This is a genomic window from Mycobacterium sp. pR1184 (assembly GCF_041287235.1).
Classification (GTDB): domain Bacteria; phylum Actinomycetota; class Actinomycetes; order Mycobacteriales; family Mycobacteriaceae; genus Mycobacterium.
The window spans coordinates 115,344-173,014 of sequence record NZ_JBGGKR010000012.1 but is presented as its reverse complement, the minus strand read 5'-3'; the positions used below and the strand labels follow the sequence as shown (position 1 = coordinate 173,014).

Annotated in this window: 53 protein-coding genes and 1 pseudogene (2 of these 54 cut by a window edge); 20 read left to right on the top strand and 34 right to left on the bottom strand. The window is 66.7% G+C overall.

Features of this window, described 5'->3' with window-relative positions; genetic code table 11:
- From ACAG21_RS21015 to ACAG21_RS20995, 5 genes are all read right to left on the bottom strand, one after another.
- On the bottom strand, window positions 1–367 hold the 5' end (the start) of the coding sequence (locus ACAG21_RS21015; protein WP_096286867.1) for a DUF58 domain-containing protein. It extends 596 nt beyond the left edge of the window; 367 of the gene's 963 nt are visible here — the first part of the coding sequence; its start codon is at window positions 365–367; its stop codon lies off the left edge, out of view.
- Entirely contained in the window at window positions 364–1,497 is a 1,134-nt protein-coding gene (locus ACAG21_RS21010) for a MoxR family ATPase (RefSeq protein ID WP_342928754.1), read from the bottom strand. The genes ACAG21_RS21015 and ACAG21_RS21010 overlap by 4 nt, the downstream gene beginning before the upstream one ends.
- 167 nt (window positions 1,498–1,664) lie before the next feature.
- Entirely contained in the window at window positions 1,665–2,393 is a 729-nt protein-coding gene (ripB, locus tag ACAG21_RS21005) for an NlpC/P60 family peptidoglycan endopeptidase RipB (protein ID WP_370498242.1), read from the bottom strand.
- 27 nt (window positions 2,394–2,420) lie between these two features.
- Window positions 2,421–3,854 (bottom strand): NlpC/P60 family peptidoglycan endopeptidase RipA, encoded by a 1,434-nt coding sequence (ripA, locus tag ACAG21_RS21000; protein ID WP_370498186.1) that lies wholly within the window; start codon window positions 3,852–3,854, stop codon window positions 2,421–2,423.
- Between the two features lie 240 nt (window positions 3,855–4,094).
- Window positions 4,095–4,631 carry a DUF6676 family protein gene (locus ACAG21_RS20995; RefSeq protein WP_370498241.1) on the bottom strand — a complete coding sequence of 179 codons (537 nt, stop codon included), beginning with the start codon at window positions 4,629–4,631 and terminating at the stop codon, window positions 4,095–4,097.
- A gap of 249 nt (window positions 4,632–4,880) precedes the next feature.
- Between ACAG21_RS20995 and ACAG21_RS20990 the strand changes: the two genes are divergently transcribed.
- Together ACAG21_RS20990 and ACAG21_RS20985 are read left to right on the top strand one after the other, a co-directional pair.
- The gene (locus tag ACAG21_RS20990) at window positions 4,881–7,706 is read left to right on the top strand and encodes an aconitate hydratase (protein WP_370498185.1); all 2,826 of its coding nucleotides are present in this window, start codon (window positions 4,881–4,883) and stop codon (window positions 7,704–7,706) included.
- Between the two features lie 27 nt (window positions 7,707–7,733).
- The gene (locus tag ACAG21_RS20985) at window positions 7,734–8,318 is read left to right on the top strand and encodes a helix-turn-helix domain-containing protein (RefSeq protein ID WP_370498183.1); all 585 of its coding nucleotides are present in this window, start codon (window positions 7,734–7,736) and stop codon (window positions 8,316–8,318) included.
- 58 nt (window positions 8,319–8,376) lie between these two features.
- On the opposite strand, the gene ACAG21_RS20980 is transcribed toward ACAG21_RS20985, so the two are convergent.
- From ACAG21_RS20980 to trxA, 4 genes are all read right to left on the bottom strand, one after another.
- A complete protein-coding gene (locus ACAG21_RS20980) occupies window positions 8,377–8,568 on the bottom strand; it encodes a helix-turn-helix domain-containing protein (RefSeq protein ID WP_096286857.1) in 192 nt (63 codons plus the stop codon).
- Between the two features lie 104 nt (window positions 8,569–8,672).
- The gene (locus tag ACAG21_RS20975; RefSeq protein WP_370498182.1) at window positions 8,673–10,301 is read right to left on the bottom strand and encodes an ABC-F family ATP-binding cassette domain-containing protein; all 1,629 of its coding nucleotides are present in this window, start codon (window positions 10,299–10,301) and stop codon (window positions 8,673–8,675) included.
- Window positions 10,302–10,322: 21 nt separating this feature from the next.
- Window positions 10,323–11,132, bottom strand: coding sequence for an enoyl-CoA hydratase (locus ACAG21_RS20970; protein ID WP_370498180.1), 810 nt, complete (start codon window positions 11,130–11,132; stop codon window positions 10,323–10,325).
- Window positions 11,133–11,192: 60 nt separating this feature from the next.
- Window positions 11,193–11,543 carry a thioredoxin gene (gene trxA / locus ACAG21_RS20965; RefSeq protein WP_085221813.1) on the bottom strand — a complete coding sequence of 117 codons (351 nt, stop codon included), beginning with the start codon at window positions 11,541–11,543 and terminating at the stop codon, window positions 11,193–11,195.
- Window positions 11,544–11,822: 279 nt separating this feature from the next.
- On the opposite strand from trxA, the gene ACAG21_RS20960 reads away from it, so the two are divergent.
- Window positions 11,823–13,652, top strand: a complete 1,830-nt coding sequence (locus ACAG21_RS20960) for an acyl-CoA dehydrogenase (protein WP_370498179.1) — start codon at window positions 11,823–11,825, stop codon at window positions 13,650–13,652.
- 9 nt (window positions 13,653–13,661) lie between these two features.
- On the opposite strand, the gene ACAG21_RS20955 is transcribed toward ACAG21_RS20960, so the two are convergent.
- A complete protein-coding gene (locus tag ACAG21_RS20955; RefSeq protein ID WP_370498178.1) occupies window positions 13,662–14,633 on the bottom strand; it encodes a YihY/virulence factor BrkB family protein in 972 nt (323 codons plus the stop codon).
- 162 nt (window positions 14,634–14,795) lie between these two features.
- Between ACAG21_RS20955 and ACAG21_RS20950 the strand changes: the two genes are divergently transcribed.
- Window positions 14,796–15,548 carry a DUF5666 domain-containing protein gene (locus ACAG21_RS20950; RefSeq protein ID WP_370498177.1) on the top strand — a complete coding sequence of 251 codons (753 nt, stop codon included), beginning with the start codon at window positions 14,796–14,798 and terminating at the stop codon, window positions 15,546–15,548.
- A 7-nt stretch (window positions 15,549–15,555) separates the two neighbouring features.
- Here ACAG21_RS20950 and ACAG21_RS20945 read toward each other — a convergent pair whose 3' ends face one another.
- The 7 genes and pseudogenes from ACAG21_RS20945 to ACAG21_RS20915 form a co-directional block, all read right to left on the bottom strand.
- A complete protein-coding gene (locus ACAG21_RS20945) occupies window positions 15,556–15,903 on the bottom strand; it encodes a metal-sulfur cluster assembly factor (protein ID WP_370498176.1) in 348 nt (115 codons plus the stop codon).
- A pseudogene (gene sufU, locus ACAG21_RS20940) lies at window positions 15,827–16,355 on the bottom strand (Fe-S cluster assembly sulfur transfer protein SufU). The gene ACAG21_RS20945 and the pseudogene sufU overlap by 77 nt, the downstream one beginning before the upstream one ends.
- Window positions 16,356–16,364: 9 nt before the next feature.
- The gene (locus ACAG21_RS20935; RefSeq protein WP_370498175.1) at window positions 16,365–17,618 is read right to left on the bottom strand and encodes a cysteine desulfurase; all 1,254 of its coding nucleotides are present in this window, start codon (window positions 17,616–17,618) and stop codon (window positions 16,365–16,367) included.
- A 2-nt stretch (window positions 17,619–17,620) separates the two neighbouring features.
- Complete coding sequence (gene sufC, locus ACAG21_RS20930; RefSeq protein WP_370498174.1) at window positions 17,621–18,397, bottom strand: Fe-S cluster assembly ATPase SufC; 777 nt, start codon at window positions 18,395–18,397, stop codon at window positions 17,621–17,623.
- Window positions 18,397–19,569 carry a Fe-S cluster assembly protein SufD gene (gene sufD / locus ACAG21_RS20925; protein ID WP_370498173.1) on the bottom strand — a complete coding sequence of 391 codons (1,173 nt, stop codon included), beginning with the start codon at window positions 19,567–19,569 and terminating at the stop codon, window positions 18,397–18,399. Before sufD ends, sufC begins: the two co-directional genes overlap by 1 nt.
- Window positions 19,566–21,029, bottom strand: a complete 1,464-nt coding sequence (gene sufB / locus ACAG21_RS20920) for a Fe-S cluster assembly protein SufB (RefSeq protein WP_370498172.1) — start codon at window positions 21,027–21,029, stop codon at window positions 19,566–19,568. The genes sufD and sufB overlap by 4 nt, the downstream gene beginning before the upstream one ends.
- Window positions 21,030–21,082: 53 nt before the next feature.
- Complete coding sequence (locus tag ACAG21_RS20915; protein WP_370498240.1) at window positions 21,083–21,889, bottom strand: helix-turn-helix transcriptional regulator; 807 nt, start codon at window positions 21,887–21,889, stop codon at window positions 21,083–21,085.
- 63 nt (window positions 21,890–21,952) lie between these two features.
- Here ACAG21_RS20915 and mptB point away from each other — a divergent pair, with 63 nt between their 5' ends.
- The 4 genes from mptB to ACAG21_RS20895 all read left to right on the top strand — a co-directional run bounded on the left by mptB (window position 21,953) and on the right by ACAG21_RS20895 (window position 26,446).
- Window positions 21,953–23,653, top strand: coding sequence for a polyprenol phosphomannose-dependent alpha 1,6 mannosyltransferase MptB (gene mptB / locus ACAG21_RS20910; RefSeq protein WP_370498171.1), 1,701 nt, complete (start codon window positions 21,953–21,955; stop codon window positions 23,651–23,653).
- Complete coding sequence (locus ACAG21_RS20905; protein WP_370498170.1) at window positions 23,650–24,600, top strand: ABC transporter ATP-binding protein; 951 nt, start codon at window positions 23,650–23,652, stop codon at window positions 24,598–24,600. Before mptB ends, ACAG21_RS20905 begins: the two co-directional genes overlap by 4 nt.
- Window positions 24,597–25,382, top strand: a complete 786-nt coding sequence (locus ACAG21_RS20900) for an ABC transporter permease (RefSeq protein WP_370498169.1) — start codon at window positions 24,597–24,599, stop codon at window positions 25,380–25,382. Before ACAG21_RS20905 ends, ACAG21_RS20900 begins: the two co-directional genes overlap by 4 nt.
- A gap of 92 nt (window positions 25,383–25,474) precedes the next feature.
- A complete protein-coding gene (locus ACAG21_RS20895; RefSeq protein ID WP_370498168.1) occupies window positions 25,475–26,446 on the top strand; it encodes a heme A synthase in 972 nt (323 codons plus the stop codon).
- On the opposite strand, the gene ACAG21_RS20890 is transcribed toward ACAG21_RS20895, so the two are convergent.
- Window positions 26,396–27,043 carry a hypothetical protein gene (locus tag ACAG21_RS20890; protein ID WP_370498167.1) on the bottom strand — a complete coding sequence of 216 codons (648 nt, stop codon included), beginning with the start codon at window positions 27,041–27,043 and terminating at the stop codon, window positions 26,396–26,398. The genes ACAG21_RS20895 and ACAG21_RS20890 overlap by 51 nt on opposite strands.
- A 19-nt stretch (window positions 27,044–27,062) precedes the next feature.
- Between ACAG21_RS20890 and ACAG21_RS20885 the strand changes: the two genes are divergently transcribed.
- The gene (locus ACAG21_RS20885; RefSeq protein WP_370498166.1) at window positions 27,063–28,037 is read left to right on the top strand and encodes a quinone oxidoreductase; all 975 of its coding nucleotides are present in this window, start codon (window positions 27,063–27,065) and stop codon (window positions 28,035–28,037) included.
- 6 nt (window positions 28,038–28,043) lie between these two features.
- Here the strand turns inward: ACAG21_RS20885 and ACAG21_RS20880 are convergent, their stop codons facing one another.
- The gene (locus tag ACAG21_RS20880) at window positions 28,044–28,445 is read right to left on the bottom strand and encodes a hypothetical protein (protein ID WP_370498164.1); all 402 of its coding nucleotides are present in this window, start codon (window positions 28,443–28,445) and stop codon (window positions 28,044–28,046) included.
- Between the two features lie 180 nt (window positions 28,446–28,625).
- Window positions 28,626–29,552, bottom strand: coding sequence for a heme o synthase (locus tag ACAG21_RS20875; protein WP_370498163.1), 927 nt, complete (start codon window positions 29,550–29,552; stop codon window positions 28,626–28,628).
- Window positions 29,553–29,816: 264 nt separating this feature from the next.
- Here ACAG21_RS20875 and tkt point away from each other — a divergent pair, with 264 nt between their 5' ends.
- From tkt to ACAG21_RS20845, 6 genes are all read left to right on the top strand, one after another.
- Entirely contained in the window at window positions 29,817–31,916 is a 2,100-nt protein-coding gene (tkt, locus tag ACAG21_RS20870) for a transketolase (RefSeq protein ID WP_370498162.1), read from the top strand.
- Window positions 31,917–31,931: 15 nt separating this feature from the next.
- Window positions 31,932–33,050, top strand: coding sequence for a transaldolase (tal, locus tag ACAG21_RS20865; protein WP_370498161.1), 1,119 nt, complete (start codon window positions 31,932–31,934; stop codon window positions 33,048–33,050).
- Entirely contained in the window at window positions 33,047–34,588 is a 1,542-nt protein-coding gene (zwf, locus tag ACAG21_RS20860; protein WP_370498160.1) for a glucose-6-phosphate dehydrogenase, read from the top strand. The genes tal and zwf overlap by 4 nt, the downstream gene beginning before the upstream one ends.
- Window positions 34,585–35,496, top strand: a complete 912-nt coding sequence (gene opcA / locus ACAG21_RS20855; protein ID WP_370498239.1) for a glucose-6-phosphate dehydrogenase assembly protein OpcA — start codon at window positions 34,585–34,587, stop codon at window positions 35,494–35,496. Before zwf ends, opcA begins: the two co-directional genes overlap by 4 nt.
- Window positions 35,493–36,242, top strand: a complete 750-nt coding sequence (pgl, locus tag ACAG21_RS20850; protein WP_370498159.1) for a 6-phosphogluconolactonase — start codon at window positions 35,493–35,495, stop codon at window positions 36,240–36,242. The genes opcA and pgl overlap by 4 nt, the downstream gene beginning before the upstream one ends.
- A gap of 175 nt (window positions 36,243–36,417) precedes the next feature.
- On the top strand, window positions 36,418–36,816 hold the full coding sequence (locus ACAG21_RS20845) for an ATPase (RefSeq protein ID WP_370498238.1): 399 nt from the start codon (window positions 36,418–36,420) through the stop codon (window positions 36,814–36,816).
- A gap of 169 nt (window positions 36,817–36,985) precedes the next feature.
- Here the strand turns inward: ACAG21_RS20845 and ACAG21_RS20840 are convergent, their stop codons facing one another.
- From ACAG21_RS20840 to ACAG21_RS20825, 4 genes are all read right to left on the bottom strand, one after another.
- Window positions 36,986–37,810: a DUF1206 domain-containing protein gene (locus tag ACAG21_RS20840; protein ID WP_370498158.1), complete on the bottom strand. Its 825-nt coding sequence runs from the start codon at window positions 37,808–37,810 to the stop codon at window positions 36,986–36,988.
- 27 nt (window positions 37,811–37,837) lie between these two features.
- Window positions 37,838–40,663, bottom strand: coding sequence for a phosphoenolpyruvate carboxylase (gene ppc / locus ACAG21_RS20835; protein ID WP_370498157.1), 2,826 nt, complete (start codon window positions 40,661–40,663; stop codon window positions 37,838–37,840).
- 52 nt (window positions 40,664–40,715) lie between these two features.
- Window positions 40,716–40,949 carry a preprotein translocase subunit SecG gene (gene secG / locus ACAG21_RS20830; protein ID WP_036468630.1) on the bottom strand — a complete coding sequence of 78 codons (234 nt, stop codon included), beginning with the start codon at window positions 40,947–40,949 and terminating at the stop codon, window positions 40,716–40,718.
- A gap of 79 nt (window positions 40,950–41,028) precedes the next feature.
- Entirely contained in the window at window positions 41,029–41,634 is a 606-nt protein-coding gene (locus tag ACAG21_RS20825; protein ID WP_370498156.1) for a TetR/AcrR family transcriptional regulator, read from the bottom strand.
- A gap of 73 nt (window positions 41,635–41,707) precedes the next feature.
- Here ACAG21_RS20825 and ACAG21_RS20820 point away from each other — a divergent pair, with 73 nt between their 5' ends.
- Window positions 41,708–42,817: an FAD-dependent monooxygenase gene (locus tag ACAG21_RS20820; RefSeq protein WP_370498154.1), complete on the top strand. Its 1,110-nt coding sequence runs from the start codon at window positions 41,708–41,710 to the stop codon at window positions 42,815–42,817.
- 78 nt (window positions 42,818–42,895) lie between these two features.
- Window positions 42,896–43,999, top strand: coding sequence for an FAD-dependent monooxygenase (locus ACAG21_RS20815; protein WP_370498152.1), 1,104 nt, complete (start codon window positions 42,896–42,898; stop codon window positions 43,997–43,999).
- A gap of 31 nt (window positions 44,000–44,030) precedes the next feature.
- Here ACAG21_RS20815 and tpiA read toward each other — a convergent pair whose 3' ends face one another.
- The 5 genes from tpiA to ACAG21_RS20790 form a co-directional block, all read right to left on the bottom strand.
- Window positions 44,031–44,816 carry a triose-phosphate isomerase gene (gene tpiA / locus ACAG21_RS20810; protein WP_370498151.1) on the bottom strand — a complete coding sequence of 262 codons (786 nt, stop codon included), beginning with the start codon at window positions 44,814–44,816 and terminating at the stop codon, window positions 44,031–44,033.
- Window positions 44,813–46,051 carry a phosphoglycerate kinase gene (gene pgk, locus ACAG21_RS20805; RefSeq protein ID WP_370498150.1) on the bottom strand — a complete coding sequence of 413 codons (1,239 nt, stop codon included), beginning with the start codon at window positions 46,049–46,051 and terminating at the stop codon, window positions 44,813–44,815. Before pgk ends, tpiA begins: the two co-directional genes overlap by 4 nt.
- A gap of 3 nt (window positions 46,052–46,054) precedes the next feature.
- Entirely contained in the window at window positions 46,055–47,074 is a 1,020-nt protein-coding gene (gene gap / locus ACAG21_RS20800) for a type I glyceraldehyde-3-phosphate dehydrogenase (RefSeq protein WP_370498149.1), read from the bottom strand.
- A 165-nt stretch (window positions 47,075–47,239) separates the two neighbouring features.
- On the bottom strand, window positions 47,240–47,518 hold the full coding sequence (locus ACAG21_RS20795) for a hypothetical protein (protein WP_370498148.1): 279 nt from the start codon (window positions 47,516–47,518) through the stop codon (window positions 47,240–47,242).
- 368 nt (window positions 47,519–47,886) lie between these two features.
- The gene (locus ACAG21_RS20790; protein ID WP_370498147.1) at window positions 47,887–49,152 is read right to left on the bottom strand and encodes a helix-turn-helix domain-containing protein; all 1,266 of its coding nucleotides are present in this window, start codon (window positions 49,150–49,152) and stop codon (window positions 47,887–47,889) included.
- Window positions 49,153–49,385: 233 nt separating this feature from the next.
- Here ACAG21_RS20790 and ACAG21_RS20785 point away from each other — a divergent pair, with 233 nt between their 5' ends.
- From ACAG21_RS20785 to ACAG21_RS20775, 3 genes are read left to right on the top strand one after another with little or no spacing between them, the layout of a single operon-like run.
- On the top strand, window positions 49,386–50,126 hold the full coding sequence (locus tag ACAG21_RS20785; protein ID WP_370498237.1) for a lysophospholipid acyltransferase family protein: 741 nt from the start codon (window positions 49,386–49,388) through the stop codon (window positions 50,124–50,126).
- A 3-nt stretch (window positions 50,127–50,129) separates the two neighbouring features.
- Entirely contained in the window at window positions 50,130–51,767 is a 1,638-nt protein-coding gene (fadD12, locus tag ACAG21_RS20780; RefSeq protein WP_370498146.1) for an acyl-CoA ligase FadD12, read from the top strand.
- A complete protein-coding gene (locus tag ACAG21_RS20775) occupies window positions 51,767–53,023 on the top strand; it encodes an alpha/beta hydrolase (RefSeq protein ID WP_370498145.1) in 1,257 nt (418 codons plus the stop codon). Before fadD12 ends, ACAG21_RS20775 begins: the two co-directional genes overlap by 1 nt.
- Here the strand turns inward: ACAG21_RS20775 and ACAG21_RS20770 are convergent.
- The 5 genes from ACAG21_RS20770 to uvrC form a co-directional block, all read right to left on the bottom strand.
- Window positions 53,020–54,408, bottom strand: a complete 1,389-nt coding sequence (locus tag ACAG21_RS20770; protein ID WP_370498144.1) for a wax ester/triacylglycerol synthase family O-acyltransferase — start codon at window positions 54,406–54,408, stop codon at window positions 53,020–53,022. The genes ACAG21_RS20775 and ACAG21_RS20770 overlap by 4 nt on opposite strands.
- Before the next feature lie 126 nt (window positions 54,409–54,534).
- The gene (whiA, locus tag ACAG21_RS20765) at window positions 54,535–55,512 is read right to left on the bottom strand and encodes a DNA-binding protein WhiA (RefSeq protein WP_342928958.1); all 978 of its coding nucleotides are present in this window, start codon (window positions 55,510–55,512) and stop codon (window positions 54,535–54,537) included.
- Window positions 55,509–56,585: a YvcK family protein gene (locus ACAG21_RS20760; RefSeq protein ID WP_370498143.1), complete on the bottom strand. Its 1,077-nt coding sequence runs from the start codon at window positions 56,583–56,585 to the stop codon at window positions 55,509–55,511. Before ACAG21_RS20760 ends, whiA begins: the two co-directional genes overlap by 4 nt.
- Complete coding sequence (gene rapZ, locus ACAG21_RS20755) at window positions 56,582–57,508, bottom strand: RNase adapter RapZ (RefSeq protein WP_370498142.1); 927 nt, start codon at window positions 57,506–57,508, stop codon at window positions 56,582–56,584. The genes ACAG21_RS20760 and rapZ overlap by 4 nt, the downstream gene beginning before the upstream one ends.
- Window positions 57,505–57,671 carry the final stretch of an excinuclease ABC subunit UvrC gene (uvrC, locus tag ACAG21_RS20750; protein ID WP_370498141.1) on the bottom strand. The gene runs 1,798 nt beyond the window's last position, so 167 of the gene's 1,965 nt are visible here — the last part of the coding sequence; the start codon falls outside the window, past its right edge; its stop codon occupies window positions 57,505–57,507. The genes rapZ and uvrC overlap by 4 nt, the downstream gene beginning before the upstream one ends.

The following is a 57,671-nucleotide window of genomic DNA, read 5'->3' as shown; positions in this document are numbered from 1 at the left end:
GGTCCCGCTTCTCGCAGACGGTGGTCCCGAAGTCGAGGCTGGCCGACATGTCGACCACCATCCAGGTTTCCAGCTCGCGATCGGCGATCATCTGCCGGACGTGCGGGTGAGTGGTGCGCGCGGTGACCGCCCAGTCCATCCGGCGCACGTCGTCGCCGGGCTGATACTCGCGCGACTCCCCCGGTTCTGAACCCGGTCCGGGGATCAGGCCGAGGTGGTCGCCGTGCAGGACACCGTCAAGCTTGCGCCGTACCGTCAGCTCGAGCGTGCGCAGCGCCGCCGACAATTTCGGGTCGTCGATCTGCCCGCGCTGAAACGACGGCGGGTGCAGAGCCGCGGGCTTGGCGGCGGGATTCGGATCGGTCACCGATTACTGGCCGCGCCCGCAGCCTGCATCACCGGCGGAACCGAATGCCCTTGCTGCGGAACGGCATTCACTTGCGGAAGGGAAACAGTCTGCAGGACCCTGTTGATGACGATCTCAGGCGAGATCTCGTCGGCCAGCGCGTCGTAGGTCAGCACCAGCCGGTGGCGCAGCACGTCGGGGATGACCTCGACGACGTCTTGCGGGATCACGTAGTCGCGGCCGCGGACCAACGCCAGCGAACGCGAGGCAGCGATGATGCCCAACGACGCGCGCGGAGATGCGCCGAACGAGATCCAGGTCTTGACGTCGTTCATGCCGAGTTGCTCGGGGTGGCGGGTGGCGGTGACCACGCGCACCACGTAGTCGACCAGCGCGTGGTGGACGAAGTTGTTGGCCGCGATGTCCTGTAGCCGCAGCAGGTCGTTGGTGTCCAGGATCTGCTTGGGCTGCGGCGGCTTGACGCCCATCCGGTAGATGATCTCGCGCTCTTCCTCGGGAGAGGGGTAGCCGACGTTGATCTTGAACAGGAAGCGGTCGCGCTGTGCCTCGGGCAGCTGGTAGACGCCCTCGTGCTCGATCGGGTTCTGCGTCGCCATCACCAGGAACGGGTTGGGCAGCGGGAATCGCTTACCACCGATGGACACCTGACGCTCGGCCATGACCTCCAGCAGCGCCGACTGCACCTTGGCGGGCGCACGGTTGATCTCGTCGGCGAGCAGGAAGTTGACCACGACCGGGCCGAGCTCGGTGTCGAATTCTTCCTTGCCCTGCCGGTAGATGCGGGTACCGATGATGTCGGTGGGCACCAGGTCGGGGGTGAACTGGATACGCGCGAACGTGCCGCCGACGACCTTCGCGAACGTTTCGACGGCCAGCGTCTTGGCGACGCCGGGCACACCTTCGAGCAGCACGTGACCCTTGGACAGCAGACCGACCAGCATCCGCTCGACGAGCTGGTCCTGGCCCACGATGATGCGCTTGACCTCGAAGATGGCCCGTTCCAGGGTGTGTACTTCGGCAGCCAATCCGTCGGCGCCACCTGACGGCGCCGCATGGGCTCCAGGGCCAGACTGCCCGCCCGGACCCGAGTAACCGCTGGCGCCCGGGGGCGGCCCACCTGCTGCTGTCATCTACATCTCTCTCTTCAGCTCAACCGACACAGCTCAATCAGACACATCTGCCACCACGACGAATGTCGCGGGTCAGCCTCGTGCCTTCGTCCAACTATTCCAGGCGCCTGGGATTCCGTCGACGCCACGGCCTCGCTGACGAGCCGCGATCCGACGGCACACCTGGGTCAGTACTCGATGATCCTAGTCAGGTACGGCGTCATACCGGCCTTGCGCACGGGGCTCACGGTCACTTTGCCCGCGCTTCCGGATGCCTCCAGCATCTGGCCGTTGCCCAGGTACATGGTGACGTGCTGGCCACCGCCCGGGCCGTAGAAGATCAGGTCACCGCGCCGGGCCTCGCTGGGCGGGATGTGCCGGCCGGCGTTGTACTGGTCACCGGAGAACCGCGGGATCAGCACCCCGACGCCGGCGAACCCGTAGCGCATCAGACCGGAGCAGTCGAACCCGGTGATGTTCGCACCGTCGTCGATTCCCTTGCTCGGCCCCTGCAGCGAGCCGCCGCCCCACGAATAGGGCACGCCCATCTGCGATCCCATCCGCTTGATCACGTACTCGATGGCCTGGCGGCCGTTCGCCCGCGGAATCTTGGCGCCCGGGTTGGTGGGCGTCGCGGAGGCGGCGGGGGCGGGATCACCCAGGATGTTGATTCCCAGCCCGCCGAGGAATTGCCTGCCCAGGTCCATCGTGGTCTGGGTGGCCTGCGCGGTGGCTTGCAGCGACGCGTTGGCGACGGCGAGCGGATCGCCCGGGGCGCCGGCGCTGATCGTCGCCGGCAGCGTCGGATCCCACGCTCCGGGATCGGCGTTGGCCGGGGCGGCGACAGACAACATCAGCCCGGTCACCAAAGTGGTGATCCAGGCCAAGTTGAACAGGCGAAATCGCTTGTGCCGCATAGCTCCTCGATTGGTAGTCATCCTCGTTTAATAGTCGATGTAGCGAACCACGTAGGGGGTCATGCCGCTGGTGCGCACGGGTGCGACGCGGACCTTCAAACCGATGTCGGGAGCCTCGAGCATCTGGCCTTGACCGAGGTAGATGGTCACGTGCTGGCTACCGCCCGGGCCGTAGAAGATGACGTCGCCGCGACGCATCTGAGACGACGGGATCTTGCGGCCCAGGTTGTACTGCGAACCCGAGTAGTGCGGCAGCTTGATGCCCACCCCGGCGAACGAGAACAGGACCAGGCCCGAGCAGTCGAATCCGGTGATCCCGGCGCCGGAGTCGATGCCCTTACTCGGGCCCGCCGCGTTGCCACCGCCCCAGGAGTAGGGCACGCCGATCTGCGACATGCCGCGACGGATCACGTATTCGGAGGCCTGCCGACCGTAGACGCGCGGGATGCGTCCACCCACGCCACCCGGGTTGGCGTTGGTGATCCCGGTGTCGTCGGGCTTGAGAATGCCGATCGACTGCAGGAAGCCCTTCCCCATCTGCGCGGTGACCTGCGTCGAGGTGGCCGAAATACCCAGCACCTGGTTGATCACCGCGACCGGGTCGCCCGGAACGTTGGCACTCGGCACCATCGGAAGCGTGGGATCCCAACCGTCCCAGTGCCGTCCGCCGGACGGGGCTTGCCCGGCCGGCGCTCCCGGATCCCAGCGGTCCCCCGTCGTCGGCGTGGCGCCACCCCCGGTCGACCAATGCGCGGACGCGAGTTGAGCCTGCTGAAGTTTGGCCTGAGCCTCGTCACGCTCAGCGGCCAGGCGGGTGATCTGCTCACGCTGTTCTTCGAACTTGTGCTTCGAGTTGGTCAGCGCGGCTACCGCGGCGTCCTGGCTGGATTTCGCGTCGGCAGCGGCCTTTTCGGCCTTCTGCTTGGCCAGCCGGGCCGCGGACTCCCTGTTCACCTGCTCGGTGCGAGCCCGCTGCAGGTTGTCCAGCACCGTCTGGGCACTGGCCGCCAGGGTCCTCGAGGCGCTTTCGGTCGCGATGATGTCCTCGGGGCTGCGTGCGGTCAGGTAACTTCCCGACGGACCGTTCATATAGGTGGCGGCGGCGAACGTGTTGAAACGACGTTGGGCGGCAGCGATTGCCGCGTTGGCATCCTTGACCGACTGTTGGCTGACCTCAAGATCGTGCTCGGCCGCGGTCACGTTGTCGCGGGCCGTCTCGACGTCGACCAGGGCCTTGTTGACGGCCTCCTGCTCGCCCTGGATTTCGGCGCTCAGGTCCTCCAGCCGCTGGTTGGCCTTGGCGACGTTGGCGATCAGCACACCGAGGCTGTCGGCGTTCGGATCAGCCTGCGCCAGACCGGGTGTGGTGACCAGCATGGCCACACACAGGACCGACGGAATGACCGGACGGACCAGCCTGGCGAACGGTCGCGCAGCAGAGCCCCGGCGTGTGCGTCTCATTCGACTTAGCTCCCCTTGGGCTCAACGCGGACGGCGGCGCCAGCCCCGATTTTCTCTATTAGCGCCAAAGACAACACGAGCATCATTTGCACCGTACGTCACAGTGGTTCGGGAAGATATGGTCGTCACAAATCGCAACCCTCTACGTGCGTTTAATGTGACCGAACGGTGACCTACGCGATTTGCCGCGCAGCGTCGCGAGTTCCCCCGGCCGAACCGGCCAGGGGCGGATGTGTGCGGTTAGGCGCCCTGGGCGGGCTCTTCGTCGGAAGGCGCCGCCCCGTCGACCGAGGTTGCTGACCGCCTCGCGCGCAATTGCAGGAAGCGGGCGCCGACGGCCGCGGCGAGCACGCCGATAAGCAGGAAAATGGTCAGGCCGGTCCACGGGAATTCGGGGGTTTGGAGCTCGTGCAAAAAGTGCTGCGACGAGACCACCGGATTGCCCGTCTTGGCGATGTCTTCGCCGGCCTCGAGCGTGACGCGCGGAAACTGCGTGCTGTAGGTGCCGACGAAGTTCGGGCTCAGCGTCAAGACCGTGGCGTCGTGATAGTCGGCGCCGACCACGGTGGAGATATCGCGCAGCGGCGTGTCATTCGGCGGGTTGTGGTCGAGTAACACGATTTTCAGGTTGATGCCGGAGGCACGCGCTTGATCGACAACGACGAGCAGGGCCGGCATGACGTCCGGTGGCGCGCTGACCCCGGACGCGGCTACCCGCGCCTTGATGGCCGCCATGTCGACGTCTTGCGGGATATAGGCAGGCAGCACCGGCCGCAGAAAGAAGGTGGTCTGCGGTAGTTCCTCGAACCAACCCTGCGCGGTCACTGTGTGCCTCCTCCCGCTGAACAGCCCAAGTGCTACAGGCACCGTACGCGAACAGTAGGGAAAAGGGGTTTCAACCCGGCCCCTGGCCGACCAGACTGAAAATTGATGTGCCGCTGTATTGCAGGACAAGCGTACTGTTAAAGTTGGCATGCACCGTCGACACGGCCCGTCGACGGAAGAACTAAATCCCAGGGAGTTGATGTGACCAGCAAAGAATCTGTGAACTCGTTCGGAGCCCGCGACACCCTGAAGGTCGGCGACAAGAGTTACCAGATCTACCGTCTCGACGCCGTGCCCAATACCGGGAAACTCCCCTACAGCCTGAAGGTTCTTGCCGAAAACCTGTTGCGCAACGAAGACGGCGCCAACATCACCAAGGACCACATCGAGGCGATCGCGAATTGGGATCCCAACGCGGAGCCCAGCATTGAGATCCAGTACACCCCTGCCCGCGTGGTCATGCAGGACTTCACCGGCGTGCCCTGCATCGTCGACCTGGCCACGATGCGCGAGGCCATCGGCGACCTGGGTGGCAAAGCGGAGAAGGTCAACCCGCTGGCGCCGGCCGACCTGGTGATCGACCACTCGGTGATCGCAGACCTGTTCGGCACCGCCGATGCCTTCGAGCGCAACGTCGAGATCGAGTACGAGCGCAACGGCGAGCGGTACCAGTTCCTGCGCTGGGGCCAGGGCGCCTTCGACGACTTCAAGGTCGTCCCGCCGGGCACCGGCATCGTGCACCAGGTGAACATCGAATATCTGGCCAGCGTTGTCATGACCCGCGACGGCGTGGCCTACCCCGACACCTGCGTGGGTACCGACTCGCACACCACGATGGTCAATGGCCTCGGCGTGCTCGGCTGGGGCGTGGGCGGCATCGAGGCCGAGGCCGCGATGTTGGGCCAGCCCGTCTCGATGCTGATCCCGCGCGTCGTTGGTTTCAAGCTGACCGGCGAGATTCAGCCGGGCGTGACCGCCACCGACGTCGTGCTCACCGTCACCGAGATGTTGCGTAAGCACGGAGTGGTCGGAAAGTTCGTCGAGTTCTACGGCAAGGGCGTGTCGGAAGTGCCGTTGGCCAACCGCGCCACGCTCGGCAACATGAGTCCCGAATTCGGTTCCACCGCAGCAATTTTCCCGATCGACGAGGAGACCATCTCCTACCTGAAGTTCACCGGCCGCAGCGATGAGCAGCTGGCACTGGTTGAGACCTACGCCAAAGAGCAGGGCATGTGGCACGACCCGACGCATGAGCCGGCGTTCTCCGAATACCTCGAGCTCGACCTCTCCACGGTGGTGCCGTCGATCGCCGGCCCCAAGCGCCCGCAGGACCGAATCCCGTTGTCGCACGCCAAGCCAACCTTCCGCGAGCAGATCCTCAGCTACGTCGACGGCGACGAGGACGGGCAGCAGGGCTACTCGAAACTGGACGAGGCGGTCGAGGAGACCTTCCCGGCCAGCGATCCGGGCGCAGTGTCGAACGGACACGCCGACGACGTTCCCCAAGTGCATTCGGCCGCAGCACATTCCAAGGGCCGCCCCAGCAACCCGGTGACGGTGCGCTCCGCCGAGCGTGGCGAATTCGTGCTCGACCACGGCGCGGTGGTGATCGCCGCGGTCACGTCGTGCACGAACACCTCCAACCCGGAGGTGATGCTGGGCGCCGCACTGTTGGCCCGCAACGCGGTCGAGAAGGGTCTGACTTCCAAGCCGTGGGTGAAGACCACGATGGCCCCCGGTTCCCAGGTCGTCAACGACTACTACGACAAGGCGGGCCTGTGGCCCTACCTGGAGAAGCTCGGCTTCTATCTGGTCGGCTACGGGTGCACCACGTGCATCGGCAACTCCGGGCCGCTGCCCGAAGAGATCTCGAAAGCCATTAACGACAACGATCTTTCGGTGACCGCGGTGCTCTCGGGCAACCGGAACTTCGAAGGCCGCATCAACCCGGACGTCAAGATGAACTACCTGGCGTCACCGCCGTTGGTGATGGCCTACGCGCTGGCCGGGACCATGGACTTCGACTTCGAGAGTCAGCCGCTCGGGGCAGATAAAGAAGGCAAGGATGTCTATTTGAAGGACATCTGGCCGTCGCAGAAAGACGTCTCCGACACCATCGCCTCGGCGATCAACTCCGAGATGTTCACCAAGAACTACGGCGACGTGTTCAAGGGCGACGAACGGTGGCGCAACCTGCCCACCCCGAGCGGCAACACCTTTGAGTGGAACGCGGATTCGACCTATGTGCGCAAGCCCCCGTACTTCGAGGGCATGCCCGCCGAACCCGAGCCGGTCAGCGACATCACCGGCGCCCGGGTGCTGGCGCTGCTGGGCGATTCGGTGACCACCGACCACATCTCCCCCGCCAGCAGCATCAAGCCGGGCACGCCGGCGGCGCAGTACCTCGACGAGCACGGCGTGGACCGCAAGGACTACAACTCCTTCGGGTCGCGACGCGGCAACCATGAGGTGATGATCCGCGGCACGTTCGCCAACATCCGGCTGCGCAACTTGCTGCTGGACGACGTGTCCGGCGGATATACCCGCGACTTCACCCAGGACGGTGGGCCGCAGGCCTTCATCTACGATGCGGCGCAAAACTATGCAGCACAAAACATTCCGTTGGTGGTGCTGGGCGGCAAGGAGTACGGGTCGGGCTCGTCGCGAGACTGGGCGGCCAAGGGAACACGGCTGCTGGGTGTGCGGGCGGTGATCGCCGAGTCGTTCGAGCGAATCCACCGCTCCAACCTGATCGGCATGGGCGTCATCCCGTTGCAGTTCCCCGAGGGCAAGACGGCCCAGGAGCTCGGGCTGGACGGCACCGAGGTCTTCGAGATCACCGGGATCGACGCGCTCAACGACGGCAAGACACCGAAGACGGTACACGTCAAGGCCGTCAAAGAAGCCGGCGGCGACGACGTCGAGTTCGACGCCGTGGTGCGCATCGACACCCCGGGTGAGGCCGACTACTACCGCAACGGCGGCATCTTGCAGTACGTGCTGCGCAACATGCTCAAGTCCGGCTAGTCCCGAGCCGACCAAAGCCCTGGCCAAATGCCAAAAGTCAGCGAGGACCATCTGGCGGCCCGGCGCCGCCAGATCCTCGATGGTGCTCGCCGTTGCTTCGCCGAACACGGCTACGACAGAGCCACGGTCCGGCGGCTGGAGCAGTCGATCGGGATGTCGCGCGGCGCGATCTTCCACCACTTCCGGGACAAGGACGCACTGTTCTTCGCGCTCGCGCACGAGGACGCCGAGCGGATGGCCGACGTCGCGTCACGCGAGGGGCTGATACAGGTGATGCGCGACATGCTCGCCGCACCCGAGCAGTTCGATTGGCTGGCCACCCGGTTGGAGATCGCGCGCAAGCTGCGCAACGACCCCGCGTTCAGCCGCGGATGGTCGGAGCGCTCCGCGGAACTGGCCGCCGCCACCCACGATCGACTGCAACGGCAGAAGGAAGCACAGCGGGTGCGCGACGACGTACCCGGTGACGTGTTGCAGTGCTACCTGGAACTGGTCCTGGACGGGTTGGTGGCCCGGCTGGCCTCCGGCGAAGATCCGCAGCGACTGTCCGCCGTTCTCGACCTGGTGGAGAACTCGGTGCGCCGCAACGATTCTGGGCCGCACGAGGCCTAAGCAAACGGCACTGCGCTGTTGCTCGCAGTGCCGTTGGTAAGGGCGATGCCCTAGAGGTCTAGCGGTGCCGAGCCGTGTGGTTGGGCCCGCCGCGGCTGCGCATCGTGGTACCCGACTCGCGCAGCATGCTGTGAATCGACCCGTACGACCTGCCGGTATTGGCAACGAGCGTCCGAATACTCGCCCCACCCTCGTAGGCGGTGCGCAGCTCGTCCAACAACTCGGTGCGCATCTCTTTAGACTTTGACACTGACCCCTCCACGCTTGAAACTCTGACCCAAGCACCAAGAGTAAGAACCAGTTGTCGTACGCGTGTCGATTTCGCCGAATTCGCGTGCAATGACTTATCGCGCCTCAGGCGAGCTCGATCAGATCCCGGTATTCCTCAGACCAATAGTCCTCGGTGCCGTCGGGCAGCAAGACAACGCGTTGCGGGTCCAGCGCTTCGGCCGCTCCGGGATCGTGTGTCACCAGCACCACCGCGCCTTGATAGCTGCGCAGCGCGTCGAGCACCTGTTCCCGCGACGCCGGATCGAGGTTGTTGGTCGGTTCGTCGAGCAGCAAGACGTTGGCCGTGGATGCCACCAGACCGGCCAACGCAAGTCGCGTCTTCTCGCCACCGGACAGGGTGCCGGCCGGCTGGTCGAGCTGCGGGCCGCTGAACATGAACGCGCCGAGTAGGCCGCGCAGGTCTTGTTCGCCCGACTCGGGTGCGGCATGGCGGATGTTCTCCCACACCGTCGCGTCGTTGTCGATGGTGTCGTGCTCCTGCGCGAAATAGCCCATCCGCAAACCGTGTCCGGGCTCCAGCCCTCCGGTGTCGGGCTTTTCGGTGCCGGCCAACAGGCGCAGCAGCGTCGTTTTGCCCGCACCGTTGAGTCCCAACACCACGACGCGCGAACCGCGGTCGATGGCCAGGTCCACGCCGGTGAAGACCTCGAGCGAGCCGTAGGACTTGCTCAACCCCTTGGCCACCAGCGGGGTGCGCCCGCAGGGAGCCGGCGTCGGGAACTTGATCCGGGCGATTTTGTCGGCGACGCGTTCGTCGTCGAGGGCAGCCATCATCCGATCGGCGCGACGCAACATGTTCTGCGCCGCAACGGCTTTGGTGGCCTTCGCGCCCAGCTTGGCGGCTTGCGAACGCAGCGCGGTGGCCTTGCGTTCGGCGTTGGCGCGTTCCCGGCGACGGCGTTGCTCGTCGGTGGCCCGGGCATCGAGGTACTTCTGCCAGGTCATGTTGTAGACGTCGGCCTCACCGCGCACGGCATCGAGAAACCACACCCGGTTGACGACGTCGGCGAGCAGTTCGACGTTGTGGCTGATGACCACCAGACCGCCGGTGTGGGACCGCAGGAAATCCCGCAGCCAGCCAATCGAATCCGCGTCAAGATGGTTGGTCGGCTCGTCGAGCAGCAAGGTGGTCGAGGAACCCGATCCGGCATCGGAGGCGGCGAACAGGATTCGCGCCAGCTCCACCCGCCGGCGCTGACCGCCGGACAGGGTGCGCAGCTGCTGCGTCATGACCCGTTCCGGCAGACCGAGACTCGCGCAGATCCGGCCTGCTTCGCTCTCGGCGCCGTAGCCGCCCAACGCGACGAACCGCTCCTCCAGCTGGCCGTACCGGCGGATCGCACGGTCGCGCGCCTCGTCGTCGGCGACCTCGGCCATCAACGCCTGCTGCTTTTCCAGGTCGGTGAGCAGCACGTCCAACCCGCGCGCCGAGAGCACCCGGTCGCGAGCCAACACGTCGAGGTCGCCCTCTTTGGGATCCTGTGGCAGGTAACCGATTTCGCCGGTGCGGACGACGGACCCGGCGTACGGTTCGCTTTCCCCGGCCAGGATGCGCAGGGTGGTGGTCTTGCCCGCGCCGTTGCGCCCGACCAGCCCGATGCGGTCGCCGGGCTGGATCCGAAGGTCGGGACCGTCGGGTGAGAGCAAGATGCGCGCACCAGCGCGGACCTCAAGGTCCGTAGCGGTGATCACGATCGCTCTCCTCTGGGCACGTTATTTCTCGTCGGTGAATACCGGGGGCCGCCGCTCTGCGCGCGCAGTAACCGCTTCTTCGAAGTTCGCGGTGAGCAGGCGGACGAAAAGCTGTCCCAAGCCTTCGGCTTGCATGTGCCCTTCCAGGCTACCGGCGTCCAGTCCACTCCACAGTGTGCGCTTGGTCAACTCGACTCCGGGCCGGGAGAACGCGGCGATCCGCGCGGCGATCGCGTAGCAGGTGTCCAGCAACTGGCCTTCGGGCACCTGACAGGACACCAGCCCGATACGCTCGGCCTCCTCGGCGGTCACGTCACGACCGGTGAGCATGATCTCGAACGCCCGCGACGCGCCGATGGCCCTGGGCAACAGGTAGGACAAACCCAGTTCGCTCGCGGTCAGACCGTTGTTGATGCCCGCGGCCCGGAAATAGGCGTTGGTGGAGGCCACCCGGATGTCGGCGGCCAGCGACAGGCACAAACCACCGCCGATGGCCGCGCCGTTGACCGCCGCGATGACCGGCTGGTGCATCCGCCGTAGCGCCAGAATGACGTCGTCGAGCAGCTCCATGGAGCGCAACGCATACGTCGGGCGGGTCAGCCCGTCAACGTTCGGCACCGTGCCCGCGGACTTGTGATCGGCACCGGAGGAGAATCCCCTGCCCGCCCCGGTCAGCACCACCACCCGCACGGAGTTGTCGTAGGTGACCTCTTCCAGGGCCGCCTTCAGCGGCACCATGACGTCGAACGCCATGGAATTCATCCGCTCGGGCCGATTGAGAGTGATCAAGGCCACGCCGGGCCGCGGGTGTTCAACGAGTACCAAACTCACCCGTGAACGGTATCGCGGACGTTGCTAGAGACCTATTCGGCGGCTTGGACCAAGCTTGGCTCAGGCCTGATCGGCTTGCGCCGCCTCGACGTCGAAGTCCCTGATTTGCTGCACCAAGTCTTCCAGCGCCGCCGGCGGCAGAGCACCCGGCTGATTGAACAGCAGTTTGCCCTTCTTGAAGGCCATCAGCGTCGGAATGGACCGAATCTGCGCGGCAGCGGCGAGCTGCTGTTCGGCTTCGGTGTCCACCTTGGCGTGGACGATGTCGGGGTGTTTCTCCGACGACGCCTGGAAAGTCGGCCCGAACTGGCGACAGGGCCCGCACCAGGAAGCCCAGAAGTCGACCAGCACGATGTCGTTGTTCTCGATGGTCGCGTTGAACTGCTCCGCAGTGAGATCCTGTGTTGTCACATTTCGCCTAACGCCGGGTACTGCTCGGATGTTCCCACGCGAATGTCGACCATTGGCGCACTCCCATACTGCTCCCGCCAGCGGCGATTGGCCAGCGCGACGGTGCGTACCGCAATGCCGGGACAGTGACGCGGGCCGATCTTCCCAATGAACAGTTGGGTTTTCGTGTGCGGGAGACCACGGTGAGTGCCCTGAGGTTACGGTTGCGGAGGTTTTCCCCGCTCGGACAGACTTAGGGCTGATGATCCGTCGCCGGACGGACCGGTTGAGGGAGATGTCTTGGGCCACTACATCGCCAACGTCCGTGATCTCGAGTTCAACATCTTCGAAGTTCTCGAGGTAGACGCAATACTCGGCGCCGGGCAGTACAGCGAGCTGGACGCCGACACGGTGCGGACCATCTTGTCCGAGGCCGCTCGCCTGGCCGAAGGGCCGGTCGCCGAGACTTTCGCGTTCGCCGACCGCAACCCACCGGTGTTCGATCCCAAAGAGCACACGATCAGCGTGGCGCCCGAGCTGGCCAAGACCGTGCAAGCGATCAAAGACGCCGAGTGGTGGCGCCTCGGTCTGGCCGAGGACATCGGTGGCATGCCCGCTCCGCCGCCGCTGGCCTGGGCGGTCAACGAGATGATCTTCTGCGCCAACCCGTCGGCAAGCTTCTTCTGTCTGGGTCCCTTTATGGCACAAGCACTTTGGGCCGAGGGCGACGAAGAGCAAAAGCGTTGGGCGGCAGAAGGAGTCGAACGCGGCTGGGCCGCGACGATGGTGCTCACCGAACCCGACGCGGGTTCCGATGTCGGCGCCGGCCGCAGCAAGGCCATTGAGCAACCGGACGGCACCTGGCACATCGAGGGCGTCAAGCGTTTCATCTCCGGCGGTGACGTCGGCGACACCGCCGACAACGTCTTCCATCTGGTGCTGGCCCGCCCGGAAGGTGCGGGCCCCGGCACCAAGGGGCTGAGCCTGTTCTACGTGCCCAACTACCTGTTCGACCCCGACACGTTCGAACTCGGGGCCCGCAACGGGGTTTACGTCACCGGGCTCGAACACAAGATGGGCATCAAGTCGTCGCCGACCTGCGAGGTGACGTTTGGCGCCACGGATGTGCCCGCGGTGGGTTATCTGGTCGGCGGCGTGCACAACGGGATCGCGCAGATGTTCACCGTGATCGAGCACGCGCGCATGACCATCGGCGTCAAGGCCGCCGGCACGCTTTCCACGGGTTACCTCAACGCGCTGGCCTACGCCAAGGAACGGGTTCAGGGCGCCGATCTGACTCAGATGACCGATAAGACCGCGCCGCGGGTCACGATCATGCACCACCCCGATGTGCGCCGCAGTCTGATGACCCAGAAGGCTTATGCCGAAGGACTGCGGGCGCTCTACATGTATGCCGCGGCGCATCAGGATGATGCACTGGCACAACAAGTTTCGGGCGCCGACCACGAAATGGCGCACCGTGTCGACGATCTGCTGCTGCCCATCGTCAAAGGCGTGAGCTCAGAGCGGGCCTACGAGATCCTGACCGAGTCGTTGCAGACGCTGGGCGGCTCGGGCTTCCTGCAGGACTACCCGCTGGAGCAGTACATCCGCGACTCCAAGATCGATTCGCTCTACGAGGGCACCACCGCGATCCAGGCCCTGGACTTCTTCTTCCGCAAGATCGTCCGCGACCACGGCGCGGCGCTGCAGTTCGTCACCGCTCAGATCAGCGACACCATCGACAACTGCGACGAGGCGTTGAAAGCGCAAGCGCAGGCCGTGCAAACCGCCCTCGACGAGGTCACGGCGATGACGGGGGCGTTGACCGGTTACCTGATGTCCGCGACGCAGCACCCGACCGAGATCTACAAGGTGGGCCTGGGTTCGGTGCGCTATCTGCTCGCGGTGGGCGACCTGCTGATCGGCTGGCGACTGCTGGTGCAGGCGGGCGTCGCGCACGCGGCGCTGGGCGACAATCCCGCCGAGAAGGACGTCGCGTTCTATCAGGGCAAGATCGCGACGTCGGCATTTTTCGGCAAGAACATGCTGCCGAAGCTGACCTCGCTGCGCCGCGTCATCGAATCCATCGACGACGACGTCATGCGTATTTCCGAAGAGGCGTTCTGATACTGGCCGTTACGGCGTCACGGGTCGGTTGACGTCGTTGAACCTGACGATCACCCGCTCGAGCGGTTTGACGCGCTCGGCTTTCGCCCGCTTGGCGTAGGTCCGGCGATCGGCCGGCGTGAGTTCGGCATCGTCGCTGAAAGCGCTGAGCAACGCGCGCGGGTACAGCCGCTCGACGAGCACGACGTTCATCTCGGCGCACAGCACCAGCGTCGTCGACACCAGATACAGGAACGCCAGCAACCCCAGCACCAACGCGAAAACACTGTTGGTGGCGCTCGCCGTCTTGACCGTGTGCTGGATATAGCCGGCGCCGAACCACTGCAGTATCTGCCAAATGAACGCTGCCGCAACGGCTCCCGGCAGCACCTGTCGGTAGCTGAGTTCCTTCGACGTGGTCACCTTGAAGGCCACCAGACAGATCACTGTGTTGACCGCCGCAGCGGTGAGCGTGACGCCGATCCTTCCGAAGACGCCCAATTCCTGAGTCGTCTGGGCGATCCCGGACAGCACGGTCGCCGCGATCACCGCCGAACCGAGCACGAACAGCAATCCGAAACTGCGCACGCGGGCCCGAAGCAGGTTGGGACGTTTGTTCTTCGGCACGGCCCACACCGAGTCCATGGCGTTTTGCACGGCTTGGCCGACGCCCAGCCCACCGTAGAGCGCACCCAGGATTCCGACCACCACGGCGACCGACCCCCCGCTGAGCCCTGCGGGCTGATGCAGCTGGCTGCCGATCACCGGGAACTGGCTCAACGTGCCGTGCAGCACCTGCTCCTGCAGGTCGGGGCGACCGGCGAGCACCACACCCAGACCCGTGGTCAACAACAACAGCATCGGAAACAGTGACACGAAGCCGTAGTAGGTGATCAGCGCGGCGAGATAGCCGCCTTGATCATCGAGATATTTGTAAATGACCGCGACGGTCACACTCACGCCGCGGTTCCGACGCTGCAAATCGTCCAGCCAGCCGACCATCGCCGATCACTCATCCCCCCACAAACCCAACTCGACATGAGATGAGCTGGGCATACCCCAAATCAGCGACGGCCAACCCCCGTGCGGCGGCGTGAACTCATAGCTGCGGCACAGCTGGATCCGGTAAACGTTGGGACCAACACCACGATTGGAGAAACGTTGATGGCTGCCAACGCTCATCGGTCTCGGCTCGCCCGGTTCGCCGTGTTCGCGCTCACCGGAGTCACCGCGGCATCCGTCGTGGCGTGTGGCTCGTCGCACACGGCCGCCCCGTCCTCGTCGACCGGCCCCACCAGTAGTGCGTCCGCACCCGCGACGTCTGCCCCGCCACCGGCCAGCGGCCACGCCCGGGTGCAGGGTCTGATCGCATCGGTGTCGGGAAACACCGCACAGGTCACCCAGGAAAAGGGCAACGCCGCAGTGGCTTTCACGACGTCGACCAAGGTCACCGAGGTCACCGCGGCGGCGCGCAGTGACGTCACCGCCGGAAGTTGCGTCGTCGTACGACCCGCGCATCGGGAATCCCAGCCGGATCAACCGCTCACCGCGGCGTCCGTGCGGGTGAGCCCCGCCGTCGACGGGAAATGCCCGTCGGGCAACGCCCCCGGCGGATCGACCACGCCCCCGCCGGGCGCTGGGGCCAAGAACCCGCCGGTGCGGGGTACCGTCGCGTCCGTCGCGGGTAACACGATCACCGTCACCGGCGCCGGTTCGCAGACCCCGGTCACGGTCACAGACCAGACGCGGTACAGCAAGCAAGCCAGTGCCGACACTCAGGCGATCGCACAAGGCAAATGCCTGACCGCGCAAGGCAATCAAGACGGTAGCGGCACGCTACAAGCGACGACTATCGACCTGCGGCCCGCCCACGACGGCAAATGCGTGGGCAAAAAGCCCACGGGTCACCACAGCTGAGCGGCGGCTAAACGGTGAAGCCGAGGGCGCGCAGTTGCTCGCGGCCGTCCTCGGTGATCTTGTCCGGGCCCCACGGCGGGTTCCACACCCAGTTGATCCGCAGGTCATTGACCAGACCGCTGCCGACCAGCGCGCTACGCGATTGGTCCTCGATCACATCGGTCAGCGGGCAGGCCGCCGACGTCAGCGTCATGTCGATGGTCGCGACCTTTCCCTCGTCGCCGTCCTCGACGTTGAGGCCGTAGACCAGCCCCAGATCGACGACGTTGATCCCGAGTTCAGGGTCGACGACGTCGCGCATCGCCTCCTCGAGGTCGGCGATGAATTCCTCGTCGGGTGCGGTGGTTTCGCTCATCGTTGGTCCTCCTCGAAAGCATGGCTGGCCTGGGCCAGTGCGTCTTTGCAAGCCATCCATCCCAGCAGAGCACATTTCACCCGCGCCGGGTACTTGGCAACTCCGGCGAAGGCGATGCCGTCGCCGAGGACATCCTCGTCGCCGTCGACCGTTCCCCGCGACGACACCATCTCGGTGAACGCGGTGATGGTCTTCAGCGCCTCCCCCACGCTTTGGCCGATCACCTGCTGGGTGAGCACCGAGGTGGCGGCCTGGCTGATCGAACAGCCTTGCCCGTCATAGGAAACGTCGGCGACGGTCTGCCCGTCGTCGGACAACGTCACCCGCAGCGTGACCTCGTCGCCGCAGATCGGGTTCACGTGATAGACCTGCGCGCCGTACGGCTCGCGCAGTCCGCGGTGCTGCGGGTGCTTGTAGTGATCGAGGATCACGTCCTGATACATCTGCTCCATGCGCACGGTTCACACCCCGCCGAAGAACTCTATTGCCCGGCGCACGCCGGCCACCAGCCGCTCGACCTCGTCGGCGGTGTTGTACACCGCGAACGACGCCCGCGCCGTGGCGGCGACACCGAATCGGCGGTGCAGCGGCAACGCGCAGTGGTGCCCGACCCGCACCGCGACGCCCTCGTCATCGAGCACCTGTCCGACGTCATGAGCGTGCACGCCGTCGACGACGAATGCGATTGGCGAGCCCCGGTTTTCCATCGCGGTGGGCCCGACGATGCGCACCGCGTCGATACCGGACAGCCCGTCGAGGGCCGCGGCGACCAGCTCGTTCTCGTGGGCTTGCACGGCGTCCATGCCGAGTTGACTCAGATAGCGTGCCGCCGCGCCCAGCCCCACCACCTGGGAAGTCATCGGAGTGCCCGCCTCGAACCGCTGCGGGGGCGCGGCATACGTCGTGGCTTCCATCGTGACCGTCTCGATCATCGAACCACCGGTGATAAACGGCGGCGCCGTCTCGAGCAACTCACGACGCCCGTACAGCACACCGATCCCGTTGGGGCCCAGCATCTTGTGACCGGAGAACGCGGCGAAGTCGACGTCGAGGGCATGGAAGTCGACCGGCTGGTGAGGCACCGACTGGCAGGCGTCCAGCACGGTCAGCGCGCCCACCGCCTTGGCCCGGGCGACCAGCTCGGCCACCGGCGCCAGCGCGCCGGTCACGTTCGAGTGATGGCTGAACGCAACGACTTTGACGCGCTCGTCGAGCTGTAGCGAGTCCAGGTCGATACGGCCGTCGTCGGTGACTCCGTACCACCGCAGCGTCGCCCCGGTGCGCCGAGCCAGCTCCTGCCATGGGACCAGGTTGGCGTGATGTTCGAGCTCGGTGGTGACGATGACGTCGCCTTCACCGACGGCCCGGTCGAATCGCTTGTCGCCCAACACATACGACACGAGGTTCAGCGATTCGGTGGCGTTCTTGGTGAAGACCAGCTCCTGGGCGTCGGCGCCGACGAACGCCGCGATGTCGGCCCGGCCCTCCTCGTAGGCGTCGGTGGCCTCTTCCATCAGCTGATGCGCACCGCGGTGCACGGCACCGTTGGAGGTCAGCAGAAATTCCCGCTCGGCGTCGAGCACCTGCAGCGGGCGTTGCGACGTCGCGCCGGAATCCAGATACGCCAACTGCTTTCCCCCGCGCATGATGCGCTTGAGGATCGGGAAATCAGCACGGATCGCCGCGACGTCCAGTGGATTCACGGAGGCCGCCATGGTTACGCCCCCGCGGACGCCGCTTGGCTGGTGAAGCGCTCGTAGCCGTGCGCTTCGAGCTCGTCGGCCAGTTCGGGACCCCCCGACTCGACGATGCGGCCACCGACGAACACGTGCACGAACTGCGGCTGGATGTAGCGCAGGATCCGGGTGTAGTGGGTGATCAACAGGACACCCCCGTGTTCGGCTTCGGCGTAGCGGTTGACGCCCTCGCTGACCACCCGTAGCGCGTCGACGTCCAGGCCGGAATCGGTCTCGTCCAGGATCGCGATCTTCGGCTTGAGCAGCGATAGCTGCAGAATCTCGTGGCGCTTCTTCTCACCACCGGAAAAGCCTTCGTTCACACTGCGTTCGGAGAACGCCGGATCGATCCCCAGATCGTCCATCGCGCCCTTGACTTCCTTGACCCAGTGCCGCAGCTTCGGCGCCTCACCGCGCACGGCCGCGGCGGCGGTGCGCAGGAAGTTCGACATCGACACCCCCGGCACCTCGATCGGGTACTGCATGGCCAGGAACAGGCCGGCCCGCGCCCGCTCGTCGACGCTCATCGCCAGCACATCCTGGCCGTCCAGCGTGATCGAACCGGACGTTACCTCGTACTTCGGGTGCCCGGCGATCGCGTAGGACAGGGTGGACTTGCCGGACCCGTTCGGGCCCATCAGCGCGTGCGTCTCCCCCGATTTCACGGTGAGGTCAACGCCTTTGAGGATCGGGATGGCGTCGGACTCGTTGGTGCGCGCGACACTGACGTGCAGATCCTTGATTTCGAGCGTGGTCATCAGTTCTTGATTCCTTCGGTTAACTCAAGTTCGTGTTCGATGGCCTCGGTGAGCCGTTCGCGCACGGCGGGCACGGCGATCTTCTGGATGATCTCGCCGAAGAATCCGCGAACGATCAGCCGGCGGGCCTGATCCTCCGGGATACCGCGAGCTTGTAGGTAGAACACCTGCTCGTCGTCGAATCTTCCGGTGGCACTTGCGTGTCCGGCGCCGACGATCTCGCCCGTCTCGATCTCGAGGTTAGGCACCGAATCGGCGCGGGCGCCGTCGGTGAGCAACAGGTTGCGGTTGGTCTCGAAGGTGTCCGTGCCGGTGGCTTCCGCGCGGATCAGCACGTCGCCCACCCAGACGGTGTGTGCATCGGGGCGGCTGGATTCCGGATCCGCTTGCAGCGCACCCTTGTACAACACATCCGACCGGCAGTTGGGGTACGCGTGGTCGACGAGCAACCGCGATTCGAAGTGCTGGCCATCGTCGGCGAAGTAGGTGCCGAGCAGCTGGGCGTCACCGCCGGGTGCGGTGAACCGCACCGTCGTCGACGTACGGACCAGATCGCCCCCGAGCGTCACGTTGACGTGGCCGAGCACCGAATCCTTGCCCAGCCGTGCGTGATGCGAGCTGACGTGCACCATGTCGTCGGCCCAGTCGGCGATCCAGATGACCCCGACAGCCGCCGCGTCGCCGACGATGATCTCGACGTTGTCGGCGTAGGTCCCGCTGCCGCGCAGGTCGATGACGAAGATCGCGCGGGCGAGTTCCTCGACGCGGATCTGCAGATGCCCGTAAGCGACCGCGCCCTCGCCGGGCCCGGTGATCGCGATTTCGATTGGCTTGGCGACCTCGGTGTCACGCGGGACGGTCACCACCGTCGCGGAGTTGAATGACGAGAAAGCTTGGGCCGCAACACGATCAGTGGGAACACCACCCTGACCGAGCCGCTCGTCGCCGCGGCGGACGATCTCGGTCTGCACGCCGGGCTGTTCGCCGACACTGATCTGCGCCTTGCCGTTGGCGACGGCCGAGCCGTCGTGCAGCCCGCGCAACCGGCGCAGCGGGGTGAACCGCCAGATCTCGTCGCGACCGCTGGGCACCTCGAAAGCATCCACGTCGAACGACGCGAACAGCTCCCCCTTGTTCAGTGCGGCGGCCGACGATCCCTGCAGAGCCGTCATCCGACCGCGCCCTCCATCTGCAGCTCGATCAGCCGGTTGAGCTCCAGCGCGTACTCCATCGGCAGTTCCTTGGCGATCGGCTCGACGAAGCCGCGCACCACCATCGCCATCGCCTCGTCCTCGGTCATGCCGCGGCTCATCAGGTAGAAGAGCTGGTCCTCGCTGACCTTGGACACGGTGGCCTCGTGACCCATCGTCACGTCGTCCTCACGGATGTCGACGTACGGGTAGGTGTCGCTGCGGCTGATCGTATCGACAAGCAGCGCATCGCATTTCACGCTGGAGCGAGAGCCGTGGGCACCCTTGTTCACCTGCACCAGGCCGCGGTAGGACGCGCGGCCACCGCCGCGTGCCACGGACTTGGAGACGATGTTGCTCGACGTGTTGGGCGCCAGGTGCAGCATCTTGGCACCGGTGTCCTGGTGCTGACCCTCGCCGGCGAACGCCACCGACAGCACCTCACCCTTGGCGTATTCGCCGGTCATCCAGACCGCCGGGTACTTCATCGTCACCTTCGACCCGATGTTGCCGTCGACCCACTCCATCGTGGCGCCCGCTTCGGCGCGGGCGCGCTTGGTGACCAGGTTGTACACATTGTTCGACCAGTTCTGGATCGTCGTGTAACGGCAACGGCCACCGGGCTTCACGATGATCTCTACCACCGCAGAGTGCAGCGAGTCGCTCTTGTAGATCGGCGCGGTACAGCCTTCGACGTAGTGCACATAGGCACCCTCGTCGACGATGATCAGCGTCCGCTCGAACTGGCCCATGTTCTCGGTGTTGATCCGGAAGTAAGCCTGCAGCGGGATGTCGACGTGCACGCCCGGCGGCACGTAGATGAACGAACCACCCGACCACACAGCGGTATTCAGCGCGGAGAACTTGTTGTCACCGGCCGGGATCACGCTGCCGAAGTACTGCTTGAAGATCTCCGGGTGTTCGCGCAGACCGCTGTCGGTGTCCAGGAATATCACGCCCTGGCTCTCCAGGTCCTCCCGGATCTGGTGATAGACCACCTCGGACTCGTACTGCGCGGCGACACCGGCGACCAGGCGCTGCTTCTCCGCCTCGGGGATGCCCAGCCGGTCGTAGGTGTTGCGGATGTCCTCGGGCAGGTCCTCCCACGACGCCGCCTGCTTCTCGGTGGAGCGCACGAAGTACTTGATGTTGTCGAAGTCGATGCCCTCGAGGTTCGAGCCCCAGTGCGGCATCGGCTTCTTGTCGAACGTGCGCAACGCCTTCAGCCGGGTCTGCAGCATCCACTCCGGCTCGTTCTTCTTTCCCGAAATGTCACGGACCACGGCTTCGGACAGGCCGCGCTGCGCGCTGGCACCCGCGACGTCGGAGTCCGACCAGCCGTAGCCGTACTTGCCCAGGGAATCGATCGTCTGCTCCTGGGTCAGGGGCCCGGAAGGCGCTCCGGTGACCGGCGGCGTGGTTGCCTCTGGCGTGAGTGTCATGCGGACGCTCCTTTGATGTTGGTGCCGGCGCGCGGGCTGGGCGCCGCTTGATGCTAGGTCTTGCTTGCTGCCTTGCTCGCAACCGGTGCGAGCGGCACATGGGTGGTACAGGCGCAATCGCCGTTGACGATGGTCGCCAACCGTTGCACGTGAGTGCCGAGAACTTCGGCCATGGCCTCCCGCTCGGCCTCGCACAGTTCCGGGAATTCCTCGGCCACATGCGAAACCGGGCAGTGATGCTGGCAGATCTGCACGCCGTGCAGCGGCGGGCCCACCCGGGTCGTGGTGGCGACGTAGCCGGCCTTGGTCAGTGCACCGGCCACACGTTGGGCGGCGGCCTCGACGTCGGCGTCGTCGGCACTGTCGGCGGGTTCGACGTCGGCCAGGATCGTGTCGATACGGCGCCGGGCGAACGTCTGCAGCGCGCCCTGTCCGCCGATCTCGCGCAGTTGACGCATCGCCGCGACCGCCAGGTCGTCGTAGGAGTGGTCGAGCTTGGCCCGGCCTGCCGCCGTCAACCGGAAACGCTTCGCGGGGCGCCCGCGTCCGGCCTGCTGCCATGCCGCGGCGGCCGCCGATTCCGCGTCGCCCGCGTCGATCAGCGCGTCCAGGTGACGCCGCACGCCCGCCGCCGCCAGACCCAGCCGGTCACAGATCTCGCTGACGGTGATCGACCCGGATTCCAGCAACAGCCGCACGATGGCGCGGCGGGTGTGACCATCCGGAACGACGGTAGGAGCCGCGGCACCGGTCGCCGGCACGACGCCGACTTCCTGGGTTTCCTCGGCAGTCCGGATTTTCACAACACCAGTGTGACGCAATTCCGGAAAACGGTCCAGCAAGGCTGCCCTCAGTGCCAGGTGGTGCCGATCGCACGGCGAGCATCGGGCCGCGGCCTCGCGGCATGCCGCTACGCTGCACTGATGGCAGAGCGCCACCACTCGCTGAGCTCGTCGATCGCCGCGTTGCACGGCGACGAGAAGCCTGTGGGCTCACCGCTCAATGAGACCGAACTCACCGCAGTTCGGCGCACCAGACTGTTCGGCGCGACCGGAACGGTGCTGATGGGGATCGGCGCCCTGGGCGCCGGCGCCCGTCCCGTCGTCCAGGACCCCACGTTCGGGGTGCGGCTGCTGAACCTGCCATCCCGGATTCAGACGGTGTCGTTGACGATGACCACGGTCGGGGCGGTCATGATGGCGCTGGCCTGGTTGATGCTGGGCCGATTCGCGCTGGGCAAGCGGCAGATGTCACGCGGTGAACTGGATCGCACCCTGGTGCTGTGGATGCTGCCGCTGCTGATCGCGCCGCCGATGTACAGCAAGGACGTCTACTCCTACCTGGCGCAGAGCCAGATTTCGCTGGAGGGCCTCGACCCGTACCAGGTCGGCCCCGCGTCCGGGCTGGGCCTCGGCCATGTGTTCACCCTCTCGGTGCCCAGTGTGTGGCGCGAGACGCCGGCGCCCTACGGACCGTTGTTCCTGTGGATCGGGCGCGGCATCTCGGCGCTGACCGGCGAGAACATCGTCGCCGCGGTGCTCTGCCACCGGTTGGTGGTGCTGGCCGGTGTGGCGATGATTGTGTGGGCCGTACCGCGGCTGGCCCGGCGCTGCGGCGTCGCCGAGGTCAGCGCGCTGTGGCTGGGTGTGGCCAATCCGCTGTTGCTGATGCATCTGGTGGCCGGCATCCACAACGAGGCGCTGATGCTCGGGTTGATGCTGATCGGCGCCGAATACGCGCTGCGCGGTATCGATGCGCCCCGGCTGCGGCCCGTCTCCTGGCGCCGGTTGGGCCCCGACTGGGAGCCGCTGGGCATGTTGCTGGCCGGCTCCATCCTGATCACGCTGTCCTCGCAGGTGAAGCTGCCCTCGCTGCTGGGGCTGGGATTCGTCACGATGGCGCTGGCTCATCGCTGGGGCGGCAACCTGCGGGCGCTGCTGCTGGCCGGCGGCGGGATCGGGTCGCTGGCGCTGGCGGTGATGGGCCTGGTGGGCTGGGCGAGTGGGCTCGGATTCGGCTGGATGTTCACGCTGGGCACCGCCAACGTGGTGCGCAGCTGGATGTCACCGCCCACACTGCTGGCCCTGGCCACCGGACAGGTCGGAATTCTGCTGGGCCTGGGCGATCACACCACCGCCGTGCTGGCCCTGACGCGTTTTATCGGCGTGCTGATCATCATGGTGCTGGTCAGCTGGTTGCTGTTCGCGGTCTTCCGCGGCCGGCTGCACCCAATCGGCGGCCTGGGCGTCGCGCTGGGCATCTGCGTGCTGCTGTTTCCCGTGGTGCAGCCCTGGTACCTGCTGTGGGCGATCATTCCGCTGGCCTGCTGGGCGACGCGCACCGGCTTCCGCGAGACGGTCATCGTGATCACGCTCGTCGTCGGGATCTTCGGACCGACCGCCAACGGCGATCGGTTCGCGCTGTTCCAGATCCTGGATGCCACCCTGGCCAGCGCCGCGGTAATGGCCGTGCTGGTCGCGCTGACCTACACCCGCCTGCCGTGGCGACCGCTGCAGCCCGCGTCCACCGGCAACGGCGACGGGTCGCCGGGCGCCGAGCCCCGCGCGACCGTCCAGACCCCTCGATCCGAGTCGGCGCCCGACGCCTACGCTGACTCGACGTGAGTTCGGGCCGCCTAGACCCCCAAGCCCCCGAGACGGTGGTGCGGCTGTGCGGGGTGAGTAAGCATTACGGCTCGACGACCGCTGTCGCCAATCTCGATCTCGACGTGCGCGCCGCGGAAGTGCTGGCCCTGCTCGGGCCCAACGGCGCCGGCAAGACGACGACCGTCGAGATGTGCGAGGGCTTCGTACGTCCCGACGCCGGCACGATCCAGGTGCTGGGGTTGGACCCGGTCGCCGATAACACCAAGCTGCGCGCGCGTATCGGGGTGATGCTGCAGGGCGGCGGCGGCTACCCGGCGGCCCGCGCCGGCGAAATGCTCGACTTGGTGGCCTCTTACGCCGCCGACCCGTTGGACCCGCAGTGGCTGCTGGCCACCCTGGGGCTCACCGATGCCGCCCGCACCACATACCGGCGGCTCTCGGGCGGGCAGCAGCAACGGCTCGCGCTGGCCTGCGCGCTGGTGGGACGCCCGGAACTGGTGTTCCTCGACGAGCCCACCGCCGGCATGGACGCGCATGCCCGGCTGCTGGTGTGGGAACTGATCGACGCGTTGCGCCGCGACGGTGTGACGGTGGTGCTGACCACGCACCAGCTCAAGGAGGCCGAGGAGCTCGCCGACCGGATCGTCATCATCGACCGGGGGTCGACCGTCGCGGAAGGCACACCGGCGGAGCTGATGCGCTCCGGCGCGAAAGACCAGGTGAGGTTCACCGCACCGCCGCGACTTGACTTGTCGCTCTTGGCTTCCGCACTGCCGGAGGATTACAAGGCCACCGAGGTGACCCCGGGCGAGTACCTGGTCGAGGGACCGGTCGACCCGCAGGTGCTGGCGACCGTGACGGCGTGGTGTGCCCAAATCGACGTGCTGGCAACCGATATGCGTGTGGAGCAACGCAGCCTCGAAGACGTGTTCCTGGAGCTCACCGGCAGGAAGTTGCGATCATGACCGACACCGACACCCCGGTGTTCCCCCCCGGCACCTTCACCCCCGATCCGCGTCCCAGCGCTGTGCCGAAGATGCTGGCCGCCCAGTTCGGGCTGGAGCTGAAGCTGTTGCTGCGCAACGGTGAACAGCTACTGCTGACCATGTTCATCCCGATCACGCTGCTGGTCGGCCTGACGCTGTTGCCGTTCGGCTCATTCGGCCACAACCGTGCCGCGACGTTCGTGCCGGCCATCATGGCCCTGGCCCTGATTTCGACGGCATTCACCGGGCAAGCCATCGCGATCGCGTTCGACCGCAGGTATGGGGCCTTGAAACGACTTGGGGCCACGCCACTTCCGGTCTGGGGCATCATCGCCGGCAAGTCCCTGGCCGTGATCACCGTCGTATTTCTGCAGGCAATCATTTTGGGCGCCATCGGTTTTGCCCTGGGCTGGCGGCCCGCGCCGCTGGCTCTCGTGCTGGGCGCGGCGGTCATCGCACTGGGCACTGCCGCCTTCACGGCACTGGGTCTGCTGCTCGGCGGCACGCTGCGCGCCGAGATCGTCCTCGCGGTGGCCAACTTGATGTGGTTCGTCTTCGCCGGACTGGGCGCGCTGACGCTCGAGACGAACATGATCCCGACCGCGGTCAAATGGGCGGCCCGGCTCACCCCGTCCGGCGCGCTGACCGAGGCGCTGTCGCAGGCGATGACGCTGTCGGTCGACTGGTTCGGCGTCGTCGTCCTGGCGGTGTGGGGCGCGGCGGCCGCACTGGGCGCGCTGCGCTGGTTCCGTTTCACCTGAGCGGCACGGTAACCACGCAGCCGACACGGCGAGGCCGGCCCGCGAAATCACCGCCTCGGCGCTGGTGGCCCTACTACATCTCGTAGTTCTCATTGGCCTACGATCGGGCGGTGGCGAGACGAGTGCTGATGCGGTTGGTGGACCTGCTCCCCGACCCCAGCCTGCGCGTCCAGCGGATCATCGCCGCCGCCGTGATCCTGTCTCAGGGCGGTATCGCGGTCACCGGTTCGATCGTGCGGGTCACCGCGTCGGGGCTGGGTTGCCCCACCTGGCCGCAGTGTTTTCCGGGCAGTTTCGTCCCGGTCGCGGTCGCCGAGGTGCCGTGGGTGCACCAGACCGTCGAGTTCGGCAATCGGCTCTTCAGCCTCGCGGTGGTCGTCACCGCCGCGCTCGCGGTGCTGGCGGTGTACCGGGCCCGACGACGCACCGAGGTGCGGGCCTACGCATGGCTGATGCCGGTATCCACGGTGGTGCAGGCCGTGATCGGCGGCATCACCGTGCGCACCGGGCTGCTGTGGTGGACGGTGGCCATCCATCTGCTGGTGTCGATGACGATGGTGTGGCTGTCGGTGCTGCTCTACGTCAAGATCGGCGAGCCGGATGACGGCGTCGTGCGCGCGCGGGTGGCCGGGCCGCTGCGCCTGCTCACGGCGCTGACCGGGGTGAACCTGGCGGTGGTGTTGGTCACCGGCACGCTGGTGACCGCGGCCGGGCCGCACGCGGGAGACCGCAGCCCCAGCAGGACGGTGCCGCGACTGAAAGTCGAGATCACCACGCTGGTGCACATGCATTCGTCGCTGCTGGTCGCCTATCTCGCGCTGTTGGTCGGGCTGGGCTTCGGGCTGCTGGCGGTCGGCGCGGCGCGGCCGATCCTGCTGCGGCTGGGTGTGCTGCTCGGGCTCGTGTGCCTACAGGCGGCCGTCGGCACCACGCAGTACTTCACCGGCGTCCCGGCTGCCCTGGTCGCCATCCACGTCGCCGGTGCCGCGGCGTGCACCGCCGCGACCGCGGCGTTATGGGCCTCGATGCGAGAACGGGCCGAGCCCGAGCCGCTCGCAGGCTGATTCCACGGCCAGGGCGAACCCGCGCTGGGCCTGTTCACGTGCGGCGGCGTTCAACTGCCGCCAACCCAGCGACGGCGCGACCACGTCGAGTCCGGCCACCCGCGCGTCGCAAATGTCGACGCGCGCGTAGAGCAGTTCGCCGGCGCGGATTCCAGCGCATCGGGCCGCCGCGGCGATCGCCGCGTAACCGAGGTCCCAGCTCTCGAACTCCGGCTCGACCGGCCAGGCGTGGGACCGCTGCCCTCCGAAGAAGATCAACACCGACTGTGCCGTCGCGCCCGACAGCGTTGGCACACCGGCCTTCTCGATGTCATGCAGGTATCGCCGCTCCAGATTCCAGGCGACCGCCGCAGGCGGATTCAACAGGTTCCTGACCCGGCGGGTCCAGGCGAGGAACTCGTCGCGCCGGCCGGCGTCCGCGGTTTCGCGCAGGATCACCAGGTCGGCGCCAACGGTCTCCGGGTCGTCCCACCGCAGCCAGCGAGCGTGCAGGCCCCGCGTTCGGAGCGCGGACACCAGGCCGGCGTCGTCGGGGTCCCGGCGGCATCCGGCCAGCACGATGCGGGGGTGGAAGACGTCCGGGCGGGCAAGCTTCATGCCCGGGCATGATATCCACATGCACGCAATCGAAGTCAGTGAAACTGGCGGCCCCGAGGTCCTTCGTTACGTCGACACATCACAACCCTCGCCGGGTCCCGGCGAGCTGCTGATCCAGGCTGAGGCGATCGGCGTCAACTTCATTGACACCTATTTCCGATCCGGGCAATACCCGCGCGAGGTGCCGTTCGTCCTGGGCTCCGAGGTGTGCGGCCCCGTCGCGGCAGTCGGCGATGCAACCGAAGACTTCCGGGTCGGCGACCGGGTGGTGTCCGCGGCCGCGTCCGGCGCATATGCTGAATTCTCCACTGCGCCAGCACATTTGACTGCCAAGGTGCCCGACGGCGTCAGCTCCGAGATCGCGGCCTCGGTGCTGTTGAAGGGCCTGACAGCGCATTACCTGCTGAAGTCGGTGTATCCGGTGCAGGCCGGCGACGCGGTGCTGGTGCACGCCGGGGCCGGCGGCGTCGGGCTGATCCTGACCCAATGGGCACACCTACTCGGCGCCCGGGTCATCACCACCGTCTCCACGCCCCAGAAGGCCGAGATGTCCAGGAAGGCCGGCGCCGACGAGGTGCTGTCCTACCCTGACGACGCCGCTGAGTTCGGCCGGCGGATTCGTGACCTCACCGGAGGTCTCGGCGTGGCCGCGGTGTACGACGGCGTCGGGGCGACCACGTTCGACGCCAGCCTGGCCAGCCTGGCCGTGCGCGGAACCCTGGCGCTGTTCGGCGCTTCGAGCGGGCCGGTGCCGCCGGTGGATCCGCAGCGGCTCAACGCCGCGGGTTCGGTGTTCCTGACCCGCCCGACGCTGGCGCACTTCATGCGCACCGGCCAGGAGTTCAACTGGCGCGCCGAGGAATTGTTCGAGGCGGTGGCAGGCGGTTCCATCAACATCGAAGTCGGCGGCCGCTATCCGCTGGCCGAAGCGACCCGCGCCCATCAGGACCTGCAGGGCCGCAAGACCACCGGCTCGATTGTGCTACTGCCGTAAGCGAATTCACGCCTTAGGGCAGAAGATTCCGAGGATCTGCTGGCAGTTGTCTTTGTTGATCAGACCCGGCGGCGGCGGTGGAGGTGGCGGCGGCGGATTCTCGCCGTCCCAAATGTTTTGGGCCACATTGCCTTGCCCGAAGTAAACGTAATAGTAGGTGTGGCAAATGTTGTTGTCCCAAACAACCGGGTTGGTGACGTGATTGCCGGTGGGCGGCAACGGTTGCCCGGGGCACCAGTGGCATGGCCCGGACGGGTGGTCGTTCGGGCAGCCGGGCCAGGCATCCAGCGGCACCGGCGCGGGTTGAGCGCCGGCGATGGCCCCGGTCAGGCCGAAATCGGCGAGCACCAGACCGCCCGACAGCAGCGCCGCGGCGATCACCTTCTTGACGATGCGCATGCCTTCCATGGGCCCATGTCCTTTTCTGCAGGCTTTGCTGCTGAGAGTCAGTATCGAACTGCGCCCTTTGGGCTGCATAGGTTTTAGCTATGCAAATCGGGTCGCGCGCCCATTACATGCGCGATGACCGGCTACCGATCCCAAAAAAGGGCGGTGCCGAAGTGACGAACGGGATTTACGCTGTGCAGCTCAGAGCAGCGTGGGCAAGGCGATCACCGAGTCGACCGCCAGCGCGCAGAACACCACCGCGAGGTAGTTGTTCGATTGCAGGAACAGCCGCAGCGGCTTGACCGGCTCACCGGCGCGGACCCCCGCGTACAACTGGTGGGCCATCGCCAGGAACCACACCCCGGCCACCACCGCGACCGCCGTGTACAGCCAGCCGGTGGCCAGTGCCAGCACCATCGTCGCCAACACGGTCAGCCAGGTATAGATCAGGATCTGCTTGGTGACCTGACGCTCCGTGGCCACCGCGGGCAGCATCGGAACGCCGGCCGCTTTGTAGTCGTCCTTGTACCGCATCGCGAGCGCCCAGGTGTGCGGGGGCGTCCAGAAGAAGATGATCGCGAACATCGCCAGCGCCGGCCAGCCGATGGTGCCGGTGACCGCCGACCAGCCGATCATCACCGGCATGCAGCCGGCCGCACCGCCCCACACGACGTTTTGCGACGTGCGGCGCTTGAGCAGCAGGGTGTAGACGAACACGTAGAACGCGATGGTGGCGAGCGCCAGCAGTCCCGAGAGCAGGTTCGTCGTCCACCACAGCCAGCAGAACGAACTCACCGTCAGCACCAGCCCCAGGGCCAAGGCGTTTCGCGTCGGCACCGCGGCACGGGCCAGTGGCCGGCGCGCGGTCCGCTTCATCATCTTGTCGATGTCGGCGTCGGCCACGCAGTTGAGCGTGTTGGCTCCGCCGGCCGCCAGCATCCCGCCGATCAGCGTGTTGAGGATCAGGACCGGGTCCACGTGGCCACGGTGGGCCAGCAGCATCGCCGGTATCGCGGTGACCAGTAGCAGCTCGATGACGCGCGGCTTCGTCAGCGCCACATAAGCCAGCACCGTGCCGCGTATTCGGCTCGACGCTCGGGTTGGCCCTAGGCGCCCGCGAACGCTCACGCAATAACTCCTTGGGGTCGCAGCGGGGCGCAGGATCTACTACGCACGATGGTAGACCGCGTTGTCACCGCGGCCAGACTCGAGGGTCTATTCACACAGAATTTCCCGCCGACGGCACTGATCGCAAGTTCGGCGACGCCTGCGCGTCATGTCCACGGCGGCACCCATGATTACCCACAAACCCGCACTGCAAACGCTGCCACTCCCGCACTAGGGTGAGGATTGATCCGCGCTCTGTTTACGGCCACCCAAGGACTGACGCCTGTGACCACTCTTGAAGAGATCTCCACGCTGACCCGACCGCAGCATCCGGACGACTGGGCCGAGATCGACTCGGCCGCCGTCGACACGGTGCGGGTGCTGGCCGCCGACGCGGTCCAGAAGGTCGGCAATGGCCACCCCGGAACCGCGATGAGCCTGGCCCCGCTGGCCTACACGCTGTTCCAGCGCGCCATGACCCACGACCCCAGCGATCCGCACTGGTTGGGTCGGGACAGGTTCGTCCTATCGGCCGGGCACAGCAGCCTCACCCTGTACCTGCAGCTCTACCTCGGCGGGTTCGGCCTCGAACTGTCCGACATCGAGGCGCTGCGCACCTGGGGCTCGAAGACCCCGGGCCACCCGGAGTTTCGGCACACCAAGGGTGTCGAGATCACCACCGGTCCGCTCGGTCAGGGCCTGGCGTCCTCGGTCGGGATGGCGATGGCGGCGCGCTACGAGCGCGGTCTGTTCGACCCGGACGCCGCGCCGGGTGAAAGCCCGTTCGACCACTACATCTACGTGATCGCGTCAGACGGCGACATCGAAGAGGGCGTCACCTCCGAGGCCTCCTCGCTGGCGGCCGTGCAGCAGCTCGGCAATCTGATCGTGTTCTACGACCGCAATCAGATCTCGATCGAGGACGACACCGACATCGCGTTGTGCGAGGACACCGCGGCCCGCTACCGCGCCTACGGCTGGCACGTGCAGGAAGTCGAGGGCGGGGAGAACGTCGTCGGTATCGAGGAGGCCATCGCCAACGCCAAGGCCGTCATCGACAAGCCGTCGTTCATCTCGCTGCGCACCATCATCGGCTACCCGGCGCCGAACTTGATGAACACCGGTAAGGCGCACGGCGCGGCGCTGGGCGACGAGGAGATCGCGGAGGTCAAGAAGATTCTCGGGTTCGACCCCGACAAGACCTTCGAGGTGCGCGACGAGGTCATCGCCCACACCCGCAAGCTGGTGGACCGCGGCAACGAGGCCCACGAGAAGTGGCAAGCGGAGTTCGACGCCTGGGCGCAGCGGGAACCCGAGCGCAAGGCGTTGCTGGACCGGCTGACCGCCCAGCAGCTGCCCGACGGCTGGGACGCCGACATTCCTTATTGGGAGCCCGGATCCAAGGCGCTGGCCACCCGCGCGGCGTCCGGCAAGGTGCTCTCCGCGCTGGGACCGAAGCTGCCCGAACTGTGGGGCGGTTCGGCCGACCTGGCGGGCAGCAACAACACCACCATGGATGGCGTGAAATCCTTTGGCCCACCGTCGATCACGACGAAGGACTACACAGCCGACTGGTACGGTCGCACCCTGCACTTCGGCATTCGCGAACACGCGATGGGGTCGATCCTGTCCGGCATCGTGCTGCACGGCCCGACCCGCGCCTACGGCGGCACCTTCCTGCAGTTCTCGGACTACATGCGCCCCGCGGTGCGGCTGGCGTCGCTGATGGACATCGACACCATCTACGTGTGGACGCACGACTCCATCGGTTTGGGCGAGGACGGTCCGACTCACCAACCCATCGAGCACCTGGCAGCGCTGCGGGCCATCCCGAAGCTGTCGGTGGTGCGTCCGGCCGACGCCAACGAAACGGCGTACGCGTGGCGCACGATCTTGGCGCGCGGCAACGGAAGCGGACCGGTCGGCCTGATCCTGACCCGCCAGGGCGTGCCGGTCCTCGAGGGCACCAACATCGAGGGCGTCGCCCGCGGTGGCTACGTGCTGAGTAACGAGGGCTCTGAAGCTGGTGACGAACCCGACGTCGTTCTGATCGCTACCGGCTCCGAGGTTCAGCTTGCGGTCGACGCCGCAAAGCTGTTGGCGGACAAGGACATCCTCGCTCGGGTGGTGTCGATGCCCTGTGTCGAATGGTTCGAGTCCCAGCCGGCCGAGTACCGCGACAGCGTGCTGCCGCCGTCGGTCTCGGCGCGGGTAGCCGTCGAGGCAGGGATCGCGCAACCGTGGCACAAGCTCGTCGGCGACACCGGGAAGATCGTTTCGATCGAGCACTACGGCGAATCCGCCGACGCCAAGACATTGTTCCGTGAGTTCGGCTTCACCGCGGAGGCCGTCGCTGCCGCCGCGGAAGAAGTAGTCGACAACTGAGAAAGGCTGATTCAGATGACCCAGAACCCCAACCTCGCGGCGCTGGCCGCCGCGGGCGTATCCGTGTGGCTTGACGACTTGTCGCGGGACCGGCTGCAGTCCGGCAACCTGCAGGAGCTGATTGACACCAAGAGTGTGGTCGGCGTGACCACCAACCCGTCCATCTTCCAGAAGGCGTTTGCCGACGGCGACACCTACGACTCGCAGATCGCCGAGCTGGCCGAGCGGGGTGCGGACGTGGATGCCACCATCCGCACCATCACCACCGACGACGTGCGCACCGCGTGCGATGTGCTGCGGCCGCAGTGGGAGGCCTCTGACGGCGTGGACGGGCGAGTGTCCATCGAGGTGGACCCGCGACTGGCCGCCGAAACCGACAAGACCACCGCGCAGGCCATCGAGCTGTGGAAGATCGTCGACCGACCGAACCTACTGATCAAGATCCCGGCCACCAAAGCGGGCATCCCGGCCATCACTGCCGTTCTCGCCGAAGGGATTTCGGTCAACGTCACGCTGATCTTCTCCGTCGAGCGGCACCGCGAGGTGATGGACGCCTACCTGGCCGGCCTGGAGAAGGCCCGCGAGGCCGGACACGACCTGTCCAAGATCCACTCGGTGGCGTCGTTCTTCGTCTCCCGGGTGGACACCGAAATCGACAAACGACTGGAAGCGATCGGCACCGAGGACGCACTCGGCTTGCGCGGCCAGGCCGGTGTGGCCAACGCCCGGCTGGCCTACGCGGCCTACCAGGAGGTGTTCGACGACGGCGAGCGCTTCGCGGCGCTGAAGGCCGCCGGCGCCCGCGTGCAGCGGCCGCTGTGGGCGTCGACCGGTGTCAAGAATCCCGACTACTCCGACACGCTGTACGTCACCGAGCTGGTCGCGCCCTTCACGGTGAACACCATGCCGGAGAAGACGATTGACGCCGTCGCCGACCACGGCGTGGTCAGCGGCAACACCATCACGGGCACTGCCGACGCGGCTCAGGGCGTGTTCGACAAGCTCTCCGAGGTCGGCATCGACGTGACCGACGTGTTCGTGGTCTTGGAGAACGAAGGCGTGGAGAAGTTCGTCGAATCTTGGACCGAGTTGCTCGACGAGACACAGAAGCAGCTGAGCACCACTACCAAATGACGCCGAGCGCGGACAACGCGCAATGGCGTAACCCATTGCGGGACAAAGACGATAAGCGGCTGCCCAGGATCGCCGAGCCATGCGCCATGGTGCTGTTCGGGGTCACCGGCGACCTGGCGCACAAAAAGGTGGTGCCCGCGGTCTACGACCTGGCCAACCGCGGGTTGCTGCCACCGACCTTTTCGCTGGTCGGCTTCGGCCGCCGCGACTGGGATCATGACGCCTTCGCCCAGGTCATCCACGACGACGTCAAGCAGTACTGCCGCACCCCCTTTCGGCAGGCCATTTGGGAGCGGTTGGCCGAGGGACTGCGGTTCGTGTCGGGCGCCTTCGACGACGACCAGGCCTTCGTGCGGCTCGCCGAGACACTCGACAAGCTCGACGTCGAGCGCGGGATCGGCGGCAATCACGCGTTCTACCTGGCGATCCCGCCGAAGTCCTTCCCAGTGGTGTGCGAACAACTGCACTCCTCCGGGCTGGCCCGCCCGCAGGAGGACCGCTGGAGCCGGGTCGTCATCGAGAAGCCGTTCGGCCACGACCTGAAGAGCGCCTGCGATCTCAACCACGTAGTGAACTCGGTGTTTCCGGAGGAGTCGGTGTTCCGCATCGACCACTATCTCGGCAAGGAGACGGTTCAGAACATCTTGGCGCTGCGCTTCGCCAATCAACTCTGGGACCCGATCTGGAACGCGCACTACGTCGACCACGTGCAGATCACGATGGCCGAGGACATCGGGCTGGGCGGACGTGCCGGTTACTACGACGGTATCGGCGCGGCCCGCGACGTCATCCAGAACCACCTGATGCAGCTGTTGGCGCTGACCGCGATGGAAGAGCCGGTCAGCTTCAATGCCCAGGCGTTGCAGGCCGAGAAGATCAAGGTCCTCTCCGCCACCCAACTCGCGCAGCCGATCGACGAGACCACCAGCCGCGGCCAATATGCGGCCGGCTGGCAGGGCGGCCAGCAGGTGGTGGGACTGCTCGACGAGGACGGCTTCTCGAAGGACTCCACCACCGAAACCTTCGCGGCTATCACGCTCGAGGTGGACACCCGCCGCTGGGCCGGAGTGCCCTTCTACCTGCGCACCGGAAAACGATTGGGCCGCAGGGTCACCGAGATCGCCCTGGTCTTCAAGCGGGCTCCGCATCTGCCGTTCGACGCCACCATGACCGACGAGCTCGGCGCCAACGCGCTGGTGATCCGGGTGCAGCCCGACGAGGGCATCACGCTGCGGTTCGGTTCCAAGGTCCCGGGCTCGATGGAAGTCCGCGACGTCAACATGGACTTTTCCTACGGCTCGGCGTTTGCCGAAGACTCCCCCGAGGCCTATGAGCGGCTGATCCTGGACGTGCTGCTCGGTGAGCCGTCGCTGTTCCCGGTGAACGAGGAGGTCGAATTGGCTTGGCAGATACTCGATCCCGTCCTCGACCATTGGGCATCGGACGGGAAGCCCGACCCATACGAGTCGGGCACCTGGGGTCCGGCCTCGGCGGATGAGATGTTGCGCCGCACCGGGCGCGAATGGCGGCGGCCGTGATCGTCGATCTGCTGGACACCACCACCACCGCGGTCAACAAGAAGCTCGATGCCCTGCGCGAAGAGGCCGGCGTGGTCATGATGGGCCGGGTCGGGACGCTGATCATCAAGTCGGACAACGACACTCTGCTCGAAGAGGCCATCGTGGCGGCCAACGCCGCCAGCCACGAGCATCCCAGCCGGGTCCTGGTCGTGGCGGCCGGTGACACCGACGGCCAGGATGCGCGCCTGGACGCTCAGGTTCGAGTCGGCGGCGATGCCGGCGCCGGCGAGGTCGTGGTGCTGCGGCTGTCCGGCCCGTTGTCCGGTCACGCGGCCAGCGTGGTGATTCCCTTCCTGCTTCCCGATATCCCGGTCGTGGTGTGGTGGCCCGATATCGCCCCCGCGGTTCCCGCCCAAGACCCGTTGGGCAAGTTGGCGATTCGGCGCATCACCGATGCGACCAACACCGACGACCCGCTGTCGGCGATCAAGAGCCGGCTTCCCGGATATACCGCCGGGGACACGGATCTGGCCTGGGCGCGGATCACCTACTGGCGGGCGTTGCTCACCTCCGCGGTCGACCAGAAACCGCACGAGAAGATCGAATCCGCGCTGGTTTCCGGCCTGCGCACCGAACCCTCGCTCGACGTCCTGGCGGGCTGGCTGGCCAGCCGGATCGACGGGCCGGTTCGGCGCGAGGTCGGGGAGCTCAAAGTCGAGCTGGTGCGCAAGAGCGAAACCATCACCCTGAGCAGGCCGCAGGAGGGAACGACGGCCACCCTGAGCCGGACCGGCCGACCGGATGCGCTAGTTCCGTTGGCGCGCAGGGAAACCCGTGAATGCTTGGCCGAAGATATGCGTCGCTTGGACCCCGACGAGGTCTACTTCAGCGCGCTCGAAGGAATCGATAAGGTGCAATACGCGTGAGCACAACCGTTGAAGTTTTCCCGGACGGCGACCAGCTGGTCGAGGCGGCGGGCCGCCGGCTCGTCGAGACCATCCACGCCGCCGTCGCGGCGCGCGGACGCGCCCTGATCGTGCTGACCGGCGGCGGTAACGGCATCGGGCTGTTGAAATATCTGCGCGCTCACGCCGACCAGATCGACTGGCCGAAGGTGCATCTCTTCTGGGGTGACGAACGCTATGTCCCTTTAGCCGACAGCGAGCGCAACGAGAAGCAGGCCCGGGAGGCCCTGCTCGATCACATCGACATCCCGTCGAGCAACGTGCACCCGATGGCCGCCAGCGACGGGGAATTCGGCAGCGATCTCGCCGCCGCGGCGCTGGCCTACGAACAATTGCTGGCCGCCAACGCCGAACCCGGCGAGCAGGTACCGAACTTCGACGTCCATCTGCTGGGCATGGGACCCGAGGGCCACATCAACTCGCTGTTCCCCGACACTGCGGCGGTGCGGGAAACCACCCACATGGTGGTGTCCGTCGACGACTCCCCCAAGCCCCCGCCGCAGCGGATCACCTTGACGATCCCGGCGATCCGGCGTTCCCGCGAGGTGTGGCTGATGGTGTCGGGAGCCGCCAAGGGCGACGCTGCCGCCGCCGCCATCGGCGGCGCCAAGCCGGTGGATATTCCGGCCGCCGGAGCCATCGGCCTCGAGACGACGCTCTGGCTGCTCGACGAGGACGCCGCGGCCAAGCTGCCCGCCCGGTCCTAGGACCCCGCCCGCTGCGCCTTTGCGTCGGCATAGCCGGCCGCGTACTGCGCCAGTCGCCGCGTCACCTGGCAGCCGCAGCCTTGGGTCAGGCCGGCACGCCGGCCACCGTCACAGTGTTGTTTTTGCACATCCAATTCGATGTTCAGAGGTTTTCCCCGGTTCCGTCCCGGTCATAATTACCGACATGGCAGACAGATCGGTGCGCAACGGGCCTGAGCGAAACCGGATCAAGACGCTCACTCAGGCTGCTCTGAACGCCGACAAGACGGTCGAGCAGGTCGAGGACGTCCTCGACAACCTCGGCAGAACCATGAATGAGCTGAGCAGCTCCCTAACCCGGTTGAATGGCACGGTCGAGCGCCTGGACGGCGGCCTGGACCACCTCGAAGGAACGATGGAAAGCCTGGACGAACTCGCCAAGCGCCTGATCTCGCTGGTCGAGCCGGTGGAGGCGATCGTCAGACGCATCGACTACATCGTGAGCGTCGGCGAGACGGTGATGTCGCCGCTGGCGGTGACCGAGCACGCGGTACGCGGTGTGGTTGACCGGCTGCGCAACCGGCCGGCGCGGTAGGCCGTCCCTGGTCGACTACGGCTCCCGGTCGACCGAGTCGAACACGTCCAGGGCGTGCTGAAACGGCGCCGGGGCCGAGCGCTGTCAGGTCAGCCAGGCGCGACCGTGGTGTCGCGGCGCCCGAATTCAGTTGCTGTTAACCGATACTTCGCAGCGGGCTCGCCGAGCGCTACATCTTGGTCCGCCGGGCCATCGCGAAGCTGTAGAAACCGTAAGTGATGATGCCCAGACCGGCGGCGACCAGCAGAATCCGTCCGTACGGTTGAGCGCCCAGCGTCTTGAGCGCCGCATCCAGCCCGGTGGCCTTCTCCGGCTGCGAGAACAATGCGGCGGCGACGACCAGCACGCCCGCGCCGGCGATCACCACCCCTTTGGCGATGTAGCCGACGATGCCCAGACGCCGGACCATGTTGCCGGACTTGCCTTTCAGATCGTCGACGAAGTTGCGGCTGGCGCCCTTGTAGACGTGGTAGCCACCCACCGCGATGACGATCACGCCGCAGACCACCAGAGCAATCGTGCCGGCCATGCTCTGCATCAGCCGCGCGCTGATCGTCGAATTCTGCTGGCCGGCCGACTTGCCGGCCCCGCGCGCGAAACCGAGGGCCGAATACGCCAACGCGACATAGACGACCGCGAGCGAGAATGCTTTGGCCCGGTCCAGTGCGCTCGACGACGTACCGTCCTGCTGGTCGCTGGATCGGCCGAGCGCGGTCTCGACGAGCCGCCACAGACCCAGCACCAGCAGAGCCGCGGCGGCGAACCACAGCGCGACAGGCCCACCCGGCTTGCCTGCCAGGGTGGCCAACGCGCCCGTTTGATCGGCGGTACCGGCCTCGCCGAACGCGATTCGGATGGCGAGGTATCCGACGACCAGGTGCAGCAGTCCGCTCACCACGAAGCCGCCGCGTGCGAGCCGCTCAAAGAGCTCGTTCTGGGCGAAGCGGGCCGGGGTCATCGCCGACGTGTGGTCGGACGGCATCGATGCGGACATGGGACCTCCTCCCCTGCCCTATGCCCGTTAGCCGCTGTTCCGTAACGCGCTGGCCAACCCGTTCATCGTCAGCAGGATTCCGCGCTGCACCAATTCCTCGTCGTCACCGGAGCGGTAGCGCCGAAGCAACTCCACCTGCAGGTGATTAAGCGGCTCCAGATACGGGAAGCGGTTGAACACCGAACGAGCCAGCGCCGCGTTGTCGGCCAGCAGGTCGTCCTGACCTGTGATCAGCTTGTGCATCGCGATCGTCCGCTGATGCTCGTCGGCGATCTTGCCGAACACCCTGCGCCGCAACGATTCATCGGCCACCAATTCGGCGTATCGCGCAGCCAGCCCCAGGTCGCTCTTGGCCAGCACCTGCGCCATGTTGGACAACACGCTGCGGAAGAACGGCCATCGTTGATACAGATCGTGCAGGACTTCGACTCGCTCGCTTTCGCTTTCGGGCCCCGCGGCGATCCACTGCGCGAATGCCGATCCGGTGCCGTACCAGCCGGGCAGCATCACCCGCGACTGGCTCCAAGCCAGCACCCACGGAATGGCGCGCAGGTCCGCGATCGACTCGGTGGGCTTGCGCGATGTCGGACGGCTGCCGATGTTCAACGACCCGATCTCACTGACCGGCGTGGAGGCCTTGAAGTACTCGACGAAACCCGGTGTCTCGTGCACTAATTCGGAATACGCCTCGCGGGCCAGCGTCGCGATCTCGTCGAGCACGGCGTAGGCCGGCTCGGCCTCGTCGCCGAGGCCCTCCACGTCCAGCAGCGTCGACTCCAGGGTGGCCGCCACCAGGCTCTCCAGATTCCGTTGCGCCAACAGCGGTTCGGCGTACTTGGCCGCGATCACCTCACCCTGCTCGGTCAGGCGCAGCGAACCGTTCACCGCCCCGGGCGGCTGGGCCAGGATGGCCTGATAACTGGGGCCACCGCCGCGGCCGACGGTGCCGCCGCGGCCATGAAAGAGCCGCAACCGGATTCCGGTCTTGCGGGCCACCTCGGCCAGCGCCAGCTCGGCCCGATACACCGCCCAATTCGCGGTCAGATAACCGCCGTCCTTGTTCGAGTCGGAGTAGCCAAGCATCACCTCCTGGCTGTCCCCGCGGGCGGCCACCAACGACCGGTAGATCGGCAGCTCCAGCATCGCGTGCAGTATCGCCGCGCCGTTGTGCAGATCGTCGATCGTCTCGAATAGCGGGGAAATGCCTACCGGGCAATAGGGTTCGGGCCCGGAAACATCGAGCAGTCCCGTTTCCTTCAGCAGCAGCGCGGTCTCCAGCACATCCGAGACGGACTGACACATCGAGATGACGTAGTTGGGCACCGCCGCCGGCCCGTACCGCTGGACGGCGAACGCGGCGGCCTCGACCACGCCCAATTCCTGGTGTGCCCGCTCGGACAACTCGGCGCGGTCGCTGAGCAGCGGACGCCTCGTGGTCAGTTCATCCGCCAGCAGCTCGACTCGCTCATCTTCGGGCAGCGAACGGTAGTCCGGATGTACCCCGGCCCAGGCCAGCAGCTCGGCGACCACTTCCTCGTGCACGTCGGAGTTTTGCCGCATGTCCAGCCCGCACAGATGAAACCCGAAGACGTGCACGCCTTCTCGCAACAGACCCAGCCGATCCTCGGCCAGCAGCGCGCTGCCGTGCGTGCGCAGCGAATCGTCGATGATGTCGAGGTCGGCCCTCAGTTCGTCCGGCGTGGCGTACGGTTCCAGCCCCAGGTCGAGCAGTTGCTGCGGTTCGTCATCCAGGATTTGGGTGGCCGTCGCGCTGAGCCGGCCACGGATCACCCGCACCGCCCGCCGATACGGCTCGTCGGCCCTGGCCTGCTCCGGGCAGCTCTGCTCCAGCGCCGTCAATTCCGTTGTGACACTGATCAATCGCGCCGACATCGAGAGTTCCTGCTCGAGGTGGGTGAGCTCGGCCAGGTAATGGGCCAGCGCGGTGAACGCGGCGCTGGCGGTGGCCCGCCGCACCACCGCGGCAGTGACGTTCGGGTTCCCGTCGCGGTCACCGCCGATCCACGAGCCCGGCTGCAGGATGGGCGCCGATAGCAGCTCGGCGCCGGGCCAGCGGGCGCGCAGCGCGTCGCGAACCCCGGAATTGACCTGCGGGATCACCTCGAACAGTGCGGCCTGGTAATACCGCAAGCCGACCTCGATCTCGTCGGTGATCTGCAGCCGGGACAGCCGGATCAACGCGGTCTGCCAGAGGGTGAGCACCTGGCGGCGCAGCTCACGCTCGATGCTGCGGCCATCGCTGGTCTCCCGGCGTCCTTCGGCGTGCAGTCGCATCAGCTCGGTGATCCGGTGCTGGGCAACGAAGACGGTCCGCCGGCGAGTCTCGGTGGGGTGGGCGGTGATGACCGGCGACACGAGTGCACCCTTGAGCGCCTCGGCCACGGTGGCCGAATCCAGTTCTGCGGAATCCAGTTTCGCGTAGGTGGCGGCCAGGCTGCTGTCTTGCGGCGGTTCGCCGGCGTCGACGTGGATATGACGCCGGCGCTCGCGGTGGATGTCTTCGGCGACGTTGGCCAGCAGCGCGAAGTGGCTGAACGCCCGGATGATCGGGATCGCCAAGTGGATGTCGATGCCGTCGAACATGTGCGAGATCTCGGCCCGGTCGATCTCGGAGCGGCGCACCCGGAAGGATTCCACCCGGGCGCGTTCGACCAGCTCGAATACCTCGTCGCCGCTCTGCTCGCGCACCGTGTCACCGAGGATGGTGCCGAGCATCCTGATGTCGGCGCGCATCGGCTCGGTTGCGTCGCGGCCGACGCGGGTCCGCTGCACAGCACCAATCGGCGCCAGCGCGGACTCGGGAACGGCCTCGGCGACGGGCTCAGAAACCATGCGATCCAGTATCGGTGCCCACGGCGTTACCCGCTTGCCGAGCGATGTCGGGTCAGCGGTACTTGATCTGCAGTGCCATCCCGATGATGCACACCAGCCAAATACCGACCACGAACACCGTCAGCCGGTCCAGGTTCTTCTCCACCACCGTGGATCCGGACAGGCTGGACTGCACACCACCGCCGAACAGCGTGGACAGGCCACCACCCTTGGCGCGGTGCAGCAGCACCAGCAGCACGACCAGGATGCTGGTGACCACCAGGGTGATCTGTAGGGCCAAAACCATGACGGACAGCTTACCGGGCGCGAGGAACCCGTCACTCGAGGCCGACCCGATGACCCGGATGGGCCAAGGTCTTGCCACTCTAGTCGTCGGCGCCGAGCCGGACGAGGGGCAGGAACACCGCGTCCACGATCTCCTCGATGGCTTTGTCGGTCAGGGGCGCCAACGTGACCAACACGTCGTGGCGAAGCAGGTCGGTGGGCAGCTGTGCAACCCGGCCATTGACCTGGCCGGGCCGAATCTCCCCGCGGGCGATGGCGCGCGCGACCAGCTTGTTCATGGTGGCGCCGCGCTCACCCTCAAGCACGTTGCGCAGCTCGGCGATGTTGGTGCCGGTGTCGCGGTAGAAACCACCGAGCCGGGTCATCACGGTGATGGCCAGATGGCCGCGTTGGCTATTGACCTGCCGCAGCAGGTTGATCACGTCGCCGCGCAGACTGCCGGTGTCCGGCACCGTGAGTGGATCCTTCTTGGCTGCCGCAATCAACGCGGCGTGTACCAGTTCCGGCTTTCCCGGCCAGCGGCGGTACAGCACCGCGCGACTGGTGCGAGCCCGAGCGGCGACGCCATCGATGGTGAAGTCGTCATAGCCGCGTTCATTCAGTTCGTCCCAGGCCGCGTCCAGCAGCGCGTTCTCCAGCGCGGCACCGCGGCGGCGCTGCGGAGCGGCGTGAGAGATAAGAGGCATTGCGTTCCCTAAGGCTGATCGCTACCGTCATTTGGATACGCAATGAATCCTATCGCCGGGGCAAGGCCTTCTGATGCGCATTCTCATCTCCGGTGCCGGTGTCGCGGGCCTAAGCACCGCGATCAACCTCGGCGTCGACGGCCATGACGTCACCGTTGTCGAGCGCGCGGACCACTTGGGCGGCAGCGCCCCGCCGATCGACATTCGTGGGGACTCGATCGATGTCGCCGACAAGATGGGCCTGCTCGGGCAGATCCGCGAGCGCAGGATCGACATGACCGAGCGGGTGCAATTCGTCGACCGCGACGGCACGGTGGTGGCGGAACTGCCGGCGGACGAGATCAACGACAGCCCCGATGACGTCGAGATCGCCCGTGACGACCTCATCAATCTCCTGCGCGACCGGTTGGGGTCGTCGACGGAATTGCGTTTCCGCGAATCCGTCGGCGCGCTCGACGCCGGTGAATCCGGCGTCGACGTCCGGTTCACCTCGGGGGCGACCGACCGCTATGACCTCGTCGTTGGGGCGGACGGAATGCATTCGGCCGTGCGGCGGCTCACGTTCGGGCCGCAGCGGCGGTTCCTGCACCACCTCGGCTTCTATACCGCGATGGCGACGCTCCCCGGCCATCATCCGAGTGACCGGGTAAACCCGATGTACAACTTCCCGGGACACATCGTCGGGATCATGTCCTACAACGCAAAAGCATTGGCGTTCTTCATGTTCCGCTCATCGTGGATCGACTACGACTACCACGACGTCGCGGCAGGCAAGCGCATCCTGGCCGACGCGTTCGCCGGCCACGACGAGTGGCGAGTTCCTGAATTGGTCGACGCCGCCGTCGGGGACCCCGAGCTCTACTTCGACTCCGAGAGTCAGATCAAGATGCCGGATTGGCACAACGGTCGCGTCGTTCTGGTGGGCGATGCCGCGCACTGCGCCTCGACCCTCTCCGGGCGCGGCACCAGCCTGGCCCTGACCGGCGCCTGGTTCCTCGCACAAGCACTGCGCGACCATCCCCGTGACCTCGTCCGGGCGTGGCAGCAATACGAACGCGATCAGCGGCCGCACGTCATCCGCTGCCAGGCGACGGCCGCTCCGGGTGGCGACCTCCTGGCCCCCGCCACGGCGGACGAGATCGACGCGCGCAACCGGGCTTTGAGCGGCGAGGGGCGCAGATAAGAGGCATTGCGTTTCCTAATGACGATCGCTATCGTTTTTTTGGATACACGATGTCTCCTATCTCCGAGGGGTTTACTCATGCGCATTCTGGTTTCCGGCGCTGGCATGGCCGGGCTTTCCGCGGGCATCAACCTGGGCAATGCCCGGCACGACGTCACCATCGTCGAACGCGCACAACATCTTCGGGTCAACGGGTCGCCGATCGACATTCGCGGCGAGTCACTGGCCGTCGCCCGACAGATGGGCATCCTCGAGGAAATCCGGGCCCGGCAGGTCGACATGACGGCACGCACTTGCTTTGTCGACAACAACGGCAACCGGGTGGCCGAGCTACCGCTCACGCAGATCAACGACACGGCTCAGGACACCGAAATCCCACGAGAAGACTTGGCGCACGTCCTGCGCAATGCTCTCGGGTCGTCCGTCACGCTGACGCTCGGCGAGTCCGTCACCGAACTCCACGATGACGGCCGCGGCGTCGACGTACTGTTCGCCTCCGGCGAGCAGGCCCGTTACGACCTGGTGGTGGGCGCCGATGGTCTGCACTCGGCCACGCGACGGCTCGTCTTCGGGCCCGAGCGCCAGTATCTGCGTCATCTCGGCTTCTACACCGCTCTGGCGAACCTGCCGCAATACCGGCCGACCGGCGTCCCCAACCCGATCTACAACTTCCCGGGCCACATGGCCGGCATTGTCACGTATCGCGACGTGGCGTTGGCGGTGTTGACCTTTCGCTCATCCTGGATCGACTACGACTACCACAACCTCGATGCGCAGAAGCGCATCCTGACCGAGCAGTTCGGCGGACACGGCCGGTGGCGGGTGCCCGAACTGCTCGACGCGGCATGCCGTGACCCGGAACTGTACTTCGACTCGGTGAGCCAGATCGACATGCCGTCGTGGCATCGGGGACGGGTGGTGCTCGTCGGCGACGCGGCCCATTGCGCATCCCCGATGTCCGGGCGGGGAACCAGCCTGGCTATCACCGGAACTTGGCTGCTGGCAAAGGCATTGTTCGAGAACGCCGATGACCTGGAGGCGGCGTTGGCCCAATATGAGCGTGATCAGCGCCCGCACGTCACGCATGCCCAGGGCACGGTCGGTGCGGGCGGGGACCTCTTGGTTCCCGCGACTCAGGAAGCCATCGACGCACGCAATCGAGCGCTGGCCCACGCCGGCTGAGTGCTACCGGACCGGCTCGGCCACGGCGGGACTACGGCAGTGGGCCACCGGCGGCGATGGCCGCCAAGGTCGCGAATTGCTCGCCCTCCAGCGACGCTCCCCCGACCAACCCGCCGTCGACGTCGTCCTGCGCGACGATCTCGCCGATGTTCTTGGCGTTGACCGAGCCGCCGTAGAGCACCCGCACGGTGTCGGCGATCTTGGGTGTCGCCAGTTCGCCCACCTGCCGGCGGATCGCCGCGCAGACCTCCTGGGCGTCACCGGCGCTGGCCACCCGGCCGGTGCCGATCGCCCAGACCGGCTCGTAGGCGATCACGACCTGACCGATCTGCTCGGCCGACAGGCCGGCCAGCGACTCGCGCACCTGCTTCTCGCAGTGGCTCACGTGCTCGCCGGCCTCCCGGACGTCGAGATGCTCGCCGACGCATACGATCGGGGTCAGGCCGTTCTTGAGCGCGGCGGCGGCTTTGGCGGCCACCAGCGCGTCGTCCTCGTGGTGGTAGGTGCGCCGCTCCGAATGGCCGACGACCACGAAGGTGCAACCCAGCTTGGCCAGGAAGGTGCCGCTGATGTCGCCGGTGTAGGCGCCGGAGTCGTGCTGCGACAAGTCCTGGGCACCATAGGTCAACCGCAGCTTGTCGCCGTCGACCAGGGTCTGCACGCTGCGCAGGTTGGTGAACGGCGGCAGCACCGTGACGTCGACCTTGTCGAAGTACTTGTCCGGCAACGCAAATGCGATCTTCTGCACCAGCGCGATGGCCTCGAAGTGATTGAGGTTCATCTTCCAGTTGCCGGCGATCAGCGGCTTACGGCTCACGAGTCTCCTCCGCTTGGCTGGGGACGCCCCAACACCTCGATGCCGGGCAACTCCTTGCCCTCCAGGTATTCCAGCGACGCGCCACCACCGGTCGAGATGTGCGAGAACGCGTCCTCGGGGATGCCGAGCGCGCGTACGGCCGCCGCGGAGTCACCACCGCCCACCACGCTGAAGGCGCCCTTGCCGGTCGCGGCAACGATCGCCTCGGCCACTCCCCGAGTGCCGGCCGCGTAAGCCGGGAATTCGAAAACGCCCATCGGGCCGTTCCAGAACACGGTCTCAGCGTTGGACAGCAGCGCCGCAAAGCGTTTCACCGACCCCGGGCCGATGTCCAGGCCTATCAGATCGTCCGGAATCGCATTGGCGGCGACAAACTGTGGAGGCGAATCGGCACTGAACTTCTCGGTCACCACGATGTCGCCGGGCAGTCGCAGCACGTCGACGTAGGTGTCCAGCAGGTTGCGGCAGGTCTCGACCATATGCTCTTCGAGCAGCGACTTTCCTACTGAATAACCTTGTGCGGCAAGGAAAGTGAAGCACATGCCGCCGCCGATTACGATGCTGTCGGCCTTGGTGGCCAGCGACTCGATGACGCCGAGTTTGTCCGAGACCTTCGACCCGCCGAGCACCACCGCGTAGGGCCGGCGCGTCGAGCTCGTCAGCTGCTCGAGCACCGCAATCTCGTCGGCCACCAGCTTGCCGGCGTAGTGCGGCAGCAGCGTGGCGACGTCATACACCGAGGCCTGCTTGCGGTGCACCACACCGAAGCCATCGGAGACGAAAGCCCCTCCCGGCCAGACCAATTCGGCGAGTTTCTTGGCCAACGCCAACCGCTCGCCGTCGTCCTTGCTGGTCTCGCGCGGATCGAAGCGGATGTTCTCCAGCAACAGGATGTCGCCGTCGGTCAGGCCCTCGGCACGCGCCAGCGCATCGGTTCCGACGACGTCGCCCGCCAACTGCACGTGGCGGCCCAGCTGCTCACCGAGCGCGGCCGCGACCGGCGCCAGCGACAGCTTCGGGTCGGGCCCGTCCTTGGGGCGTCCCAGGTGTGCGGTCACCACCACCTTGGCGCCGCCATCCAGCAGTGCCTTCAGCGTCGGGACCGACGCGGTGATCCGGCCCTGGTCGGTGATGTCGCCGGCGTCGTTGAGCGGGACATTGAGGTCGGAGCGCACCAGCACGGCGCGACCCGAAACACCCTCGGACAGCAGGTCTTCGAGGTTTGGAACGCTCACGGTTTACAGCGACTTGCCGACCAGTGCGACCAGGTCAACGAGCCGGTTGGAGTAACCCCACTCGTTGTCGTACCACGACACGATCTTGGCCTGGTTGTCGATCACCTTCGTCAAGCCCGAGTCGAAGATCGAGCTGTGCGGGTCGGTGACGATGTCACTGGACACGATCGGCGCGTCGTAGTACTTGAGGATGCCCTTGAGCGGACCCTCGGCGGCGGCCTTCATCGCGGCGTTGATCTGCTCGGCGCTGGCGGCCTTGGCCAGCTCGGCGGTCAGGTCGGTGACCGAGCCGGTGGGGATCGGCACCCGCAGCGCGTACCCGTCGAGCTTGCCCTTGAGTTCGGGCAAGACCAGTCCGATGGCCTTGGCCGCACCGGTGGAGGTCGGCACGATGTTCAGCGCGGCCGCACGCGCGCGGCGCAGGTCCTTGTGCGGGCCGTCCTGCAGGTTCTGGTCCTGGGTGTAGGCGTGGATCGTGGTCATCAGGCCCTTGACGATGCCGAACTCGTCGTTGAGGACCTTGGCGATCGGACCCAGGCAGTTCGTGGTGCACGAGGCGTTGGAGATGATGTTCTGGCTGCCGTCGTACTTGTCGTCGTTGACGCCCAGCACGATGGTGATGTCCTCGTCGGTCGCCGGAGCCGAGATGATCACCTTCTTGGCGCCGGCGTCCAGGTGGCCCTTGGCCTTGGCCGCATTGGTGAAGATGCCGGTGGACTCGACGACGACGTCGACGCCCAAATCACCCCACGGTAGGGCGGCCGGACCCTCGCGCACCTCGAGGGCCTTGATCTTGGCCGGGCCGACCACGATGGTGTCCTCACCTTCGAGGGTGACGTCGTGGGGCAGCCGGCCCAGGATCGAGTCGAATTTCAGCAGATGCGCGAGCGTGGCGTTATCGGTGAGGTCATTGACCGCCACCACCTCGATATCGGCGCCGCCCTGCTCCTGCTGGGCAAGCAACGCGCGGTAGAAATTGCGTCCGATTCGACCGAAGCCGTTGATACCTACTCGGACCGTCACTGGTGTCTCCCTCGGTAAGTCTGGTGTTGAACCCCTGGGCGTCAGCCTAGATCAGTAGTAGCAACGGTTGCTGAACTGGTAACAGTCCCGAACCCGCGAAGGCCAAAAGCCGAGTTGGAAGGCGCCGCGCCAGGCCGGCGGCGCGGTTGAGGCCGGTGATTGCGGCTAGCGGACCACGAGCCGCGGTCCGTGCGGCAGGTCGGCTGTGGGCTGGACCACAAATCGGCGCTGCAGGTTTTCGATCAGGCCGTCGAGTGCCTTGCGCTCCTGCTCCTCGATGCGCGCGGTGCGCCGAAATACACATGCGCTTTCGGCGTCGCCTCTGGCTTCGGCGACGGCAATCGCCTTGTGGTAGCCCTCGATCCGTTGGTTGATCAGACGGCGGTTCTGGGTCAGCAAACGAAGAAAGTAGTCGGCCTGGCGCTGATCCGCGGTGTCGGCCACGACCGTTGCGCGATCCAAAGCACCGACAGTCCGGCCGGCGGTCACCGGCGGCCCCGATTGCCGGACATGCCCCGGGCCGGGACGGACCGCGCCGCCGCGAGAATGGTGCCCGCGACGGTCACGGGCACCACTCGAGCTGTGCGCTGCGACCGAGCGTGCATCACGCTCGTCAGACAAACCAGCGAAGTCCATCTCTTCTTCTCTCAACCGGCCGTTCACTATTTAGCGCGGTAACCATAACCCCCCGAATCCGGCCAGCGCCATATCCTTCGGCGACGAACACTAGGTCGCTTTTGCTAGCACGGTATAAACGGCAGGTCAGCCGCTGGGAGGCGGTGACTACTTGGACCGCTCAGAGCTGGTGGCTCCTAAGGACATTCGTGGGCCATGTGCAATAACGCCGGTGCCATCCACCGGCAGGCCTCCAGCGCGATCTGCACTCGCAACACCGCGTCGGGATCGCCGAAACTGTGCCCGCACAGCTGCATGGCCTGCGTCACAGCTTCCTGAATGATGTTGGGGGGCAACTGCATTACCTCAGCGGTCGCGACGTGACTTCGGTTTCTGGATAGAAATTCGCGCAATGTTTCGCGCAACCATCCGGTGCGCTCGTCGTCGTGGCCGAGCTCGCCGAGCACCTCGGTGACAAAAGAGCGCAGCTCGTCCAAGTCGCCTGCCATCAACGCAATTGGCGCAACCTCACTGTGAAAAACCACCCTGGCGTCCGATCGGCCTCGGCCGGCAAAAGCGACCGCCTTCACCCGCTCCGCCTGTTTGAGCGATGCCCGGAATCCGCTTTGCCCTTTTTCCACCCGGCCAAGTGCCAGACCGGCCCGCACTCTCGCGGACTCGAAAGCCGTCCGCACCCGGGCCTGGTCGATCTCCGGTTTGCCAGAACCCTCGAGCGCAAACCACAACCGGGCCTCGCGGTCATGCGTCGGCACCAGCAACGTGCCGTTCACCGCGCCCACCGCGGCGGCGACCGCGCGTCGTATCCGATCGAACGACGCCACCACCTCCGCGGGCGCGACGAGCTCGTCGACCCACAGCGCCGCGGCGATGTGCACACCGTCCAACGGATACGTCAGCACGCTGTCGGCCACCTGCGCGGCGACCGGGACGTTGTCGCGCGCCTCATCGGCCGACTGCGACGCGCCCCGGTCGCCGCCGCATTCGTCGCGCTCCAACTCGTAGGAGACCGTCAGCTGATCGGCCACGGCGTCGACGAAGCTCGCGGAGCGCGACACCAGGTCGACGATCGTCGGCACCTGCAATGCCGGCTCGACCAGGACCACGAACCGGGTCGCCGCCTCCAGGAAACGTGAGTGCACGATGCGGTGGGCCCGCACCAGCACCGACAACGGAACGTCGCGCTGCGCGGCGGCCCGCACGTAGGCGACCGACGCCGCCGGGGCCTGCAACCAGTCGGCCGTCGCACCCTTGGCCAAGAACTCGATACCCGCGACCACACTGTCGGTGAGGCTGGCCCGCCACAGCTCCAACATGGCGGCGTCGTAGTCGAGGTCCCGATTCTCGGCCTTGATCTCGTCGAAGACCTCGGCGATGAAGTCCTCGCGAATACGGTCCATCTCCCGGGCGATCACCGACATCGGGTCCGCAATGACATCGACCATGCCGGCCACCTTCCGTCCCGTTGTGCCGCACCCACCACTGTGCGCGACCGGGACTCCATAGGTAAGAGTGTTTGCCTGTTGGCCATCCAATCCAAAGCCCTAGCTACCATCTAGGGACTCAACGCGGGAACTCTCGAGCGACGCCAAAGGGGGCATCGGTGAGCGAAGTGGGCGCGAGCGACAGTGACGACCCCGAGATCGGTAAATTCGACCCCGGTCTGACCAAGCGCCTGATGAGCGTGATGCGTCCGGTCTTGAAGCGGTATTTTCGCTCCGAGGTGCACGGCCTGGACTCCTTCCCGCCGGGTGGGGCGCTGGTGGTCGGCAACCACTCCGGCGGCATGTTCCCGATGGATGTCCCGATCTTCAGCGTCGACTTCTACGAGAAGTTCGGGTACGACCGGCCGGTCTACACGCTGAGTCACGACATCTTGTTCCTGGGCGTGACGGGCGGGCTGTTCCGGCGCACCGGCTACATCCGGGCCAACCGGGAGAACGCCGCCCAGGCGTTGCGGTCCGGCGGTGTGGTGGTCGTCTTTCCCGGCGGTGACTACGACGCCTACCGGCCGACCGTGTCGGAGAACGTCATCGACTTCAACGGCCGCAAGGGATATGTCCGCACCGCGATCGAGGCCGGCGTGCCGATCGTTCCCGCGGTCTCCATCGGTGGCCAGGAGACCCAGCTCTACCTCACCCGCGGCACCTGGCTGGCCGAGCGGCTGGGGATCAAGCGGTTGCTGCGCAGCGCCATCCTGCCGGTCTCGTTCGGCTTCCCGTTCGGCCTTTCCGCCGTCGTGCCGCCGAATGTGCCGTTACCCACCAAGATCGTCACGCAGGTGCTGGAACCCATCGACATCGCCGCGCAGTTCGGCGAGGACCCCGACATCGACGCGGTCGACGAGCACGTGCGCGCGGTGATGCAGGAAGCGCTCAAGGACCTCGCCGCCAAGCGCCGATTCCCGATTCTGGGCTGAGCCATGCCATCTCCCCTGGACCAAGCTCGCGACGTCTTGGGCGTCTTGGCGACGTTGCGACGCGCCCGAATGATCGCGCCGATGCGGCCCGACCGCTACCTGAAGATGGCCGCGGCGATGCGTCGCGAGGGCATGGGTATGACGGTCGGTTTCGCCGGCGCCGCTCAGCGCTGCCCGGACCGCCCCGCCGTGATCGACGAACTCGGCACGCTGACCTGGCGGCAGCTCGACGAGCGGATCAACGCACTGGCCGCCGCGCTGCAGGCCCTGCCGTCCGGCCAGCCGCAGGTGATCGGGATCATGTGCCGCAATCACCGCGGCTTCATCGAGGCGTTGGTGGCCGCCAACCGGATCGGCTCCGACGTCGTGCTGCTCAACACGTCGTTCGCCGGCCCGGCGATGGCCGAGGTGGTCAACCGCGAGGGCGTCGACGTCGCCATCTACGACGAGGAGTTCACCGCGACGGTGGACCGCGCGCTGGCCGACAGGCCCGACGCCACCCGCATCGTGGCGTGGACCGACGGCGAACACGAGCTGACCGTGGAAAAACTGATCACCGAACACCTCGGCCAGCATCCGCAGCGCACCGGCCGCAAGGGCAAGATGATTTTGCTGACCTCCGGTACCACCGGAAGTCCCAAGGGCGCCAAGCAATCTGGCGGCGGGGCCGGCATCGGCACACTCAAGGCGATCCTGGACCGCACACCGTGGCGTGCGGAGGAAACGATCGTGATCGTGGCGCCGATGTTCCACGCGTGGGGTTTCTCGCAGCTGATTTTCGCCGCGTCGATGGCCTGCACGATCGTCACCCGGCGCAAGTTCGACCCGGAAGCCACCCTGGAACTCGTCGACCGCCATCAGGCGACCGGCCTGGCCGTTGTCCCGGTGATGTTCGACCGCATCATGGAACTGCCCGAGGACGTCCGAAACCGCTACAGCGGCAAGTCATTACGTTTCGCAGCGGCGTCAGGTTCGCGAATGCGGCCCGACGTGGTCATCGCGTTCATGGATCAGTTCGGCGACGTGATCTACAACAACTACAACGCGACCGAGGCGGGCATGATCGCGACGGCCACACCGGAGGATCTGCGCGCCGCGCCCGACACCGCGGGCAAGCCGGCCGGCGGAACCGAGATCCGAATCCTGGACCCGGAATTCAATGAGCTGCCCACCGGCGAGGTCGGCACCATCTACGTGCGCAACGACACCCAGTTCGACGGCTACACGGAGGGCTCGGCCGGCAAAGGAAAAGCTTTCCACGCCGGCTTCATGTCGTCGGGCGACGTCGGCTATCTCGACGAGGCTGGGCGGCTGTTCGTCGTCGGCCGCGACGACGAGATGATCGTGTCCGGCGGCGAGAACATCTACCCGATCGAGGTGGAGAAGACGCTTGCCGCGCACCCGGAAGTGGCCGAGGCCGCGGTGATCGGCGTGGACGATGAGCAGTACGGCCAGCGACTGGCGGCCTTCGTGGTGCTGCGCCCCGGCTCGGCCGCCACGCCCGAGACGCTCAAACAACACGTTCGCGACAATCTCGCCAACTATAAAGTGCCGCGCGAGATTTCGGTTCTCGACGAGCTGCCCCGCGGCAGCACCGGCAAAATTTTGCGGGCCGAACTGCAATCACGGGCGGGGGGCTGATGCGCGCCTTCAGAAGAAGGCCGCTGCTGCGCGCGGCCGTCGAGTTACTCAACGCCGCCAACGGATTCCATCCGGTCAGCCGCAATCCCTACGCCTCGGTCGCGGTGTTCTGGTTCGGCTGGCCGACCTCGGAAGTACCCGGCCTGTACGCCGGCGCCTCCATGCTGGATGCCGCGCGTCGCGCCCGCCGCGGGGACTTCGACGGACCGAAAGGCAAAGCGGCGCTGGCGTTGACGGCCGCGTCCTGGGCGATCCTGGCAGTGATCGGCTACCGGGGGGCCACGACACCGGGCCCCGTGCTGGAGGCCAGCCTGACCGACCAGCTCGGTGCCGACTACACCGAAGAACTCAAGGCGCTGCCCGCCGAGCCCACCCGCCGGGGCCGGCGCAACCCGCCCCTGCGCACCACCGGGGCGCGGCGTCGCTTCGTGGAGAAAGAGAACATCGTGCGCTACGGCCCGCACGGACGCTCCAACCTGGCCGACGTCTGGCGCCGCCGCGACCTGCCGCGCGACGGCAAGGCGCCGGTGCTGCTGCAGGTGCCCGGCGGCGCGTGGATGATCGGGTGGCGTCGCCCGCAGGCGTATCCCTTGATGAGTCACCTGGTTTCGCGCGGCTGGATCTGCGTGTCGATGAACTATCGCGTCGCTCCGCGGTACACGTGGCCCGACCATATCGTCGACGTCAAGCGCGCATTGGCATGGGTCAAGGAGAACATCGCGGCCTACGGCGGTGACCCGAATTTCGTTGCCATCAGCGGCGGTTCGGCCGGCGGCCATCTGTCGGCGCTGGCGGCCCTGACTCCGAACGACCCCAAATTCCAGCCCGGCTTCGAGGATGCCGACACGTCGGTGGCGGCCGCGGTGCCGTTCTACGGACGTTACGACTGGTATTCCTCCGATGAGCCCGGGCGCGCCGAGTTCATCGAGGTGCTGGAAAGATTAGTGGTCAAGCGCAAACTCAGCACCCACTCGCACATCTATTTCGATGCGTCACCGATCCGCTATGTACGGGCCGACGCACCACCGTTTTTCGTGCTGCACGGCACCGACGACTCACTCATCCCGGTGGCCGAATCACGCGAGTTCGTCGAGGAGTTACGGGCGGTGTCGAAGTCACCCGTCGCCTACGCCGAATTACCCAACGCCCAGCACGCTTTCGACATCTTCGGTTCCCCGCGGGCGCACAAGTCGGCCGAAGCCGTGGCGCGGTTCTTGTCCTGGGTGTACGCCACGAACTACCTGCCCCGCGACTAGCCTCGGTCGATCGCTTTTTCGAGTTCGGTCAGCGCCGGTTCGATCGCATCGGCCATGTCATCGATGTCGTTGGCCACCTCCGGCGTCGTCACGAAACCGAAGTCCAAGTAGTCCGTGTAGGAGAAGCAGGTGATGTTGAGCGCGATATCCATCACCGGCGGGCCAAGCGGCACCAGCGATTGCAGCTTCGCGCCGGCCATGTACAGCGGCATCGGCGGACCGGGAACATTCGACACGACCAGGTTGAGCGGAGCCAGGTTTCGCGACAGACCGGTGGCCGTGTACGCGCGCGCGGCCAGCTGCAGCAGGCCGGGCGGGGTCGTCTCGGTGAGTCCCATGATCTGATGCGCCGACAGCGCCTCGGCCATTTCCTTGGCGCTCTGCGTACTTTCGTGGATGGCCCGCAACCGCGCGGCGGGATCATCGATGTCGGTGGCAAGCGAGGCCGTCATCGAGCTGATCTTGTTGCCGACGTCGTCCTTATCCGCGTCGGTGCGGGTGGAGACCGGGATCTGGGCGATCAGCGGTTTGCCCGGCAGCTCACCGCGTTTCTGTAGATATTCGCGGGCGGCGCCGGCCACCAGCGCCAGCACGACGTCGTTGAGCTTGACGCCGTAGGCATCCTTGACCGCCTTGGCACGGGCCAGCTCGACGCGCGCACCGGTGACCCGCCGGTGCGGCGAGACGGGTGCGTTGAATCGGGTCTTGGGCGCCTCGAAGAACCGCGGCGGCCTGCTGGCCAGACCCAGCGCGGCGACCTGCTGGCGCACCGTCTGCTCCACCAGCCGCGCGATCCGGAACGGCGTCTTGACGCCGACGTTGATCAGCGCGCCCACCGCCCGCCGCTCGATGCCCGGGATCTTGGCTCCGACCAACGACCCCACCGTCTCCTGTTGCGGCGGGCGCGGTTCCGGGGTGACGTCCAACAGGATTTCACCCAGCCCGGCGCCGGAGACCCCGTCGACAATCGCGTGGTGCATCTTGGTCAGCGTCGCGACCCGGCCGCCCTCGACGCCCTCGATCACCCACAGCTCCCAGAGCGGGCGCGCCCGGTCCAGCTTGTAGGACATCAGCCGGCCGACCAGTTCCTCCAGCTCGCGGCGACCGCCGGGAGCGGGAACCGCGATGCGGCGCAGATGGAAGTCGACGTCGAGGTCCTCGTCTTCGACGAACCACGGCCGGTCCAGCCCGAGTGGCGCTCCGGTGACGCGCCAGCGCAACTGCGGCAGTTCGGGCAGCCGCTCGATCAGCAGTTCCCGAAGTCGCTGAAAGCTGTAGTCCGGCGCGCCGCTGGGATCGCACAGCGCCAGCGCACCGACATGCATGTGCCAGCCCGCAGTTTCCGCAGACCAAAATGCCGCATCAACGCTTGAAAGCCGCTTCATGCGATGACCGTAGTCCTCGCCGGCAAACCAAGTCGAGCAATCGCCAACAAACCCATCGCGCGCCCCCGTTTCCCCCGCCTCCCCCTCGCCGCTGCGCGGCTGGGAGGTGCCCCCGGTCGCAGCTAGTTAAGCATCCTCCAAGAGGTCGGGGGTCACGGCCGACTCGGTGTCGGGGATGCCTTCGACCTTCGCCTTGCGGTCGGCCATCGACAGCAATCGCCGAATACGGCCCGCCACAGCGTCTTTCGTCATCGGCGGGTCGGCAAGCCGGCCCAGCTCCTCCAGCGAGGCCTGCCGGTGCTCCACGCGCAGCTTGCCGGCCGTGGCCAGGTGGTCGGGCACGGTGTCGCCGAGGATCTCCAGGGCACGCTCCACCCGGGCGGCCGCGGCGACCGCGGCCCGAGCCGAGCGACGCAGGTTGGCGTCGTCGAAGTTGGCCAGCCGGTTCGCCGTCGCCCGCACCTCGCGGCGCATCCGGCGTTCCTCCCAGACCAGCCGGGTGTCCTGGGCGCCCATCCGGGTCAGCAGCGCGCCGATCGCTTCGCCGTCGCGCACCACCACGCGGTCGGCGCCGCGCACCTCGCGGGCCTTGGCGCTGACGCCGAGCCGCCGCGCCGCGCCCACCAACGCCAGCGCCGCCTCCGGGCCCGGGCAGCTGACCTCCAGCGCGGACGAACGCCCGGGCTCGGTCAGCGATCCGTGGGCCAAAAAAGCGCCGCGCCACGCGGCTTCGGCGTCCCCGATGCTGCCGCCGACCACCTGGGCCGGCAGGCCGCGCACCGGACGCCCCCGCATGTCGAGCAGCCCGGTCTGGCGGGCCAGCGCCTCGCCGTCGTTGGCCACCCGCAGCACGTACCGCGTGCTCTTGCGAATCCCGCTGGCCGACAACACATGCACGACCGCGTTGTAGCCGTAGAGGTCGAAGATGTCCTTGCGCAACCGGCGGGCGATGTTGCCCAGGTCCACCTCGGCCTCGACGACCACTCGGCCACCCACGATGTGCAACCCACCGGCGAAGCGCAGCAAGGAGGTGACCTCGGCTCGACGCGCGCTGACCGATTTCACTACCAAGCGGCTCAACTCGTCCTTGACTTCGGTCGTCATCGCCACGCGTCGTCACCCCTTGGTCCGCTGCCAGCTGGTCCGTTCACGCCCGTCGTTGAACTTTCTCCGTCGACCCGAATCTCCGCGGTGGCCTTCGCCGAAGGCGCTGCCGGACCCGTGCGGCCCGTTCGGACCCCGTCCAGGGCCGCCGCTAGCTTGCCCGGATCATGTAAAGGTGTACCAGGTCGGGACACGTCGGCGAAGTGGACCTCGGCCTTGAGCAGTGTCGCGGTGCGGCGCAGCTGCTCGCGTTCGCGCTCACTGGGCACCCGATCGGCGTCGATGATGATGTCGTTGACGGTGAACCCGGGGGCGTGCTGGGCCAATACGTGCAGATGGCGCTCCACCGAGAACCCGGCCGTCTCGCCCGGTTCGGCCACCAGATTCAGCACCAGGGCGCGCCGCGCCGAGGTGGCGCGCAACGCCGCGACCAGACCGGGAACCAGCACGTGCGGGATCACGCTGGTGAACCAGGAGCCGGGCCCCAGCACCACCAAGTCGGCGGCCATGATCGCGTCCACGGCCTGCCGGGTCGCCGGCGGGTCCGGCGGCAGCAGCCGCACCCGGCGCACCTTGCCCGGTGTGGTCGCGATCGCGACCTGACCGCGAATCACCCGGAACATCCGCGGGTCGGCCTCCAGGCCGGACACGTCGGCCTCGATCTGCAGCGCGATCGGGCACATCGGCAGCACGCGGCCCTTGACGCCGAGGATGCGCCCCAGCTCGTCGAGGGCCGCGACCGGATCGGCCAGCACCTCGGACAGGCCGGCCAGCAGCAGATTGCCGATCGGATGTCCGGCCAGGGCCCCACTGCCGCCGAATCGGTGTTGCAGGATGGTCGCCCACAGTCGCCCATACGGACTGTCAGATGCCAACGCCGCCAACGCCATTCGCAAATCGCCCGGCGGCACCACGTCCAATTCGCTGCGCAGCCGGCCCGACGAGCCGCCGTCGTCGGCGACGGTCACCACGGCGGTGACGTAGGGCGTCAGCCGGCGCGCCGCCGACAACGTCGCATACAAGCCGTGTCCACCGCCCAGCGCGACGATGCCCTCGCTCTGTGGTGGACTCATTCGCGGCCCAGATCCCGGTGCAGCACCCGCACCGACAGTTGCTCGTCGGCCCTCAGCAACCGCATCAACGCCTCCGCGATCGCCACGCTGCGATGTTTGCCGCCGGTGCAGCCGATCGCGACCGTCATGTAGCGCTTGCCCTCCCGGCGGTAGCCGTCGACAACCAGAGATAGCAGTCGATGGTAAGCGTCGAGAAACTCCGCCGCCCCCGGTTGGCCCAACACGTAGTCACGCACGGCGGGGTGCTGGCCGGTGTGTGGCCGCAATTCGTCGACCCAGTGCGGGTTCGGCAGAAACCGCACATCCATCACCATGTCGGCGTCCATCGGCAAGCCGTACTTGAAGCCGAACGACTCGACGGTGACGCTCGTCGACGTGCCCGCGTCCCCGCCGAAGGCACGCTCGATGCTTTCCCGCAGGCTGCGCACCGACAGGGTGGACGTGTCGATGATCAGATCCGCGGTGGCGCGCACCGGTGCCAGCATCCGGCGCTCGGCCGCGATGCCCTCGGCCAGCGTCTGCTGACCCTGCAGCGGGTGGCTGCGGCGGTTCTGTTCGTAGCGGCGCACCAACATGTCGTCGGAGGCTTCCATGAACACCACCCGCGGATTGATGTTGCGGGTGGCCAATTCGTTGCGGACCTCGTCGAGGTCGCCGGTGAATCCGCGCGACCGCACGTCCATCACGACGGCGAGCTGGGTGATCCGCGAGCCGGCCGCCAGCCCGAAATCCACCATCCGGGTGATCAGCTGGGGCGGCAGGTTGTCGGCGACATACCAGCCGAGGTCCTCGAGCACCTTGGCCGCGGTACCCCGCCCGGCGCCGGACAACCCGGTGACCAGAACGACGTCGATCCCGGCGGTGTCACCCGGGTGGCCGTCGCCCCCGCGCACGGATCGCTGCTCGCTGTCGTGACTGGTCATGCCGAGGCTCCGGGTTGCTCGGCCGGTTCGGCTTGCTCGGCCGGTCGTAGCGCCTCGAGGACGGCCGTGGCCGTTGCCACGCCGATTCCCGGCACGGCGGTGATCTGGTCGACGGTGGCCTCCTTGAGGCGGGCTATCGATCCGAAGTGAGTGACCAGCGCCT

Bases quoted from the DNA above. Each gene is read 5' to 3' on its own strand.
- ACAG21_RS20785 (WP_370498237.1), top strand. From the start codon at position 49,386: ATGAGCGTGATGCGTCCGGTCTTGAAGCGGTATTTTCGCTCCGAGGTG.
- zwf (WP_370498160.1), top strand. From the start codon at position 33,047: ATGACGCCGAGCGCGGACAACGCGCAATGGCGTAACCCATTGCGGGAC.
- ACAG21_RS20775 (WP_370498145.1), top strand. From the start codon at position 51,767: ATGCGCGCCTTCAGAAGAAGGCCGCTGCTGCGCGCGGCCGTCGAGTTA.
- ACAG21_RS21010 (WP_342928754.1), bottom strand. From the start codon at position 1,497: ATGACAGCAGCAGGTGGGCCGCCCCCGGGCGCCAGCGGTTACTCGGGT.
- rapZ (WP_370498142.1), bottom strand. From the start codon at position 57,508: ATGACCAGTCACGACAGCGAGCAGCGATCCGTGCGCGGGGGCGACGGC.
- tal (WP_370498161.1), top strand. From the start codon at position 31,932: ATGACCCAGAACCCCAACCTCGCGGCGCTGGCCGCCGCGGGCGTATCC.
- fadD12 (WP_370498146.1), top strand. From the start codon at position 50,130: ATGCCATCTCCCCTGGACCAAGCTCGCGACGTCTTGGGCGTCTTGGCG.
- ACAG21_RS20955 (WP_370498178.1), bottom strand. From the start codon at position 14,633: ATGGTCGGCTGGCTGGACGATTTGCAGCGTCGGAACCGCGGCGTGAGT.
- ripB (WP_370498242.1), bottom strand. From the start codon at position 2,393: ATGCGGCACAAGCGATTTCGCCTGTTCAACTTGGCCTGGATCACCACT.
- secG (WP_036468630.1), bottom strand. From the start codon at position 40,949: ATGGTTTTGGCCCTACAGATCACCCTGGTGGTCACCAGCATCCTGGTC.
- sufB (WP_370498172.1), bottom strand. From the start codon at position 21,029: ATGACACTCACGCCAGAGGCAACCACGCCGCCGGTCACCGGAGCGCCT.
- mptB (WP_370498171.1), top strand. From the start codon at position 21,953: ATGGCAGAGCGCCACCACTCGCTGAGCTCGTCGATCGCCGCGTTGCAC.
- ACAG21_RS20880 (WP_370498164.1), bottom strand. From the start codon at position 28,445: ATGGAAGGCATGCGCATCGTCAAGAAGGTGATCGCCGCGGCGCTGCTG.
- ACAG21_RS20890 (WP_370498167.1), bottom strand. From the start codon at position 27,043: ATGAAGCTTGCCCGCCCGGACGTCTTCCACCCCCGCATCGTGCTGGCC.
- ACAG21_RS20945 (WP_370498176.1), bottom strand. From the start codon at position 15,903: ATGAGCGAAACCACCGCACCCGACGAGGAATTCATCGCCGACCTCGAG.
- ACAG21_RS20885 (WP_370498166.1), top strand. From the start codon at position 27,063: ATGCACGCAATCGAAGTCAGTGAAACTGGCGGCCCCGAGGTCCTTCGT.
- ACAG21_RS20840 (WP_370498158.1), bottom strand. From the start codon at position 37,810: ATGTCCGCATCGATGCCGTCCGACCACACGTCGGCGATGACCCCGGCC.
- ACAG21_RS20950 (WP_370498177.1), top strand. From the start codon at position 14,796: ATGGCTGCCAACGCTCATCGGTCTCGGCTCGCCCGGTTCGCCGTGTTC.
- ACAG21_RS20935 (WP_370498175.1), bottom strand. From the start codon at position 17,618: ATGGCGGCCTCCGTGAATCCACTGGACGTCGCGGCGATCCGTGCTGAT.
- ACAG21_RS20820 (WP_370498154.1), top strand. From the start codon at position 41,708: ATGCGCATTCTCATCTCCGGTGCCGGTGTCGCGGGCCTAAGCACCGCG.
- ACAG21_RS20760 (WP_370498143.1), bottom strand. From the start codon at position 56,585: ATGAGTCCACCACAGAGCGAGGGCATCGTCGCGCTGGGCGGTGGACAC.
- ACAG21_RS20825 (WP_370498156.1), bottom strand. From the start codon at position 41,634: ATGCCTCTTATCTCTCACGCCGCTCCGCAGCGCCGCCGCGGTGCCGCG.
- ACAG21_RS20790 (WP_370498147.1), bottom strand. From the start codon at position 49,152: ATGGTCGATGTCATTGCGGACCCGATGTCGGTGATCGCCCGGGAGATG.
- sufD (WP_370498173.1), bottom strand. From the start codon at position 19,569: ATGACGGCTCTGCAGGGATCGTCGGCCGCCGCACTGAACAAGGGGGAG.
- whiA (WP_342928958.1), bottom strand. From the start codon at position 55,512: ATGACGACCGAAGTCAAGGACGAGTTGAGCCGCTTGGTAGTGAAATCG.
- ACAG21_RS20815 (WP_370498152.1), top strand. From the start codon at position 42,896: ATGCGCATTCTGGTTTCCGGCGCTGGCATGGCCGGGCTTTCCGCGGGC.
- ACAG21_RS20985 (WP_370498183.1), top strand. From the start codon at position 7,734: ATGCCAAAAGTCAGCGAGGACCATCTGGCGGCCCGGCGCCGCCAGATC.
- ACAG21_RS20770 (WP_370498144.1), bottom strand. From the start codon at position 54,408: ATGAAGCGGCTTTCAAGCGTTGATGCGGCATTTTGGTCTGCGGAAACT.
- ppc (WP_370498157.1), bottom strand. From the start codon at position 40,663: ATGGTTTCTGAGCCCGTCGCCGAGGCCGTTCCCGAGTCCGCGCTGGCG.
- ripA (WP_370498186.1), bottom strand. From the start codon at position 3,854: ATGAGACGCACACGCCGGGGCTCTGCTGCGCGACCGTTCGCCAGGCTG.
- ACAG21_RS20900 (WP_370498169.1), top strand. From the start codon at position 24,597: ATGACCGACACCGACACCCCGGTGTTCCCCCCCGGCACCTTCACCCCC.
- sufC (WP_370498174.1), bottom strand. From the start codon at position 18,397: ATGACCACGCTCGAAATCAAGGATCTGCACGTCAGTGTCGCGCGCACC.